Origin of the sequence: Exiguobacterium sp. s189, assembly GCF_018617615.1 — a bacterium.
Classification (GTDB): domain Bacteria; phylum Bacillota; class Bacilli; order Exiguobacteriales; family Exiguobacteriaceae; genus Exiguobacterium; species Exiguobacterium aestuarii_A.
Genome location: NZ_JACSKM010000010.1, coordinates 56,649 through 109,799 on the forward strand (window position 1 = coordinate 56,649; position 53,151 = coordinate 109,799).

At 47.7% G+C, this 53,151-nt stretch carries 56 protein-coding genes (1 of these 56 cut by a window edge); 24 read left to right on the plus strand and 32 right to left on the minus strand.

Features of this window, described 5'->3' with window-relative positions:
* Positions 1-288: the 5' end (the start) of a M48 family metallopeptidase gene (locus KNO99_RS12295; RefSeq protein ID WP_214749038.1), read on the minus strand. Its footprint begins 366 nt before the window's first position; the window shows 288 of its 654 coding nt (coding positions 1-288); it begins with the start codon at positions 286-288; its stop codon lies beyond the left edge, outside the window.
* 115 nt (positions 289-403) lie between these two features.
* On the opposite strand from KNO99_RS12295, the gene KNO99_RS12300 reads away from it, so the two are divergent.
* Genes KNO99_RS12300 through KNO99_RS12310 form a run of 3 tightly spaced genes read left to right on the plus strand, consistent with a single transcriptional unit; the run spans position 404 to position 3,979 of the window.
* Positions 404-1,576: a MalY/PatB family protein gene (locus tag KNO99_RS12300; protein ID WP_214749040.1), complete on the plus strand. Its 1,173-nt coding sequence runs from the start codon at positions 404-406 to the stop codon at positions 1,574-1,576.
* A gap of 55 nt (positions 1,577-1,631) precedes the next feature.
* Entirely contained in the window at positions 1,632-2,843 is a 1,212-nt protein-coding gene (locus KNO99_RS12305; RefSeq protein ID WP_214749043.1) for a hypothetical protein, read from the plus strand.
* Positions 2,840-3,979 (plus strand): hypothetical protein, encoded by a 1,140-nt coding sequence (locus KNO99_RS12310; protein WP_214749046.1) that lies wholly within the window; start codon positions 2,840-2,842, stop codon positions 3,977-3,979. Before KNO99_RS12305 ends, KNO99_RS12310 begins: the two co-directional genes overlap by 4 nt.
* Positions 3,980-4,041: 62 nt before the next feature.
* Here KNO99_RS12310 and KNO99_RS12315 read toward each other — a convergent pair whose 3' ends face one another.
* Positions 4,042-5,055 carry a tyrosine-type recombinase/integrase gene (locus KNO99_RS12315; RefSeq protein WP_214749049.1) on the minus strand — a complete coding sequence of 338 codons (1,014 nt, stop codon included), beginning with the start codon at positions 5,053-5,055 and terminating at the stop codon, positions 4,042-4,044.
* Positions 5,052-6,113: a GGDEF domain-containing protein gene (locus KNO99_RS12320; protein ID WP_214749052.1), complete on the minus strand. Its 1,062-nt coding sequence runs from the start codon at positions 6,111-6,113 to the stop codon at positions 5,052-5,054. The genes KNO99_RS12315 and KNO99_RS12320 overlap by 4 nt, the downstream gene beginning before the upstream one ends.
* 341 nt (positions 6,114-6,454) lie before the next feature.
* Here KNO99_RS12320 and KNO99_RS12325 point away from each other — a divergent pair, with 341 nt between their 5' ends.
* From KNO99_RS12325 to parC, 3 genes are all read left to right on the plus strand, one after another.
* The gene (locus KNO99_RS12325) at positions 6,455-6,859 is read left to right on the plus strand and encodes a CoA-binding protein (RefSeq protein WP_074034448.1); all 405 of its coding nucleotides are present in this window, start codon (positions 6,455-6,457) and stop codon (positions 6,857-6,859) included.
* A 126-nt stretch (positions 6,860-6,985) separates the two neighbouring features.
* Entirely contained in the window at positions 6,986-8,953 is a 1,968-nt protein-coding gene (gene parE, locus KNO99_RS12330; protein WP_214749189.1) for a DNA topoisomerase IV subunit B, read from the plus strand.
* A 2-nt stretch (positions 8,954-8,955) separates the two neighbouring features.
* Positions 8,956-11,361 carry a DNA topoisomerase IV subunit A gene (parC, locus tag KNO99_RS12335; protein WP_214749055.1) on the plus strand — a complete coding sequence of 802 codons (2,406 nt, stop codon included), beginning with the start codon at positions 8,956-8,958 and terminating at the stop codon, positions 11,359-11,361.
* Positions 11,362-11,393: 32 nt separating this feature from the next.
* Here parC and KNO99_RS12340 read toward each other — a convergent pair whose 3' ends face one another.
* Positions 11,394-11,900 (minus strand): DinB family protein, encoded by a 507-nt coding sequence (locus KNO99_RS12340; RefSeq protein ID WP_214749058.1) that lies wholly within the window; start codon positions 11,898-11,900, stop codon positions 11,394-11,396.
* A gap of 129 nt (positions 11,901-12,029) precedes the next feature.
* Here KNO99_RS12340 and KNO99_RS12345 point away from each other — a divergent pair, with 129 nt between their 5' ends.
* Genes KNO99_RS12345 through KNO99_RS12355 form a run of 3 tightly spaced genes read left to right on the plus strand, consistent with a single transcriptional unit; the run spans position 12,030 to position 13,842 of the window.
* Positions 12,030-12,647, plus strand: a complete 618-nt coding sequence (locus KNO99_RS12345; protein WP_214749061.1) for an NUDIX hydrolase — start codon at positions 12,030-12,032, stop codon at positions 12,645-12,647.
* 12 nt (positions 12,648-12,659) lie between these two features.
* Positions 12,660-13,373: an MBL fold metallo-hydrolase gene (locus tag KNO99_RS12350; protein ID WP_214749064.1), complete on the plus strand. Its 714-nt coding sequence runs from the start codon at positions 12,660-12,662 to the stop codon at positions 13,371-13,373.
* A 16-nt stretch (positions 13,374-13,389) separates the two neighbouring features.
* Positions 13,390-13,842 carry a GNAT family N-acetyltransferase gene (locus KNO99_RS12355; protein ID WP_214692424.1) on the plus strand — a complete coding sequence of 151 codons (453 nt, stop codon included), beginning with the start codon at positions 13,390-13,392 and terminating at the stop codon, positions 13,840-13,842.
* Positions 13,843-13,952: 110 nt separating this feature from the next.
* Here the strand turns inward: KNO99_RS12355 and KNO99_RS12360 are convergent, their stop codons facing one another.
* A complete protein-coding gene (locus KNO99_RS12360; RefSeq protein WP_214749067.1) occupies positions 13,953-14,507 on the minus strand; it encodes a GNAT family N-acetyltransferase in 555 nt (184 codons plus the stop codon).
* 260 nt (positions 14,508-14,767) lie between these two features.
* Between KNO99_RS12360 and KNO99_RS12365 the strand changes: the two genes are divergently transcribed.
* The 5 genes from KNO99_RS12365 to KNO99_RS12385 all read left to right on the plus strand — a co-directional run bounded on the left by KNO99_RS12365 (position 14,768) and on the right by KNO99_RS12385 (position 19,367).
* Positions 14,768-15,616: a transporter substrate-binding domain-containing protein gene (locus tag KNO99_RS12365; RefSeq protein WP_214749070.1), complete on the plus strand. Its 849-nt coding sequence runs from the start codon at positions 14,768-14,770 to the stop codon at positions 15,614-15,616.
* Positions 15,617-15,625: 9 nt separating this feature from the next.
* Entirely contained in the window at positions 15,626-16,324 is a 699-nt protein-coding gene (locus tag KNO99_RS12370; protein ID WP_214749073.1) for an amino acid ABC transporter permease, read from the plus strand.
* A gap of 130 nt (positions 16,325-16,454) precedes the next feature.
* Complete coding sequence (locus KNO99_RS12375) at positions 16,455-17,363, plus strand: AAA family ATPase (RefSeq protein ID WP_214749076.1); 909 nt, start codon at positions 16,455-16,457, stop codon at positions 17,361-17,363.
* A gap of 1 nt (position 17,364) precedes the next feature.
* Positions 17,365-18,393 (plus strand): DUF58 domain-containing protein, encoded by a 1,029-nt coding sequence (locus KNO99_RS12380; RefSeq protein WP_074034458.1) that lies wholly within the window; start codon positions 17,365-17,367, stop codon positions 18,391-18,393.
* Positions 18,390-19,367 carry a hypothetical protein gene (locus tag KNO99_RS12385; RefSeq protein WP_214749079.1) on the plus strand — a complete coding sequence of 326 codons (978 nt, stop codon included), beginning with the start codon at positions 18,390-18,392 and terminating at the stop codon, positions 19,365-19,367. The genes KNO99_RS12380 and KNO99_RS12385 overlap by 4 nt, the downstream gene beginning before the upstream one ends.
* 41 nt (positions 19,368-19,408) lie before the next feature.
* On the opposite strand, the gene cls is transcribed toward KNO99_RS12385, so the two are convergent.
* Positions 19,409-20,875, minus strand: coding sequence for a cardiolipin synthase (cls, locus tag KNO99_RS12390; RefSeq protein WP_214749081.1), 1,467 nt, complete (start codon positions 20,873-20,875; stop codon positions 19,409-19,411).
* Between the two features lie 109 nt (positions 20,876-20,984).
* Here cls and KNO99_RS12395 point away from each other — a divergent pair, with 109 nt between their 5' ends.
* Entirely contained in the window at positions 20,985-22,205 is a 1,221-nt protein-coding gene (locus tag KNO99_RS12395) for a cation:proton antiporter (RefSeq protein WP_214749083.1), read from the plus strand.
* A gap of 47 nt (positions 22,206-22,252) precedes the next feature.
* Here the strand turns inward: KNO99_RS12395 and KNO99_RS12400 are convergent, their stop codons facing one another.
* Entirely contained in the window at positions 22,253-23,035 is a 783-nt protein-coding gene (locus KNO99_RS12400; RefSeq protein WP_214749086.1) for a LysM peptidoglycan-binding and 3D domain-containing protein, read from the minus strand.
* Between the two features lie 208 nt (positions 23,036-23,243).
* Here KNO99_RS12400 and KNO99_RS12405 point away from each other — a divergent pair, with 208 nt between their 5' ends.
* Both KNO99_RS12405 and KNO99_RS12410 read left to right on the plus strand, forming a co-directional pair.
* The gene (locus KNO99_RS12405) at positions 23,244-23,504 is read left to right on the plus strand and encodes a DUF1294 domain-containing protein (RefSeq protein WP_214749089.1); all 261 of its coding nucleotides are present in this window, start codon (positions 23,244-23,246) and stop codon (positions 23,502-23,504) included.
* A gap of 150 nt (positions 23,505-23,654) precedes the next feature.
* Positions 23,655-24,449: an AraC family transcriptional regulator gene (locus tag KNO99_RS12410; protein WP_214749092.1), complete on the plus strand. Its 795-nt coding sequence runs from the start codon at positions 23,655-23,657 to the stop codon at positions 24,447-24,449.
* A 16-nt stretch (positions 24,450-24,465) separates the two neighbouring features.
* On the opposite strand, the gene KNO99_RS12415 is transcribed toward KNO99_RS12410, so the two are convergent.
* Positions 24,466-25,224, minus strand: coding sequence for a glucose 1-dehydrogenase (locus KNO99_RS12415; protein ID WP_214749095.1), 759 nt, complete (start codon positions 25,222-25,224; stop codon positions 24,466-24,468).
* Between the two features lie 180 nt (positions 25,225-25,404).
* Between KNO99_RS12415 and KNO99_RS12420 the strand changes: the two genes are divergently transcribed.
* Positions 25,405-26,256, plus strand: a complete 852-nt coding sequence (locus tag KNO99_RS12420; RefSeq protein WP_214749098.1) for an alpha/beta fold hydrolase — start codon at positions 25,405-25,407, stop codon at positions 26,254-26,256.
* A 22-nt stretch (positions 26,257-26,278) separates the two neighbouring features.
* Here KNO99_RS12420 and KNO99_RS12425 read toward each other — a convergent pair whose 3' ends face one another.
* The 10 genes from KNO99_RS12425 to bglA form a co-directional block, all read right to left on the minus strand.
* Complete coding sequence (locus tag KNO99_RS12425) at positions 26,279-27,235, minus strand: alpha/beta hydrolase (protein ID WP_214749101.1); 957 nt, start codon at positions 27,233-27,235, stop codon at positions 26,279-26,281.
* A complete protein-coding gene (locus tag KNO99_RS12430) occupies positions 27,225-27,779 on the minus strand; it encodes a helix-turn-helix domain-containing protein (protein ID WP_214749104.1) in 555 nt (184 codons plus the stop codon). The genes KNO99_RS12425 and KNO99_RS12430 overlap by 11 nt, the downstream gene beginning before the upstream one ends.
* Before the next feature lie 130 nt (positions 27,780-27,909).
* Complete coding sequence (locus KNO99_RS12435) at positions 27,910-28,173, minus strand: excalibur calcium-binding domain-containing protein (protein ID WP_214749108.1); 264 nt, start codon at positions 28,171-28,173, stop codon at positions 27,910-27,912.
* Positions 28,174-28,287: 114 nt separating this feature from the next.
* Positions 28,288-29,106 carry an SDR family oxidoreductase gene (locus KNO99_RS12440; protein WP_251131056.1) on the minus strand — a complete coding sequence of 273 codons (819 nt, stop codon included), beginning with the start codon at positions 29,104-29,106 and terminating at the stop codon, positions 28,288-28,290.
* An 88-nt stretch (positions 29,107-29,194) separates the two neighbouring features.
* A complete protein-coding gene (locus KNO99_RS12445; RefSeq protein ID WP_214692369.1) occupies positions 29,195-29,518 on the minus strand; it encodes an ArsR/SmtB family transcription factor in 324 nt (107 codons plus the stop codon).
* Between the two features lie 69 nt (positions 29,519-29,587).
* Positions 29,588-30,397 (minus strand): MBL fold metallo-hydrolase, encoded by an 810-nt coding sequence (locus KNO99_RS12450; RefSeq protein ID WP_251131057.1) that lies wholly within the window; start codon positions 30,395-30,397, stop codon positions 29,588-29,590.
* Positions 30,398-30,486: 89 nt separating this feature from the next.
* Positions 30,487-31,122: a peroxiredoxin-like family protein gene (locus KNO99_RS12455; RefSeq protein ID WP_214749116.1), complete on the minus strand. Its 636-nt coding sequence runs from the start codon at positions 31,120-31,122 to the stop codon at positions 30,487-30,489.
* Between the two features lie 15 nt (positions 31,123-31,137).
* Positions 31,138-31,707, minus strand: coding sequence for an NAD(P)H-dependent oxidoreductase (locus KNO99_RS12460; protein ID WP_214749119.1), 570 nt, complete (start codon positions 31,705-31,707; stop codon positions 31,138-31,140).
* A gap of 126 nt (positions 31,708-31,833) precedes the next feature.
* Positions 31,834-32,151 carry an ArsR/SmtB family transcription factor gene (locus tag KNO99_RS12465; RefSeq protein ID WP_214749121.1) on the minus strand — a complete coding sequence of 106 codons (318 nt, stop codon included), beginning with the start codon at positions 32,149-32,151 and terminating at the stop codon, positions 31,834-31,836.
* A gap of 31 nt (positions 32,152-32,182) precedes the next feature.
* Positions 32,183-33,631, minus strand: coding sequence for a 6-phospho-beta-glucosidase BglA (gene bglA / locus KNO99_RS12470; RefSeq protein ID WP_214749124.1), 1,449 nt, complete (start codon positions 33,629-33,631; stop codon positions 32,183-32,185).
* A 136-nt stretch (positions 33,632-33,767) separates the two neighbouring features.
* On the opposite strand from bglA, the gene KNO99_RS12475 reads away from it, so the two are divergent.
* Positions 33,768-34,478 carry a GntR family transcriptional regulator gene (locus KNO99_RS12475; RefSeq protein ID WP_214749126.1) on the plus strand — a complete coding sequence of 237 codons (711 nt, stop codon included), beginning with the start codon at positions 33,768-33,770 and terminating at the stop codon, positions 34,476-34,478.
* Positions 34,479-34,512: 34 nt separating this feature from the next.
* Here KNO99_RS12475 and KNO99_RS12480 read toward each other — a convergent pair whose 3' ends face one another.
* The 9 genes from KNO99_RS12480 to KNO99_RS12520 form a co-directional block, all read right to left on the minus strand.
* Positions 34,513-35,064 (minus strand): suppressor of fused domain protein, encoded by a 552-nt coding sequence (locus KNO99_RS12480; protein ID WP_214749129.1) that lies wholly within the window; start codon positions 35,062-35,064, stop codon positions 34,513-34,515.
* A 105-nt stretch (positions 35,065-35,169) separates the two neighbouring features.
* Positions 35,170-35,883 (minus strand): hypothetical protein, encoded by a 714-nt coding sequence (locus KNO99_RS12485; protein ID WP_214749131.1) that lies wholly within the window; start codon positions 35,881-35,883, stop codon positions 35,170-35,172.
* Positions 35,880-36,602 (minus strand): hypothetical protein, encoded by a 723-nt coding sequence (locus KNO99_RS12490; RefSeq protein ID WP_214749134.1) that lies wholly within the window; start codon positions 36,600-36,602, stop codon positions 35,880-35,882. Before KNO99_RS12490 ends, KNO99_RS12485 begins: the two co-directional genes overlap by 4 nt.
* Before the next feature lie 15 nt (positions 36,603-36,617).
* Positions 36,618-37,679, minus strand: a complete 1,062-nt coding sequence (locus tag KNO99_RS12495; protein ID WP_214749137.1) for a DUF58 domain-containing protein — start codon at positions 37,677-37,679, stop codon at positions 36,618-36,620.
* 2 nt (positions 37,680-37,681) lie between these two features.
* Positions 37,682-38,605 (minus strand): AAA family ATPase, encoded by a 924-nt coding sequence (locus KNO99_RS12500; RefSeq protein ID WP_214749140.1) that lies wholly within the window; start codon positions 38,603-38,605, stop codon positions 37,682-37,684.
* Complete coding sequence (locus KNO99_RS12505) at positions 38,602-39,372, minus strand: hypothetical protein (RefSeq protein WP_214749143.1); 771 nt, start codon at positions 39,370-39,372, stop codon at positions 38,602-38,604. The genes KNO99_RS12500 and KNO99_RS12505 overlap by 4 nt, the downstream gene beginning before the upstream one ends.
* Positions 39,373-39,530: 158 nt before the next feature.
* Positions 39,531-39,965: a DUF3916 domain-containing protein gene (locus KNO99_RS12510; RefSeq protein WP_251131061.1), complete on the minus strand. Its 435-nt coding sequence runs from the start codon at positions 39,963-39,965 to the stop codon at positions 39,531-39,533.
* A gap of 53 nt (positions 39,966-40,018) precedes the next feature.
* Positions 40,019-40,486, minus strand: coding sequence for a DinB family protein (locus KNO99_RS12515; RefSeq protein WP_214749149.1), 468 nt, complete (start codon positions 40,484-40,486; stop codon positions 40,019-40,021).
* Positions 40,487-40,595: 109 nt separating this feature from the next.
* On the minus strand, positions 40,596-41,858 hold the full coding sequence (locus tag KNO99_RS12520) for an NCS2 family permease (protein ID WP_214749152.1): 1,263 nt from the start codon (positions 41,856-41,858) through the stop codon (positions 40,596-40,598).
* 282 nt (positions 41,859-42,140) lie between these two features.
* Between KNO99_RS12520 and KNO99_RS15430 the strand changes: the two genes are divergently transcribed.
* Positions 42,141-42,263, plus strand: coding sequence for a hypothetical protein (locus tag KNO99_RS15430; protein WP_255349577.1), 123 nt, complete (start codon positions 42,141-42,143; stop codon positions 42,261-42,263).
* Between the two features lie 212 nt (positions 42,264-42,475).
* On the opposite strand, the gene KNO99_RS12525 is transcribed toward KNO99_RS15430, so the two are convergent.
* The 4 genes from KNO99_RS12525 to KNO99_RS12540 form a co-directional block, all read right to left on the minus strand.
* Positions 42,476-43,975 (minus strand): PH domain-containing protein, encoded by a 1,500-nt coding sequence (locus KNO99_RS12525; protein WP_214749155.1) that lies wholly within the window; start codon positions 43,973-43,975, stop codon positions 42,476-42,478.
* On the minus strand, positions 43,972-44,499 hold the full coding sequence (locus KNO99_RS12530) for a PH domain-containing protein (protein ID WP_214749158.1): 528 nt from the start codon (positions 44,497-44,499) through the stop codon (positions 43,972-43,974). Before KNO99_RS12530 ends, KNO99_RS12525 begins: the two co-directional genes overlap by 4 nt.
* Positions 44,500-44,564: 65 nt before the next feature.
* A complete protein-coding gene (locus tag KNO99_RS12535) occupies positions 44,565-45,236 on the minus strand; it encodes a WGR domain-containing protein (RefSeq protein WP_214749160.1) in 672 nt (223 codons plus the stop codon).
* A 68-nt stretch (positions 45,237-45,304) separates the two neighbouring features.
* Positions 45,305-46,396, minus strand: a complete 1,092-nt coding sequence (locus KNO99_RS12540) for an FUSC family protein (protein ID WP_214749163.1) — start codon at positions 46,394-46,396, stop codon at positions 45,305-45,307.
* Between the two features lie 175 nt (positions 46,397-46,571).
* Between KNO99_RS12540 and KNO99_RS12545 the strand changes: the two genes are divergently transcribed.
* Positions 46,572-47,192, plus strand: a complete 621-nt coding sequence (locus KNO99_RS12545) for an NAD(P)-dependent oxidoreductase (protein WP_214749166.1) — start codon at positions 46,572-46,574, stop codon at positions 47,190-47,192.
* Positions 47,193-47,208: 16 nt separating this feature from the next.
* Positions 47,209-50,595 (plus strand): dynamin family protein, encoded by a 3,387-nt coding sequence (locus KNO99_RS12550; RefSeq protein WP_214749169.1) that lies wholly within the window; start codon positions 47,209-47,211, stop codon positions 50,593-50,595.
* A 137-nt stretch (positions 50,596-50,732) separates the two neighbouring features.
* Here KNO99_RS12550 and KNO99_RS12555 read toward each other — a convergent pair whose 3' ends face one another.
* Positions 50,733-51,515 carry a 3-hydroxybutyrate dehydrogenase gene (locus KNO99_RS12555; protein ID WP_214749172.1) on the minus strand — a complete coding sequence of 261 codons (783 nt, stop codon included), beginning with the start codon at positions 51,513-51,515 and terminating at the stop codon, positions 50,733-50,735.
* 126 nt (positions 51,516-51,641) lie between these two features.
* Here KNO99_RS12555 and KNO99_RS12560 point away from each other — a divergent pair, with 126 nt between their 5' ends.
* Positions 51,642-52,526 (plus strand): LysR family transcriptional regulator, encoded by an 885-nt coding sequence (locus tag KNO99_RS12560; RefSeq protein WP_214749175.1) that lies wholly within the window; start codon positions 51,642-51,644, stop codon positions 52,524-52,526.
* 82 nt (positions 52,527-52,608) lie between these two features.
* Positions 52,609-53,010, plus strand: a complete 402-nt coding sequence (locus tag KNO99_RS12565; RefSeq protein ID WP_214749178.1) for a carboxymuconolactone decarboxylase family protein — start codon at positions 52,609-52,611, stop codon at positions 53,008-53,010.
* Positions 53,011-53,151: the final 141 nt, after the last annotated feature.

A 53,151-nucleotide genomic window follows, 5' to 3' on the forward strand; every position in this document is an offset into this window, starting at 1 on the left:
GTCCCATGTCCTCGGGACGAAAAATGAGTAACCGTCATGTCTGAGTGTCGTGCCATCATCTCTTTTGGTCGGATAGCTTTTTCCATGAAAGACGAGCCCCTCATCAAGAACAGACGTCTGTCTCGGAAGGTTGTGCCATGTATGACGAATCCATGAGTCGTGCTCTTCTAAAATGCGATCGACGACTCGTTTTGACAAACGTGCTGGGATACGTAGCTCGATTCCATTTGGTGTGACATAAAATGCGGCTTTTTTTCTTCGTTTATGTCTGACGATGTTGACGTTCATACATTACCTCCTCTCTATATCTCGATTGAGTATAACGAAGTCGGCAAGAAACTGCCATGCTTTTTTGGCACGCAGTCGAATCAACTTTGATACAGTAAGAGGAGGAGGGATGAACATGAAATCAATTTTACAACAACAACTTGAACGTACAGGTACGAATTCAGTGAAGTGGGATGGGTTGGAGCGTTGGTTCCATCTGTCAGAAGAGGTGTTGCCACTCTGGGTGGCCGACATCGATATCCGTACGGCACCGTCTATTTCGGAGGCACTCGCCAACAAAGCCGCTCAAGGAGAATTCGGCTATACATTGTTCGCGCCTGAAGCGCAGGAAGCGGTTCGGTCTTGGTACGGGCGACGTCACGATATGGAGATTGATCCGAAGCATGTCTTATTCTCAAGTGGGGTCGTCCCCGCATTGACACATATCGTCGAGGCATTGACGGAAGTCGGGGATGGTGTTGTGATTCAGTCACCCGTCTACCCACCGTTCCATGAACTCGTCGTCGGTTCGAAACGACAGGTGTTCGATGCGCCGTTGAAAGAGAACGATGGACGCTACGAGATGGACTTCGTCGCCTTAGAGGAAGCGATGAAACAAGCGAAGCTCTTCTTGCTCTGTTCTCCGCACAATCCGGTCGGACGTGTCTGGACGAGAGCAGAACTCGAAAAGGTCGTCGAGCTTGCAAATCAATATGATGTCATCGTCGTCGCAGATGAGATTCATGCGGATTTGACGTTCCCTTCTCATGAACATACCGCAATCGGCTCACTCGATCCCCGCGTCATCACGGTAAGTGCGCCCTCAAAAGCGTTTAACATCGCGGGATTATTTGCGTCCTACATCATCTGTCCGGTTGATGAGTGGCGGAAGCAGATCACGAAAGTACAGAACAAACATCACGTCCTCCCGACACCGTTTGCGAATACAGCTATCATCGCGGCCTATACAGAAAAACGTGCGGAGCAATGGCTCGATCAGTTACGTGAAGAACTCGAGCAACAAATGAGCGAGGTCATCGACTCGATTGAAACCCATTTACCGATGCTCCGTACGGCGCGTCCTGAGGCGAGCTATTTATTGTGGATCGACTTTTCGGAGCTCCCGATGTCTGCAGAGGAGAGAAAGTCTTGGCTACATCAAGACGTTCGAATCTTCTTGTCACCGGGTAGTCCGTTCGGTCCTCAAGGTGAAGCGTTTGAACGGATGAATATCGGGACGCGTCGCGAATTGCTAGACGAGGCAATCCATCGTCTCAGCACGCAAATGAAGCGAAAAGCGTTTGTGTAAAACGAGAATCGGGAAAAATTCACAATGAGATGATGAGAGAAAGTGAGTGGATGGGATGGAGACGATCAATTGGAAGAAAAAAATGGAGGAACAGCTAAGGCGCAGTGGATTCACCTTGCAAGTCGAAAACATGTCCAATATTCGCTTGACTGAGATTCATGCGAGCTCTTCTCCGTTGATCTCTTATCCGCTCCGTGTCCGATTGTATGAGCGGATGGGTTGGCTCATGTGTACGGTCGATTCGCCGACTCTTGACCGAAACGAGGACCATCCCTTATTCGAGCGGATGGTGACAGCCGTATTCGAACGAATCGTACGTCATTTATACAACGGATATGGATTCCATGTGCTGACGTTCATCGGTGATACCGGAAACTATATCGCGCCTAAAGATTCTGAGACAGGCGAGGTCGTCCGTCTCGTCGCTCACCTATGGAATGACCGCTCCTATATCCATCTCGACACATTCGAGGAATATCCGGCCTTATATGTGACCCCACCGTGGGCCCACCAGGCGTATGCTATCGAGAGTAGGGATGAGGAATGGGTCATTTACGCAGGTAGGGGCGGTAGACCATCGACCGATTATCGGGCGGATGGGGTCGAGTTAAAGCCTCATCGTCTGGCAGACGGCGAACTCTTCTTCCCGGTCGACCGTATCTCAAAACACAAAGGCACACTCGCTCTTGCCGAATGGCTCCGGCTTGAGCGGAGAGAAGTCGAGGACTTTATGATGTCATTCATGCAGACGATCCGAAAGTTCGACCCTTCCTTCGGATTCGCATGGGGTGGTACAGAGACGTTCTTTCACGGCGTGCCGGTCGAGCCATATGCGCAAGTACTCAGACTCGAGAGCGGGAAGCGTCGCTATCGCGTTATGAACAATACGGCAAAGCGATTGTTTGCGGTATCGGATGATCCTAACGAATGTCTGAAGGAAGTGAGTCAGACGTTAGGGACGATCACGTTACCGGAACGACGGGTCTCAGCACTCGGTCAACTGGTTATGGGGATTTGGCAACAGTTTGAGACCGATGAAGAGACGTATATCCAAGAAGTCGCATATCGGGATATCTCGAAATTCCAGATGGAAGAGAAAATTGGTCATGCTTTGGCGAATCAGCAACGTATTCGCTGGATTGACAAAAATCACCCGCACCAGAATGTGATTGAGTATGCCCATCTCCGTATCACGTTCCCGAAACGACCACCGGGCCTTGTCACTGTCGAACCTGCTGAATCTGGACATGAAAGAGGTGCTTTATGAGAATTGTGGATGCACGTGCCATGCCGATCGACCATGAGGATTTGATTGCTGTCACATCATCCTCGGTTTACTATCGGGAAAAGAAAGACGAGACGACTTTCTCCCTCTATCGTTTTGATGAAGAGGACGGGATGATTACCCAGTTGAACCGTCGTCCCTATGAAGACTACGGGTATTCGAAACTCTTCGTGGATGGGGACGTCGTGTACTTCTTAAACGAGATCCCAGACGGCGAGGGAATTATCAAGACAGAGTTGATCGCGTTCTCTTATAAAGCAGGGAAAGAAGAAATTGTAACGACATTTGAGAAGAGAGGGAATAGCACGCTATTCTGGGTACTCGATCATCGTTACTTCCTCTTTTTGACGGCGTTTGAATCGTCTGATGAGGCATGGTTGTATGATCGGGTGACCAGTCAGCGTGAGCGTATTCGGGACGAGCGTCTGGTCGGGAAGACAGAACGATTCCGTGAACTGTATTTGTTCACGACGACATTCGCGGGTATCGCGTATATCGTCTGTAACGCCAGACTCGATGAATTTGACTACTATGATGCACTCGATAATGGACGAGTCTCTCCGGACGACCCGATTGACCATTCTGAAGCGCTACTCATCTGTCCGCTCGAGGAAGCGATTGAGGCGATCTGGGATCAGCGGGATGAATTGCCATTCGATGATGTTCTCCGATTGCAAGGGGAAGGTGACACGGTACAATACCTTGGTGAAAACGAGGGTATCCTTCGATTTTCAGCGTTCGTCGACTCTTTGAACGAAGAAGTCATCTATGATTTGACGGCACCTGATGTGTTACATGAAGTATCGGTTGTCGACTGGGGTGCCTATGAACCGCTCGACTTCACATATGACGATGTCAGTTCGACAATCTTTATCAAGGTAGATGAGAGTGACATGCATACGGAAGTCATTGATGTTGCGACTGGGGCACGTTATATCGATGTGGAACCGTTCGAGCGCGTGATTGGTCGTCGTTATCTCGTTCATGAGTATACAGAAGGTCTTACGAGCGGCGTCGTCATTTTCGATTTAGAGACAGAGGAACGCTTTGCCTATGAAAATGCCTATTATATGGTCATCGATGATGCCGTATTAATCCTATCCATGTCGAGCACATAAATATAAACACCACCCATTTATTAGGTGGTGTTTATATTTGGATATATAGTTTACATAACATATTATTGTAAGCCTGATATCGCGTGTTTTTTTCGCTCGTCACCGATATGGGCATACACTTGTGTCGTGGCCACCGATTCATGACCAAGCAGCTGTTGAATCGTCAATACATCGATTCCGCTCATCGCCAGTCGTGTAGCAAACGTGTGGCGGAGTTTATGGGGTGTCACTTGTTTATATGACAAGAAAGGGAGATATGGTTTCAATCGATCGATATGACCTTTTAACACGTGTTGAACCGTACGAACGGCAATTCGTTTCCCTTTTTCATTCTGAAATAACGCACCTTCACGCGACAATTGACGGTATTCGGTGAGCAGGGGCTGAAGAGGACCCGCTATCGGAATGAGGCGCTCCTTGTTCCCTTTACCGATGACGCGGATGGTTTCGGTTTCGAAGTTGATATCGGTCCAATTGAGCCCGACGAGTTCCGACACGCGCATACCCGTCAGTCCGAGAAGTTGGATGATCAAAAAGTCACGTTCGCGATTTGCCTCATACCAGCTCGCCTCACGGTTCGTCATCCCGACATTGCTTCGGACGAGCGTTGAGAAGTCGAGCCACTCCGACTCTGTCAAATAGATTGGGTTCCGTTTGCCTCGTTTCGGTCGCTCCACGGCCTGAAATGGATTGGTTGTGGCCTGGTTCGTCTCAATTAAATAATTGAAGAGTGATTGTAATGTAGACAGTTTTCGATTGATGACACTCGGGGCGTTCTCGAGCTCGAGGGCGAGGTAAGTCGCATATGCTTCCGCTCCTGCATGATCGATTTCCGTAAATGCCGCCAAATCAATTGTCTCAGGTTCTAATTCAGTCCCGCTCACGTGTTCAACCCAACGGAAGAAGTCCAATACATCATAGACATATCGTTGAGCGGTCTGTTTGGAGTAGTGTTTGGCCGCTAAGTGATGGAAGAACTGTTGGATGAACACAGGTAATCGGTGCAATCCGTTCAGCTCAAACCGTTTCAAGTTCGTTGTTGTCGGCCGTTGTCCGAGTTGACGGAAGATACTCATTGAACCCCTCCTATTCTTACGAATCTAACTTGATTCTTTCCATTTTGTTTTCCTTCACGCAAATAATCATCTGCCTCTTTCACGATCCCCTCTAACGTATCGAACTGTGTACGCACGGCAAGTCCGAACGTCATCGTGATATGGAGTTGTTCACCTTCGTATTCCAAACGTGTGGATTCGATTTGATGTCGCAACTGTTCCGTTATGGCGTAAACGTCTCCAGACGAGTTCGTATAGAAGAGCAAAAACTCTTCACCACCCCAGCGTACGGCAATCCCGTCAACCGAGGACAAGATGGATGCGACTTGTTGGATGACACGGTCTCCACAATCGTGGCCATATGTCTCGTTGAACGACTTGAATCCGTCGATGTCACATAGCGCAATGGCGTAAGAGATGCCGTCGAGACTTGCCTGCTCGATGGATTCCGAGACGCGTTCATGCCCGTTTTTCCGATTCAGCAGCCCGGTCAATCCGTCTGTCGAAGCGAGAACCTGCAATTGCTCATTCGATTGTTCGAGTTCATCCGTCACCTCGACGACGGCCGATTCAAAGATGAATGATAGACCGGCAATCATCATGACCGTCGAAAGGATGCAAAAGAGCCCAAGCGCCTGTTCGATAGGTTGTGGCAAGGTCACCATTCCGTCTGACACATTGACGAAGAGGATGCTATAGATCATCATTGCGAGGGCGGTCGTCAAGATTCGTTGTCCTTTTGTCACGCTCGGCATGAAAAAGACGCCATAGGCCATCATGAGTATGAAATAATGCATGTTGACATCCCAACCGAGAATGAAAGTCGAGATGATTGCGTTATACACGACTTCGATGAAGAGTCCGGTGAAGAAAATGCCGTACCATCGCTTATGTACAAAATAAAATGAAATCGTGTAATATAGGACGCTCACTCCGTTAGAGATGAACAAAGAGGTCACATCCAATCGCCAGAATAACAGACAGAACAAGACATGAACGAACCAGGCGATGACGTTGCCATAAAACATGATGCGTTCATTATACAGCGTTCCGCGACGGGCATCATAAATTGTTCCCATCTCACACCTCCTCTCATTCAGTATAGCGAAAGAACGCTTGTATTTATATAAAAGTCATTAAAATTATCCATGAAAAGACCTTATAACACGTCCTTATCGTTGCGTGAAATAGATATTTCACGCAACGTTTGTGAGTTACGTGATCGATTCTGAATCGAGTGATTAATCGACCAATAAGTTTTATTGCAAAATAAATGGTAGACAATAATTTGTTATGTAAACCATATTGATTTGTCTTGAAATTGTAATGTTGAACCATTATACCTTATGATGAAAATAGGACTTGAAACGGCAAGTCAGGTAACGTTACACTGTAAACGTAAACCAAAGGGGGATTTTGGATGGATGATCAGCGTTTGAAGCAACTTTTGTCTGAAGCGAAGACCATCGCGGTCGTCGGCGTGTCCGACAACCCGAACAAGACGGCCAACCAGATTGCGGAGTATTTACTACGTGTCGGGTATACCGTCATCCCTGTCAACCCGATGCTCGAGGAGTGGAACGGCCGTAAGGCATATCCGTCCGTCGAGAGCATCCCGGGTAGAATCGATATCGTCGACGTGTTCCGTCGCAGCGAGTTTTTAGCAGGTGTCGCGGAAGATGCGGTACGACATGGGGATGTCGGGCTCGTCTTCAACCAGCTCGGTCTCTCAAGTCCAGAGGCGGAGCAAATCGCACGCGATGCCGGGCTCGATTACATCGAGAACCGCTGCCTGTACGTGGAGCATGCTCGTCTACTCGGATAAGACCTACCTCCTTGGTAGGTCTCCTTTTTTTCAGCAACGGCTGACAAGGGAGGCTTGCCAGAATCGATGAACAGCTATACAATAGGAAAGAAAAACGAACGTGTGTTCGAAATTGAGGTGACTGCTATGTCAACAGATCTATTTAATTACAATGAAGACGCCATCCAGGTGCTCGAAGGACTCACGGCCGTACGAAAACGACCGGGGATGTACATCGGGTCAACCGACCATCGCGGGCTTCACCATCTCGTGTATGAGATCGTCGACAATGCGATCGATGAGGCGCTCGCCGGGTTCGGTGGTCAAATCGATGTGACGATTCATAAGGACGATGCGATCACGGTTCGTGACCACGGACGTGGGATGCCGACAGGGATGCACGCCTCTGGAAAACCGACACCTGAAGTCATTTTTACCGTTCTCCATGCTGGCGGGAAGTTCGGGCAAGGCGGTTATAAGACGTCGGGCGGTCTCCATGGTGTTGGTGCCTCGGTCGTCAACGCACTCTCGAACAAGGTCGTCGTGACAATTTATCGCGACGGGAAAGTGTTCGAGCAGACATTTGCGGACGGCGGCGTGCCGCAGACGACGCTCCTAGAGACGGGCAAGACGCGCCAGACCGGGACGAGCGTCTATTTTAAACCGGATGCAACCATCTTCTCGACGACAACGTATAACTATGACACGCTCGCCGAACGCCTTCGTGAATCGGCTTTCCTATTAAAAGGATTGACGATTACGCTGACGGACGAGCGTACCGATAAACAAGAGACGTTCCATTACGAGGATGGGATCGCTGAATTCGTTCAATATTTAAATGACGATAAGGCGACGCTTCACCCGATCGTCTACTTCGAAGGGACAGAGAACGAGATTGAGATCGAGCTCGCATTCCAGTTCACAGACGCCTATTCTGAGAACGTCCTTTCTTTCGTCAACAACGTCCGTACGCGTGACGGTGGGACGCATGAGGTCGGCGCCAAGACGGCGATGACCCGGATCATGAATGAATATGCACGGAAGAACGGATTGCTCAAAGAGAAGGACAAAAATCTAGACGGTGGCGACGTCCGTGAGGGACTCACGCTCATCGTCTCGGTCCGAATCCCTGAAGAATTCCTCCAGTTCGAGGGCCAAACGAAGTCGAAACTCGGCTCTCCAGAGGCGCGCGCGAGTGCGGATAGCGTCATGGCGAAGCAACTGACGATCTTCCTAGAAGAGAACCCACAGATGGCCACGATGCTCATCAAAAAGGCGATTCGCGCGGCTCAGGCGCGTGAGGCGGCACGAAAAGCACGTGAAGAGGCACGGAACGGTAAGAAGAAGAAACGTTCGAGTATCTTGAACGGGAAATTGACGCCGGCGACATCGAAGAATGCCGCGAAGAACGAACTATTCCTCGTCGAGGGTGACTCGGCCGGCGGTTCCGCCAAACAAGGGCGTGACCGGACGTTCCAAGCCATCCTTCCGTTACGCGGGAAAGTCATCAACTCCGAGAAGTCAAAACTCCAGGACATCATGAAGAATGAAGAAATCAATACGATCATTCATGCAATCGGTGCCGGAATCGGTCATGATTTCGATTTGGATGACTGTAACTTCGACAAGATCATCATCATGACGGATGCCGATACAGATGGTGCGCATATCCAAGTGCTCCTTCTCACGTTCTTCTTCCGTTATATGCGACCGCTCGTTGAGGCGGGCCGTGTGTTCGTCGCCTTGCCACCGCTCTATCGCATCTCAAAAGGGAAAGGCAAGTCCGAGCAGTTCGACTACGCATGGGACGAAGAGGCGCTCGAGAAGTTGGTCAAAGTGTATAAGAAAGGCTATATCCTCCAGCGCTATAAAGGTCTTGGTGAGATGAACGCGGACCAGTTATGGGAGACGACGATGAATCCGGATACCCGTACGCTCATCCGTGTCACGGTGGACGACGCGGCTGTCGCGGACAAGCGTGTCTCGGTCTTGATGGGCGATAACGTCACGCATCGCCGTGAGTGGATCGAGGAGAACGTTGCCTTCGGACTTCAGGAAGATGATTCGATCATCGCCAATGAACATGTGACTAAAGCGATTGAGGAAGTGATGTAACGATGTCGACGATTCAACACATTTTAAACTTATCTCTCGAACAGGTCGTCGGTGACCGGTTCGGGCGTTATTCAAAATATATCATTCAAGACCGTGCCTTGCCGGACGCACGTGACGGGCTCAAGCCCGTACAACGTCGTATCCTTTATGCGATGCACCATGAGGGGAATACGAACGACAAGCCTTACCGAAAGTCTGCAAAGACGGTCGGGAACGTCATCGGGAACTATCACCCGCACGGTGACTCGTCCGTCTATGAGGCGATGGTACGTCTCTCTCAGGACTGGAAACTACGCTATCCGCTCATCGACATGCATGGGAACAACGGGTCGATGGACGGTGACCCGGCAGCGGCCATGCGTTATACAGAAGCCCGTCTCTCGAAGATTGCTGGGGTCATGCTGACGTCGATTGCGAAGAATACGGTCGACTATACGCCAAACTTTGATGATTCGACGGAAGAGCCGCTCGTCTTGCCGTCACTCCTCCCGAACTTGCTCATGAACGGGACGACAGGGATCTCAGCGGGTTATGCGACAGAAATCCCGCCGCATAACTTGACGGAAGTGCTCAACCTCGCCATCGCACGCCTGAAAGGTCAGGTCGATACGGCGAAAGACGCCATCGAGTATGTCACAGGACCTGACTTTCCTACCGGAGGGACGGTCATGGGGAAAGAAGGCATCCTAAAGGCGTTTGAAACCGGCAAGGGTAAGGTCATCATCCGCGCGAAATCAGAGATTGAGCAGCTAAAAGGTGGCCGTGAACAGATCACGATCACCGAAATCCCTTATGAAGTGAACAAGGCGAACCTCGTCAAAAAAATGGAAGAGCTCCGTCTCGACAAAAAAGTCGAAGGTGTCGCGGAAGTCCGTGATGAGACGGACCGGACCGGCCTTCGTGTCGTCATCGAATTGAAGAAAGAGGCAGACGCGGAAGGTGTCCTTCACTTCTTCTTGAAGCATACGGACCTGCAGCTCGCCTATAACTATAATATGGTCTCTATCGTGAACCGGACACCGAAACAGATGGGCATCATCCCGATCATTGACGCCTATTTGAAGCACGTCGAAGAAGTGGTGACACGTCGCACGACGTTTGAACTCGAACAGGCGAAAAAACGCGCTGAAATCGTCGATGCCTTAGAACAAGCCATCTCGGTCCTCGATGAGACGCTCGAATTGATCCGTTCCGCGAAAGATAAAGCGGACGCGAAGAAGAAACTGATGGAGCGGTTCTCGTTCACAGAACGCCAGGCCGAAGCGGTCGTCATGCTCCAATTGTATCGACTCACGAACACGGACATCGTCGAATTGCAAAAAGAAGCGAAGGCGCTCCAAAAAGAGATTGCCCGCCTCTCGAACATCCTTGACGTGGATGCGACGAAACGGAAGTTGATCGTGAAAGAACTCACGGCGCTACGTGATGAGTTCGGGGATGACCGTCGTTCGGTCATCGAGTCGGAAGTCGAAGAATTGAAGCTGAAGACGGAAGTCATGATTGCCGTCGAAGAGACGATGGTCTTCGTCAGTCGTGATGGATACGTCAAACGGGCCTCGATGCGCTCATACGGCGCCTCAAGTGACGTCTTACCGGAGATGAAGGATAAAGACCGTCCTCTCCTTACGACACAAGCGATGACGACAGACCACTTGCTCGTCTGGACGAACAAAGGGAGCTACCTCCTCATCCCAATCCATCAGATCCCTGAATCGAAGTGGAAGGATGCCGGTCAGCACGTCGCCAACCTCGTCCCGATTGAAGGGGAACAGGTCATCTCGGCAGACGTCGTCTCGACGTTCGAGACAGATGCCCATTGCCTCTTCGTGACAAAAGACGGAATGGTCAAACGAACGCCGTTACGAGACTATGACGCGCAGCGGAAGTCGAAACCGCTCATGGCCTTGAAGCTAAAAGGTGACGATGAGGTCGTCTTCGCAGGGATCAGTGACGGTCCTGGACAGTTGTTCCTCGTCTCCGAGCGTGGATACGGGCTCTGGTTCAAAGAAGATGACGTCCCGGTCGTCGGACAGCGGGCAGCCGGTGTGAAAGCGATGAACTTGAAAGACGGTGACGTCGTCGCCGATGCCTTCTCGTTCTTTACGCCACCGTTATTCGTCCTCGTGACGCAGCGAGGAGCGGTCAAGAAGATGAAACTTGAAGACCAGTTCGATTGCACGAACCGCAACCTTCGCGGAACGATGCTCATTCGTGAGGTCAAATCAAAACCGCACCAAATCCGTCGTGTGCTCCCCGTACATGGGGATGAGACATTGCATATCGTCGGAAAAGAGAAAGCAAAACAAGTGAAGACAAAAACTCTCACGCTACTTGATCGCTATGCCAACGGATCGTTCGTCTTCGACGAAGATTCATTCGGTGAGATCGAGGACGTATATCTCGATTAAAGAAAAGACCTGTCGATCGGCATAATCGCCGCTCACAGGTCTTTTTGTGTTAGCCATCCTTCTAGTTCTTGTTGCTGTCGACGGTGATGCCGTGTATGCATCTCGACAAGCTCGAACCACTCTCTCGCATTTAACCAGCCGAACCCACCGTGAAAGGTCTTCCGATCGTCTGTGGCGTCCCCTAGACGGGCTTCTAAAGCATCCATCCTTGAAATCAAGGCGGTCATCCGCCCGAGTAACTGCTCATTCGTATCGGTGTTGTTCGGAGGTTGGTTCATCTCGGGAGGGAGCTCGATTTTGATTGGAGGAAATCCACCTTCTCGGAACAACTTCTCCCCAAATGGTGTCTTCTCTCCACCGAGTTGACCGTCTTCTTGAAGACAATGGTCGACTTCATCTAAATACTCATTCGCGACCAACATGATATGATCGTACATCTGACCAATTGACCAAATCGTAGGGGAGCATTTATACCGTAAGTCAGGTTCTGAATAATGTAACAAAGTTTTTTTGAAATGAGTCAATTCATAAGGATTCATGCTGCACCTCTCCTCTGTTTACTTTTAGTATACGTGACTTGTCCGAGTCTTCGGGGAATATAAATCTAAAAAGGAGAACGCGACGATTTGCCGAAAGAAACATGTAGGACAAATGATAGGGGGATCTATATGTCTCAATGGCTGACGTGGGCGAAACGGATTCAGGCGCTGTCTCAGGCCGGTCTGACGTTCACACGTGATCAATATGACCGAGAACGATATGAAGAGCTCCAAGAAATCGCAAAAGAGATGTATGAACGACATTCAGACTTATCGAACGAGGCCATCTCACAATTGGCCCATGTGCAAGGGTATCCCACACCGAAGCTCGATGTACGAGGCGTTGTCTTCAAGGGGGACCGATTGTTACTCGTCAAGGAGCGGTCGGACGGGTTATGGACACTACCAGGCGGTTTTTGTGAGGTGAACCGTTCTCCTGCTGCGAATATCATCAAAGAAGTCGAAGAAGAGGCCGGCTTGGATGTCATTCCGGTGCGGTTACTCGCCTTATTTGACATGCACGAACATCCACACCCGCCACTTTCTGAGCACTATTACAAACTCTTCATCGAGTGTGCATTGATTGGTGACGGGGAAGGTGCTGCCGGCGTAGAGACGACGGATGTCGGATTTTTTGAACGCGACCATTTACCAGAGCTCTCCCTTGCCCGAAACACGCTCGAACAGATTCATATGTGCTTCGACGCGCACTGGCAAGAAGATGACTGGACCACCTTATTCGATTAGGAGGATTTTTTGATGAAAGTGAGACGATACGGACATATCCACCAACTAACCTTTTACGCTCCCGTTCTTCCGATCAACGTCCAGCTGATCGAACATGAACTCGGGCTCGTCTTGATCGACACGGCGCTAAAACGGAATGCGTCAGACATCCTGGCGTATATTGAAGAACTGGATAAACCGCTTCTTGCCATTTTATTGACGCATGCCCACGGAGACCATGTCGGTGGGGTAGACGCAATCAAAGCTGCACATCCACTCGCAGAACTGTTCATTTCCCGGCGTGATGCCCGCTTACTATCTGGAGACCGTTCATTAGATGAGGAAGAAGAGCACAAGATACGGGGTTCCTTGCCGACAATCCGTTCTACACCAGATACGTTGTTAGATCCCGGGGAGCGGCTATTCGGTCTACGTGTTCTTGCAGCAAGCGGTCATACACCAGGATCAATTGCATTTTACGATGAAACGAATCGGGTGTTATTCGCCGGAGACGCTTTTCAGTCGCAAGGAGGGGCCGCAGTGGCGGGGGACGTCCGTCCGTTGTTCCCGCTGCCTGGTCTTGCGACATGGAACCGATTCGTTGCTGTAGGGAGTGCGGAGCGGCTGGTCGATTTGTCACCACTCCTGACGTTTGTCGGGCATGGTCCGCCACTCAAAGGGACACACCGTCTCTATTTGGCATTGAAGCGGGCGAAACGTAAACAGGCAAGAAAGTTTACTCGATAAATGGAGGGATGAGACGATGCAACTTAAAGAAATCCCGATCCATCAATTCGAACAGGCACAGCAGATGCTTGAGATTCAGCGGAATGCATATGCTGTTGAAGCGGAATTACTCGGATTTGACGAGATTCCGGCACGATATGAGACGATTGACGTCATTCAAAACTTGCCAGGTACGAGCTATGGATTGTATGTCGAGGAGCGGTTGATTGGATTTGTTACCATTGAAGCATCTGAAAACACAGTGGAGATCACAAAGCTTTGTATTGATCCGACGTATTTCCGGGCGAGACTGGCGACGACGCTACTTGAGCACGTCTTGAGTATTCATAAAGGACAGCTCGTATACGTGCATACGGGCAAACATAACGGGCCCGCCAAGCGTCTATATACGAAACTTGGGTTTGTGCGAAGTGCTGAATTTGAACCAGAACCAGGTGTCACTTTAATTCGATATACACACTCTTCTTAAATTTCTATCTCATCTCACTATCATAAGTATACTAAGATAATGAGATGAGACTTTATTTTTACTGATAATATATGTTATGTAAACTAATAAAAAAAGAGAATGAAAATACTCTATTTATAATGGCCCCCTTCTTCGAAAATCTTGTACCAATACAATGTCAAATCAATCTGTGGATTCGCGTGTTGTTTCATTGTATCGACTCCTCCGAGCTGAAATCCCTCTTTTCTATAAAAGCGACATGCAATCAAGTTATCGTTCTGTGCCTCAAGAGATAATCCGATCAGTTCTTTCTCTTTGGCCCAACGTTCGGCTTTTTCAAGCAACATTCTTCCGATTCCTTGCTTACGGTACGTCATTTTGACCGCAATGTTTTCGATATATGCAAACTGATTCCAATCCTTCACGAGCCGAATTTGCCCGACACATTGATCATTGTCCATCGCTAAATATACGACGCAATTGTCTCGTTCCATGTAATGTAGCCAATCAATCTGATCATCTGGGAATGATGTTTCCTTTCTGTTATCATAAAGTTCTTCTACATATGTCCATTCTCCGTTCATATAACTTGGGATGATTCGACCGATGATTGGAAATGGGTCATTTGTATCATTCATTAGATTGATGAGCGACGCTTCTAGTTCTTTTAGTTGAATACGACTCATCCGCTCCACCTCTTTTCACTTTAGAGTAATCTCTATTTATTCATTTCAACCATTACTTTTTTTATGCAAAATAAGAATCTGTTTCATTGATTATAGTTGTCTGTATTAATGGAATGAATTTTGCTTTCAAAGGAATGTTAGCGCTTTATGAATAAACGTTTCAAATGTAATTCGAGTCTGTTTAATACGTGCTTCACAGTTGCTAGACCGGTGAACTCATGCTATTTTTAGACAGATGAAGCATCTAAGGAGGAATTCTTGTGAAACGAACAACAAAAGGTTTGGCAGCAACATTGTTTTTAGCAATCCCACTTGCCGCTTGTGGTGATGATAGCACGAATCAAGCAGATACGACACGTTGGGAAGAAATTCAAGAAGAAGGAACGTTGACAGTCGGAACGGCTGGTACGCTCTACCCCGCTTCTTTCCGTGAAGAAGAGAGTGATACGTTGACAGGTTTTGACGTGGAGCTCATGAAAGAGATCGCGAAGCGCCTCGAACTTGAAGTCGAGTTCAAAGAAATGGCGTTTGACAACATGTTGACTAGTGTTCAAAACGGACAGATTGACGTTGCAGCAAACGATATCTCGGTGACAGAAGACCGTAAAGAGAAATTTGCTTTCTCAAAACCGTATAAGTACACATATGGAACTGCCATCGTTCGCAAGAGCGACCTTTCAGGCATTGAATCGCTTGAAGACTTGAAAGGCAAAAAAGCCGCTGGTGAAGCGACGACCGTCTTCATGGATGTGGCACGTCAATACGGAGCTGAAGAAGTCATCTATGACAACGCGACGAACGACCAGTACTTGCGTGACGTCTCGACAGGACGTACCGATGTCATCTTGAACGATTACTATCTTCAAACGCTTGCGCTCGCCTTCTTCCCAGAGTTTGATATCACGATTCACCCTGATATCGCTTATAACCCGCAAGAAGTCGCATTCTTGATGGATAACGAAAACGACGAGCTTCAAGAAAATATCGACCGTGTATTAGAAGAGATGCTCGAGGACGGTACAGCCAAAGAGTTGTCAGAGCAATTTTACAACGGGGCGGACGTCTCGGTTGAACCTGATGTGGACGCGACAATCGTCGAGACGAAGTAAGGACATGATATGACGTTCTCAGACATCAAATGGGACGCCATCTTTGACGTAGACCTAGCCATCGAGTCGTTCCCTTATCTGTTAGGTGGATTACCGAACACGCTTTGGATTTCCTTTACGAGCATGTTTTTTGGTCTTGTGCTTGGTCTGATATTGGCGCTTGGGAAGTTGTCTCCGACGCGACTCCTCCGCTATCCATCGACATTTTATATCTCATTCATGCGTGGTGTGCCCATTCTGATCATCTTGTTCATCCTCTATTCGGGATTCCCGTTCATCGGTATCGAGTTTGCCGCATTGACGGCAGCCATTCTCGGGTTTAGTTTGAACTCTGCCGCCTATATCGCCGAGATTATCCGCTCGTCGATTCGTTCGGTTGATGACGGACAGGTGGAAGCGGCCCGTTCGCTCGGGATGGGGAAATGGTTGACGCTCAAAGGTGTCGTCCTGCCGCAGGCGACACGGATCGCCCTCCCCCCGCTCTCGAACGTCTTTCTCGATTTGATTAAAGCGAGTTCTCTTGCTGCGATGATCACTGTCCCAGAGATTTTCAATAAGGCGAAAATCGTCGGAGGTCGTGAGTTTGATTATATGACGGTCTATATCGTCGTGGCTTTGATTTACTGGGCGATCTGTACGTTCATGTCGTTCTTCCAAGAATGGCTCGAACGTCATTTCGAACGATATTTAGATTCTCCAAAACGATGACTGACTGGCGCATGCCAGTTGGTCTTTTTTATCTTCGTCAGAATGTAAGCAATCATGATTTTCCGCACATCTCAATCGCTGATTATGCTATGATTTTCTTAATTATCAGAAAAATATAGGGGGATTTTGAATGGTGCATCCATGGATTTCACACTTAAATGATCAAGTCATCGGGCAATCAAAAGCAATCAAGCTTGCCTCGATCGCATTATTATCAGGAGGACACGTGTTACTGGAAGACCGTCCAGGAACAGGGAAAACGACTCTCGCCCGAAGTCTCGCGAGTTCTGTATCGGCAACGTTTCAGCGTGTCCAATGTACGCCGGATACATTACCAAGTGACATTTTAGGAATGGAATTGTTCAATCCGACGACGGGAACGTTTGAACGTCGGACGGGACCTATTTTTACGTCAATCTTACTCGTCGATGAAATCAACCGGACGACACCGCGTACGCAATCGGCCTTACTTGAGGCGATGCAAGAACGTCAAGTGACGCTCGGGGAAGTGTCACTTCAGTTACCGGAACCGTTCTTTATGATTGCTACACAAAACCCGTTCGACGGGCAAGGGACATTTCCGCTTCCGCAAGCACAATTGGATCGATTCCTGTTCAAATTGACACTTGCTCCCCTGTCACGAGATTCAGAGCGTCGTTTGATTCGAAATGAGCATCTGTCGACAGAGCCATTCTCGCTTCAACGTGACGAGCTGTTGAAGATGCAACAAGAAGTACGCGACGTGAAGTTCCATGAGGCGATGGAGGACTATCTCCTCGATTTGATGGAGTCACTCCGTCACCACCGGGATATCGAGGTGGGTCCGAGTCCGCGAGCGACCCTTGCCTATACGATGGCGGCTCGGGCACATGCCTATATGGAAGGACGAGACTTCGTTTCGCCAGAAGACATCCGAGCGCTCGCTCTCCCAATCCTAGGACACCGAATCGTCTTGACGGTCGAAGCTTCATTGAAAACGAAACCGACGAAGCTCATCAAATCAGTACTCGAGACCATCCCGGTTCCATCAGAGGTGTAAGATGCAGTTAGTCAGCCCACGCTATCTCGAGTCCGGATACATGTGGCTCTTGTTTGTCGTCGGGGTCTTCACAGCGCTATACGGGAATGTCTTGATTGCGAGCCTATTGATCGGCTTCAGTCTCTATGCCTTGGTCATGCCAGCTTTCATGTTTCGGTTAGCGGAGCATGTACATGTCGACCTCACTGAGGAGTTAAAACTGTTCCCGAACGACGACGCCGTCTACGTGTTAAAACTCATATCCACTGCAAAAGTACCACTCGGAGTCGTACGTCTATCCGGGTATTTACATCCGACCGTCGAGTCGGAAGGTCACGCGTTTTGGCGCCAAGAGAACTTTGTCGAGACGAATGCAACCGTCGACTTTACCATCCCGCTCCATGCCAAGAAGCGCGGCCCCATCCGTCTTGAGGCAATCGGGATGGAAATTCGTGACCCGCTTCGTATGTTCTCTCTATACAAGGAAGACACCCTTCCCCGAATCGGTTATGTGTTCCCAGAGTTTTCGCCGTACCCGATCCCGAAACGGCCACCTACCCTCCCTGGAGAAGAGATGGTCCGACATAGCGCCTATCGTGACCCGGAGACGTTCCAGTCGGTCACGCCTTATCACGGGCAACCGATGCGACAGTTGTATTGGTCCGCCTATGCGAAGACAGGGGAACTGCTTGCCCGTACAGAGCAACCGGTCCAAGCGAATGAGTATGTGATCGTCCTCGATTTGTTGACGAAAGACGGACGAGCCCTCACCTATCAGATGGAGCGACTCATCTCACAAGCGGCAGCCCTATGTCGCGATTTTGAGAAAGAGAACGCGAGTTACGGTCTCATCGTCCCGACGCTTACGAAAGATGGGATCACATACGACCTACCGCCTGGAAGCGGCGAGGTGCATTTCCGTAAGATCATGACGACATTCGCCTGTCTGTCGGAGAGCGATTTTCCATTGGCACGCTCCTTGTTCGAACGAAAAGTCGCCAAGTATAGCGGGAACCAATCGATTTTACGGTTAGGGGGTGACGGTCAATGAGATGGTTATGGTGGGTCTTCGCGGCATTTTATATCGGTCACGTGTTTCCGCTCCTCTTTTTATTGACGCTACGCCTCCCTCGGAACACACAGCTCATCGTGCAGACGGTCCTTTCGATCGGTGCCCTGTACTTCTCTTATGAGATGAGCATCTTGCTTTTGGTCTTCACGTACGTGCATGCATTTATCCGAACGTTGGATTGGACGGACCGTTACGCGATGGCGAGTGTCCTGTTCTTAGTGGCCGACTGGTTATTCCCACCGGCGACCCAGCCGCTCGCGATGGTGCTCTTTCCGTTCATCTTTTTGATTTGGCAGCGGAACCTTTACTATCGTCGTGACTATAAGCGCATGGTGACGATGCTTGCTCTCGGGCTAGGAATCGGGTTAGCCGTCTCCCTCATCATCCGTACGATCAAAGAGCTGTTGTTTGGGAATGTCATCGCCTGGATCAGTCCTTTCTTCTTATGGATTGGCAGCTGGTTCGACGGCATCACACTCGATCCGAATGACCGTGTGAACCGCTTCCTCGTGCCAGATAACCCAAACATCGATGCGGAGACAGTGTCACAGGAGACATTACTCCAGTCCGCTTCGAACGAGTCGCTCTTTTTCATCGGTATCTTTGTTCTCACGCTATTGATTGGTGTCGGTTTGTTCTTCTATTTACAGAAGCGAAAAGACATCCAGGAAGACGGGATGATTCCAAAGAGTATTCATCACCCGACGCTCTCAGATAAACGAATCGTTCGTTCCCCAAGACAGATTCAGCTTCTCGAAACGGGACGGAAACTCGAACAAGTGCAACCACGTCTGCGCGAAGAGACGGTATCTGACTGGCTACAACGAATTGAGTTCACGAACCACACCTTATATGCTGAATGGTTAGAGGCAGCGGAATATGGAGACAAGGAAGCCCCGAAAGACGTCAATGAGTCATTCGAGCGTCTTGTAGCACAATTGAAGAAACGTTAAAAAACATCCGGTGAGGAATTTCCTCTACCGGATGTTTCGCGTTATAGGATCGGGCTGAGCAGGCGTGACACGCTCTCTTTAAATCGAATCCAACGGGTCCTCGACTCGTATCGCTCAATCGTCAACCGTTCGGCACGGGATTCGTCCCGTTCGAATGCATCGATGACCGATTGTGCGACATCTCGGTCGAAGACGAGTGCTGAGATTTCAAAGTTGAGACGGAAGCTTCGCGCATCGATATTCGTGGTCCCGATGGAAGCGACCTCTCCGTCAATTACGAGCGTCTTCGCATGGAGGAACCCTTCCTCGTATGTGAAGACCTCGGCCCCGTAGCGTACGAGTTCCGCCGCATTCGCATAAGTCGCCCAGTAGACAAACATATGGTCCGGCTTATTTGGAATCATCAGCTTGATTTTCGTACCTGCCATGAGAGCAATCCGACAGGCATCAAGAAAGCTCGCATCCGGAATGAAGTATGGTGTCTGAATATAGATACAATCTTTTGACTGTGTGATCATTTTGACGAGCATGTTCTTCAGGTGCTCCGTCGAGGAATTCGGTCCTGAGGTCACGATTTGAACCGGTGAAGCATGATGTGAGATTCCCTCGGTCGGCCAGACAAATTCGTCTTTCCGTGCTTTCGTTTTCGTCGGGACCGAGCGATTCCAGTCTAAGATGAACCGTTCTAATAATTCTTTCACGGCGTCGCCGGAGATTCGTAAGTGAACGTCACGCCAATAGCCGAAGTGCTCATCTTTTCCAAGGTATTCATCCCCGACGTTAAAACCGCCGATATAACCGAGTTCACCGTCGATGATACAGAGTTTTCGGTGATTTCGATTGTTGACTCGGAAATTGATGCCGAGTTTGGACGGGAAGAACGATTTGACTTCTCCTCCGTGAGCGAGTAAATCCTTAAAGTGTTTATGTCTTAATCCTCTCGATCCGACAGCATCATAAAGGAGACGGATGCGTACCCCTTGTTTCGCCTTCTCCGTTAACAGACGAATGAGAGACTGACCGAGCGGGTCGTTTTGGATGATGTAATATTGAATGTTCACTTCTTTCGTCGCGCGCTCGATGTCTTGAAACATCTGGTCGAACTTTTCCGTTCCGTCGTGCAGGACGGTGATATCGTTGTGGAATGACATCAGCGCATTCGTCGACACGAGATTCAGACGTGCCAGCCGACGATATTTTAAAAGAAGCGGATGATTGAACGGGGCGAGCGAACGGTCGAGTTGATCGAGTTGTTCTTCGACATGGTGGTGATACGCTTCGCGTTTCTCTTCTTCCACCTCATAAAAGTTTTGAGACTTGATCAGTCGGCCGAAGAAGATGTACACGAAAAAGCCAATGAGTGGTAAGAAGAAGAGAACGAGCAGCCATGCCCACGTCGTACCGATGTCCCGCCTCTCAAAAAAAATGATGGTGACGGCGAACGTGAGGTTAAGCAATAAGATGAGCCATGTCAGTATGACGATGATGAGTCCGATTGTTACTTCCATCGTATCCCTCCCTTTCCTTCAATTCTTACCCGAAATCGGGCATTCTTAGCAGATGTTTTTCATGATATGGGTATACATATATGAGGAAGCGATGAAATGGAGGGTGTTTATGGAAGACATGATGATCGGATTCAGCTTACTTGTCCTCATCGGCGCACTTTCGCAGTTGATTGCATGGCGTTTTGACTTCCCAGCCATCTTGATCATGACGGTTGCAGGTATCCTGGTCGGTCCGATTTTCGGATGGTTAGAGCCAGACTTGATATTGGGTAATTTATATAGCCCGCTCATCTCGATCGCCGTGGCGCTCATCTTATTTGAAGGCAGTCTCAGTCTCGAGTTTAAAGAGATTGATGATTTAAGAAAGCCAATTTTTCGTCTCGTTACCGTCGGTGTCTTCATTTCGTTTATCCTGACCTCTAGCTTATTGATTTGGATTGGAGATTTTCATTGGTTGCCGGCTTTCACACTGGGGGCCATCTTCGTGGTGACAGGACCAACTGTCATCATTCCGTTATTACGTCAAGCAAACTTATCCGTTCGACCTTCGAAAGTGTTGAAGTGGGAAGGGATTATCGTCGATCCACTCGGTGCATTGATGGGTCTCTTCGTCGTACGGATCGGCTTTATTTTGTATCAAAATGACGGACTTGCGAGCCATCTACCTTTCTTTTGGTCCTGTATCGTCGCCGTCGCTTTTGGGATTGCCGTCGGACATTTACTCATCCGCTTGTTCGGAAATGAGAAAGTCCCAGAATATTTACGGACGACGCTGACGTTCTCCGGAGTCCTTCTCGTCTACTCCATCAGTGAATGGGTCATGCATGAAGTCGGACTGTTGGCCGTGACGGCGATGGGGTTGACGATGGCGAACTCAAAACATGGGCATCTCCACATTTTGAAACAGCTCCGCGAATTCAAAGAGAACATCTCCATCTTGCTCGTTTCCACTGTGTTTATCATTCTGACCGCCAGTTTGACCCGCGACAGTTTACTTGCCATCTTCGACTGGCCGCTCCTCTTGTCGATACTAGGAATTTTATTCATTGTCCGCCCCGTCTCGGTGCAAACCTCCTTACTCGGCTCCCTTTTGACGACGAAGGAGCGGGCGCTCATCAGTTGGATTGCCCCACGTGGGATCGTCGCCATGACGGTGACAGCATTTTTTGCACAAGAGATTGCGGAACTGGGGATTGAAGACGCAGAACGGATGCTACCGACCACGCTCGGTCTCGTCGTCATCTCGGTCGCCCTGCATGGATTGACGATTAAGCCGCTCGCTAAACGATTAGGTTTGACGAAAGTGAAGAATCCTTGGGAGAAAGGATAAACACAAAAAAGACACCGCCCGATGGCAGTGTCTTTGATGAGCTTGAATTAGTTCAAGACTTTGATTGTGATTGACTTGCGACCGAAGTTGAGCGCTTGCTCTTGTGTCGGCATCAAGATATCAATTTTGTTACCTTTGATGGCACCACCAGTGTCTCCTGCGATTGCTTCTCCGTATCCTTCAACCCATACTTTAGAGCCGAGCGGAATGACAGAAGGGTCGACCGCGATGACTTTTTGGTTAGGGTTCGAACGAACGTCGATACCTGTCGCTGTGATACCAGAACATCCAGCACAATATGGTGTATAAGCTGTTGCTTCAACAGTCATTGTCTTACCTGAAGCCGGAGCTTGGGTTTGCGTTGTAGACGATGCTGTTTTTGTAACAGGTGTTGATGTTGAAGTCTTCGGTGCTGATGTTTTCGCATCATTCGCTACCGATGCAGCTGCTGCACCTTTCACGGCGAACTCTTGTCCTGGGAAAATAAGATCTGAATCAAGACCGTTCCAAGTCATCAATTGGTTAACAGAGATCCCGTGGTTCAATGCGATACGATAAAGTGTATCACCTGATTTAACTGTATACGTTTTAGATGCAGTAGAAGCTTTCGCTTCTGCCTTTCCAAGTTTCAAGACTTGGTTCGGGTAAATCATATTTGAGTTTAAGCCATTCGCTTGTTTAATGTCGTTTACAGAGACGTTGTTGTTCACGGCGATACGATAGAGTGTATCTCCAGACTGAACTGTGTGTGTTGATGCTGCCGAAGCTGGAGCAGCGACTCCTAAACTAAGGCCAGCGAGTGCCGTTAGTGTCAATAGTGGTTTTTTCATAAGAATATTCCTCCCTTTTCTAACGCCCCCTTACTGTAACACCTCTATATTTCATAGCGATTACAGGACGATATGAGAGTCATATCAGTTCATTTACAGAACAATTCACGGGGATGAGAGGATTCAGAAAATTGTTTTAATCTATAAAAACGGCTTTGTAGAGCCATTTTAGGATATAATCAAGAGAGAAATAAGGAGGTTTTGGTCTTTGGAACTATTACTGCTATATTACATTGTGACTAATTTACTAGCGTTTGTGTCATTTTTTGTCGATAAACGACGGTCTCGCGTCGGGGCTTGGCGCATTTCGGAGCGCACGTTATTGACGATGGCATGGATTGGTGGGGCATTCGGTGCTTATTTGGCAATGCGCATCTTCCGACATAAGACATTGAAGCCTAAATTCCGGATTGGGGTACCTGTTGCGATTCTCGTCCATGCGGCTTTTACAGGGTGGCTCATCTTTTAAGCATTATATAGAAGAAACACAATCATGATTAAGATTACGGGGATGAGAAAAATGTTGAAATCGTCCCTGTTTTTGGAGAAATCAAAGTATTTGACCCGTTAAAAAAGAAACGAAATATCGGAAAATTACCGAATCGAGGAGATTGTCACTTTGGAAAGCACGCTACTGACGAATCAAGGGGCTTCCACATTTACCATCACGAATCAGTTCACGGTATTATTGATCGAATCAGGGATTGTGGATATTCGGGTGAACGGAGAGGATATAAAACTTGTTTCAAAAGAAAGCGTCCTGTTGGCGTCTGGACAAAGTTATGTCGTACAACGAACGGAAGAGACTTCGCAGATCGTCAAACTTGAATTTGATCCATATGAGTTGTTCCACCCTATATTGTCCGAAGAATATGTAACGCCATATCTTGCGGGCGATAAAGCCATACATATCTTAAAGCGAGAACGAACACACCGCTCCATCGTTCAAACGATTATACAAGTCGTTAACCATTTGCATGTAGATGGACCGCTTAAACGAATGGATGCGACACTGCAATGTGCGGTGATCTGGCGTTATTGGATTCAGCAAGATAACCAAGGAATGAATAACGAGAAAAAACTGGAGAGTCTTCGAAACATGCTGGCATATATTCAGTTGCAGCTTGAAGATAAACTATCGTTAGCTCAAATCGCGACGGCGGGTGATGTAAGTCGCAGTGAATGTTGTCGGCTGTTTACAACGTTCGGGAACACCTCCCCGCTTGCGTATGTCCAAGTTAAACGAATGGACCGGGCCGCAATCCTATTAAAGGATTCGACTGAATCGGTTGCTGATATCGCCAATCGCCTGAGTTACTCCAGTGTCAGTCACTTCGTCCAGACATTTAAAGCACATCATTCGATCACCCCGCTCGCCTATCGAAAAAAATACCAAACGAAAAGAGCCGAATGATTTCGGCTCTTTTCGTTTATCTTGCCGTCCAACCACCATCCGCTTTCAGTACATCGCCATTTACAAAACTTGAATCGTCCGATGCTAAAAAGAGCGCGACATTCGCGATTTGTTCGGGCTCACCCATCGGTGCTTCCCCTGCACCTTGGATGGCACGCATCCCGAGTTCGCTCGGAGCGGTGATCGTCGAACCGATATTCGTGTTGACACCACCCGGCGCGATGGCATTAGCGCGAATCTTACCGAGTGTCCCATGGGTCGCTGCGATATTTTTCGTCAACCCGATCAAGGCATGTTTCGATGCCACATATGCTGCGCCTCCGCGAGTGCCGAACAATCCTCCAACAGATGCGTTGTTGATGATGACCCCCCCACTATCTTGTTTCTCCATCACTTGAATGGCGGCACGGGCTAATTTCATCGGTCCGGTCAAATTGACAGCAAGGACTCGGTCCCATAGTTCATCCGTCACTTCCCCGACCGTCATAAAGTTGTCCATGATGCCCGCATTATTGACGAGAATGTCGACCGACCCAAACGTTTCTTTTGCCGTATCGACGAGACGGTCGATATCTGACTGATTCGTGACGTTACCAGCAATACCGACGACATCCCCGCCTCCCGTCTTCATCTCTTCGACCACTGCCTGCACAGAATCTTCATTCATGTCGAATGCGACGACCCGCGCGCCTTCCTTTGCGAAGAGTTTAGCGATGGACCGCCCCATACCAGAGCCGGCCCCGGTGACGATTGCTGTTTTCCCCGAAAGTTTCATCCATCATTCCTCCTTAAACTTAAGAGCGTATATGATGCGTAATGATAGAAAGCTACCTATCACTAAGTTATACCCTCATTTGTTCACGAACACCGTGAGAAAGATGGCGAAATTTCTTCAATTGATTTCCAATCATCTTTATACTTGAATGGAATCCATTCTATATAGAGGAGAGATGACGTGAGACAATTTAAGGCAACCATCCACGGTCAAGGTGACCCTATCCTATTCCTTCCTGGTGGCGGATTCACCGGGTCTCAAGGACAACAGTTTGTCGAAACCTTACATAAACAATTTGAAATCCATCTGTTAGACTTACCTGGTTTTGGCGAGAGTGAAGGACTACATACATATGCGACCTCCAAAGTGCTCGCGGATTGGGTCGAGTCGTATCGAACATCACGACACCTGGAGTCCATTCGGTTGATCGGACATTCGATGGGGGGTGCTATCGCGCTTGCTTACGCGGTTCATTACCCAGACCAGGTCAGACGGTTGATTCTCCTCGATCAAGGTCATAAACCGAATGCCATGATTCCTTTTCGTGAATATGGCATATTCGGATTCGCTTTCCCCTTGTTGCGACTGCTCTATCACAGTTCCCCGAAGCGCCTCTTGAACTCGATTGAAGCTCGCATGAATAAAAGTGATTCCGTATTTTCTGAGGAACGGTTCCAATTGTTCTGTCGACGGATCGGGGTAGAATCAACATCGATGATTCGAACGGCTTTCGAACAGCCCGCTCGTCTGTCGACCGGTGGCCTACATTTATTGTTCGGATACGACGGACTGAACTTTAAGAAGTTGTTACGACGAATCAGAGTGCCGACGCAACTCTATTATGCGGACTTCACAGGTATTGATTTGAAGGAGGCGAAACGGACGCTCCGGCATATCAAACGAGCGGAACGGGAGCTTCATCCCTCTGTGCAATTGATTGCCGTCCCAGGTGGGCACTTCGTCCATTGGAGTCGTCATTTCTCGATGGAACACGTTGAACGGTTCTTACGTATAGAAGAAGGCAACGGATAATTCTCCGCTGCCTTCTTTTTCATCATGATATCCAGTTGTGACGTATGAGCCATTCGTGGAGCTGGTGTTGTAGCTCGGGATGAAGCGGCTCCTTAAGTTGTGCGCGATATTGTTTTTTCACGTCCAGAATGCTCATTTCCCCGTCGAAATGTTTCAACATATGGTCCATGTTTTTAATCTTTTGTACCTCGATATGTTCCGCGTGAAGAGCATCGAGCTCGTCAAGATGATGGACGTCCGTTTGAACATCTCGATCCCCTGTCAGTGCAAGTGTCGGTACATTCAACTGAACCAAGCGATCCCGAAGCAACTCATCCGTATACGCAAGGTGTTCCCGTAGCCATTTGGCAGGGAATTTCATTAGTTGAATCCGCATCGTATCCTGGTCCGTCGCTGTGACACGTTCGAACAGTTTTTGTTGTTTCCCGATGACCGACTTCTCGTTCAAACTGAGTCGGAGTAGCTTTCCTTTGATTCCTTTCGTACGTTTCACTTCATCAAGTAGGAAGTGCGCCTGCTCCTGCATGCTCGTCTTCAAAGCAACACCGGCACCAGACAACAGGATGAGACCAGAAACGGATTCACGTTCGGCTGCGAGTGTCGCGACGATACATCCTTCACTATGGCCGAGCAATAAAATGTCTTGTGAGACGTGATCATGAGATTTGAGATAACGAACGACCGCCGTCACGTCATCAACGAGCCCTGTCAAACCGACACTATTTCGATTGCCGCCACTCTTGCCAATCCCTCGTTTGTCATATCGTAATGTGACGAAACCTTGAGTCGTCAGCCATTCTGCCAGGTCTTTATAAAGGTTCATTTTAAATCCAAGTCCGTTCCCATCCCGGTTCAATCCTCCTGTACCGCCGATGAGAACAATCGCTGGATACGATTCTCGCTCTTGCTCGGGGATTGTGACCGTTGCGCTAATCACTTCTTCTCCTTGAATGAATACCTCTTCTTGTTTAAACATCATCCATCTCCTCCTTTTCTTCGACCGGCATGACGGCATAGGAGAACTTTCGCAATATCCGCTCTTCGGACGGTTCATGCCCGAGCACTCCCTCTAAGAGATCATAGAGACCTTTTAGGAATCGATCACTCTCGGCATCAGACAAATAAAGCGGGATGCTTCGGAACCCAACTTTGTCTTTCTGGAGGTCAATCGAGTCTCGCTTCAGATAGTTCCCAAAATCCATGAGCAGTGACATCGCAAACGTGTAACAGACCATGTATAGTTGTTCTCGGTCTTCCTCCTCGACAATCTTGTTGATACTGGTCAACGGATTGTTTTGAATCGCATACACTTTTTCATACACCCCGCGAACTTTATTTTCGCTCATGACAGATAAAATCTCGTCTTGTACCATTTTGTTGATATGGCGATAGAGGCTCGCTTGAGGAACATCGGGAAGTGCTTCTGCTAAGTCTCCGGTCGTGACTCCTTCATTAATCAGAACGTGTTGAAAGATTTTCATGCGAATCGGGTTCAATAAACTTTTTAAAACGTCTTGATTCATTGATTCCACCTCAATGTTATCATATTTGATAATGTTATTATTTATGATAATATCATGTGGTCGAATCGTTGTCTATGTCCATACAAAAAGCCGCCCTCGTATGGCGGCTGATTCGATGTATGATTTGTAATCACCGTTCACAGGCGATTCCGTCTTTGTCGCGGTCTTTTGATTGATTCGTGTCATATAAGGCTTTATTGACATAAGGTTTATAACGCGTCTTTCCACCTTTGTTTTTGGTCGTCTTCGATTTGGCCACACCCCCTTTATACACTTTGTTCATCTCCGTGCAGTTTTTGAAGCGTTTCGCCGCAGCATCGACCGAGTCTGTCGGTGTTGCCGTCAATCCAATTATAAGAATGAACGTCGATAATGCCAGTGAGACTTTTTTCATCAAACCCCTCCTCTTACAAGTTATATCGGGTGATTTTGTGTGATATTTATCATTGAATGAGTGGATGAAAAAATTCTTTCCGACACTGATGAAGTTCAAAAGAGATACTTGATGTTAATTTTTCTCTACGACACGTCGCACGATAGAGAAGAACACTTGGTTCGGCAGATAACGCTTCAGCGCGATCAAAAGGCCTGCTTGTTTACCTGATGGATACCGGAGACGTTTCTTCCGTTCGGTCGCGGCACGCCAAATCGTTTCGGCGACGACCTCCGGGCCTTCAGCGTTCGCACCAGCGGCATTCGTGTTATGGAGCGCGACTTCCGCATAATTATCATATACGTCAAGCGGTTGGTCACGGACGAGTTCTTGGGAACGACCATAAAAGTCTGTCTTGATTGGTCCTGGTTCAATCAATTTCATGTCGATATTAAACGGAGCCAGTTCAAACTGAAGCGATTCGATGAACCCTTCGATCGCCCATTTTGAACTATGATACAGACTATAGATTGGGAATGTGATTTGACCACCGACCGAAGACACGGTCACAATACGTCCACTCCGCTGTTTGCGGAAATACGGGAGAGCTGCTCGGATCACGTTCATGACCCCGAAGACGTTCGTATCAAACTGACGCTGAATCTGTTCAGAAGAGGCTTCTTCAAAAATCCCGACCGCTCCGTACCCGGCATTGTTCAATAACACATCGATTGTGCCGTGATCTGAGACGATTTGCTCGAAGGCGTCAAGAATGCTCGATTCGTTCGTCACATCTAGCTGATAGAGCGAGACCCCTTTTAGGTTAGACAGTTCTTGATGGTCTTCAGGACTTCGCATCGTCGCGGCGACATTCCAGCCTCGTTTGCTGAACAGTTCAACGGTCGCTCGACCAATCCCACTTGATGCTCCTGTGATAACAATGGTTTTATTCATTTTCATTCTCCTCTTAATGTTTATATGTTTAAACTTTTAAACGTATTAGTGGAAAAGAAGCCTTTCTCTTTGTTTCCAAAAAGAAAGGTCATAAGATACATTCATCTTCGATCGCACGTGTCAGTGCTTTGAGCAGTCCGACCGCATCCTCGAGGGTCAAGAAGTAAAAGTTCTCTGTCCCGATTTTCTCAGATGAGACGATCCCTGCTTGTCGCAACAGTTTGAGGTGATGCGAGATGGCCGGTCGAGACAACTCGATCTTTTCATCAATCTGATTGACGTTCAACCGCTCATGTCTGGCGATCTCGACGATGATGCGTTGACGATTGACGTCGGCTAATACTTGAAACAATGGGATTGCATCTTCAAATAAAGATAGTGACGCCTCGGGTGTTGTATCTGGTTGTTTCATATTCATCACTCCGTTTAAAAGTTTAAACGTTTAATCATGTATTCAGAATACTAGGTGATTCGCCTTCTGTCAACGAAGTTGTTCGTAGACTTCTCGAAGAATACTTGAAATCATATGTCTGGAGTCATAATCCCGCTTGGAGATTTGGACGAGCGGCGACGGGTCAGGGAAAAGGTGAGCGTTGATATCGTCAATCGTATAGCCCGCAGCGGTTTTGGTCAACACGTCGTCGGTCAAACGTTCTAGATAATCGAGCTTTTTGGTTAATTGCTCCCTTCCCTGTTCGAGACGCCCGGCATGCTGGCAGTACACTTCCTCAAAATCGAGGGATAGGACATGCTTGAGCGAACGGATCTGTTCAGGGACCGACTCCTCTGGAATCATGACTTTTGGATACGGATGAACGAACAAATCACCTGAAAACAGTCGACCGTTCTCCTCGTCATATAAGACGACGTGATTCGGTTCATGACCGGGTGTATGAATCACCTGATAGGTATGATGTTCTGATGTGATCTGATTGTCGTGATAGGCGATCGGCCGGAACGGTTCCGGGTCACCGGAGAAGCGTGCCCGATAAGCGGGAATATCTAGCCCCCTTATGCACATGTCTCTGGCAGATTCATGTATGTAGATTGGCACGCGATACGTTTGTTCGAGCCATGCGGCCGTCCCAATGTGGTCTTCATGTGGGTGTGTGATGCTAACGAGGTCGATCGGAACCGACTCATAAAAGGATTGGAGAGCGGGGAGCATCGTACGCGTCCCGGTATCGATGATCATCCCATCAAGATAATACACATACATTGACATCTCGAATGGACCATTCTTTACTTTGGCGCAAACTGCGGTCACTGGTCCATGTTGCTTCACTTGCATCATTTTCCCCTCCAATATTGTATTTTTCTTCATTATATCGAAAAAAGCCAAGCAATCCCTTATTTCTGAGAATTCCTTGGCTTTTCTTCTTATAAAGAGGCGAGCACGCGCTCCGGATCCGGTCGAACCATATAGTCAGGGTCCGCCTCGGCAAATTGAATTACACCATCCTGGTCGATGACATAAGTCGCAGGTACAGGAAGGCGCCACGGATTCGAATCTCCATTATAATTCGCGAGTTGAAGTCCAAAGTCCGTTTCATATGTTTGAATCAAGTGAGCCGGAAACTCGAAGAGTAGGCGATAAGATTCCGCTACATGTTGATCGGGGTCACTGAGCACTTCAAATGTCAGATTGTTCTTTTCGGACGTCGATAAAGACTCATCTGGCATTTGAGGGCTGATGGCAACGAGTTGTGCCCCTTTCTGTTTGATTTTCGGTAGGATGCGTTCATACGCCTTCAATTCGAGATTACAGTAGGGGCACCATCCCCCTCGATAAAAGTTCAAGATCACTTTTCCATCTTGTAATAATTCGGACAAGGTGACTTTTTCACCCGTAGCGTTGACGAGCGTAAAGTCAGGGGCTTTTTCTCCTACTTGTAACCCTTGACCAATTCCTGATTCAATCAATGATGCTGTCGCTTCCGCAACACTTTGTTTGACGTGGGTGGGCGCACGATCTAAGAATCGGTCCCGTACCGCTGCTAATTCTTCCCGAAGCATGTGACCTCTCTCCTTTTACGACTGATTTACTGTGATTTCGAACACGTCTTCCAAATGAGCTTGGAGTTCACGCTTATAAAGGTTGATGTCCGGGTTCGCGATCACGTCATGCGCCCCAAAACTCTTCAATGGTTCCATTCCAATGAACTGCTGTGCATAGTGTAGGTGGGCGATTGAATCTTCAAAGTCTTTACCAGCGAAGAATCCTTCAGCATTGTTATATTCTGTGACAGGGGCATTCCACGTTGTCGAGAACATGTATTTCTTCCCTTTCATCAATCCACCTTTTCCATACCCTTCAGCAGATCCTGCGAAGAAGACTCCGTATTCGTACACTTCATCCATGTATTTTTTGAACTTCGCTGGGAGTGAGAACCAGTAGATTGGTGTTTGATAGATGACGATGTCCGCCCATTTATATTTTTCTTGCTCTTCTTTGATATCATAGCCTGCATCGATGACCGTCGTTTTCACTTCATAGGCTCCGTCGAGTGTTTGAACGATCTCGTCGAACATCGTTTTGTTCAATTCACCCTTTGCAAAGTCGTAATACTCGTGACCGTTGATTACTAATACGTTTTTCATCTTTCAAAACTCCTTTGGAAATTGTTTTATAGTTCGATAACCATCAAACTAAAAGTATCGTATCACCGTGAGTTATACTTCGCAAGCATTTTGATCATCAAAAAAGCATGCGCCTCGAGCGCATGCTTATAAGTCTTCATCTTTCACGGCGAACACGGAACTCAATAATCCAGGAAACTTCTGTTCAATCTCATCTTTTCGGAGCGAGTAGTAATGCTCTTTTCCTTCGATGCGTCCTTTGATCAGTCCGGCTTCCCTTAAGATTTTGATATGATGGGACACCGTTGATTTATTTAGCATCAATTCAAGTGAATAAGTAGAACAATTATTTTCACCGGATTCTCTGAGGCATCGGATGATGCGCAATCGGTTCGGTTCACTGAGTGCGTGAAGGACTTTCGTATACGGTATGGTGTCGATAGACGGATGGTGTAATGGTTTCATAACGCCATTATACAAATGTATGCTGGAATTCTCAAATTTCGCTGTTCAATTTTTCCCCATTCGTCGCGATGACCCGCTTATACCAGTCGAACGAGTCTTTCTTCATCCGCTCCATCGAGCCGTTCCCTTCATTGTCGCGGTCGACGTAAATCATCCCGTACCGTTTCTTCATCTCTCCCGTCGTGAACGAGACGATGTCGATGATGCCCCAAGGCGTGTACCCGATCAAGTCGACCCCGTCATAGAGGACGGCGTGCTTCAATTGTTCGATATGTGCCTTCAAATAATCGATTCGGGCCGCGTCATGAATCTTCCCGTCGACAATCTCATCGACGGCACCGAATCCGTTTTCCACGATGAAGAGTGGAATTTGATAGCGGTCATACAGACGATTGAGCACATAACGGAGACCGACCGGATCGATGGCCCAGCCCCAGTCACTCGACTGGATGTACGGGTTCTCGACGCCGTTCGGCAGACCACCGTTGACGATATCACCGCTGTTGTCCGCAACGACATCACTTTTCACGGTCGTCGACATATAGTAGCTGAAGCCGAGATAATCGACCTTTCCGTTCTGTAAAATCTCTTCGTCCCCTTCAAGGATCGGGATGTTGTACCCTTCACGTTCGAACTCGTTCAACGCGTAACTTGGATAAAACCCACGTACTTGCACGTCCGGGAAGAAATAACGTTGACGCATCATCTCTTCGGCCAACATGACGTCGTCCGGGTTCGATGAATACGGATAGATCGGAACGTGAGAGACCATGGCCCCAATTTCAAAATCCGGATTGATTTCTTTCCCTTTGGCGACGGCGAGGGCACTCGCAATCAGTTCATGGTGTCCCGTCTGATACATGACTTCACGCGCGTTCTCCCCTTCTTCTAGAAGGACACCTGAATTCGTCCATAAGAAGAGCGGGTTGTTGACGTCCATCTTGTTGTTGATTTCGTTGAAGGTCATCCAATACTTGACCTTGTCTTTGTAGCGGTTGAAGCAGACCTCTGCAAAACGTACGAAATGGTCGACGACGGCACGGTTGCGGAATCCGCCGTACTCACGTGCGAGGTGGAGCGGCATCTCGAAATGCGAGAGTGTGATGATCGGTTCGATGTCATGTTTGAGTAACTCATCGAACAAATCATCATAAAATTGGAGACCCGCCTCGTTCGGTTCTGCATCATCACCGTTCGGGAAGATGCGACTCCATCCGATCGAGGTACGCAAGCATTTCAATCCCATTTCGGCAAAAAGCGCTACGTCTTCTTTATAACGATGATAGAAATCAATTGCCTCATGGTTTGGGTAGAACTCGTTCGGCTCAACCTTGTCCGTGATCCGACGCGCGACACCGTGTGCGCCTGCTGTCAAGACGTCGACGACGCTCGGTCCTTTTCCGTCAGCGTCCCAACCACCCTCGAATTGATGGGCGGCGAGTGCGCCTCCCCATAGAAAATCTTTCGGTAACGTCTTCATCCTCTATTCCTCCTTCTGATGAATCATACACGTCAAGTATAATTGTACCGGTACAATTTAACAAGGTTGATACAATGAAACAATCTTGTTTTTTCATGATATAATACAAGAAGTGACGAAAAAGTGAGGAATGCCCATGTTAAAATACCAACAAATCGCGAATGAAATAGAACAATACATTCATGAACAGAATTTAAAACAAGGTGATAAGTTACCTGTCCTTGAGCAGATGATGAGTCAATATGCCGTCAGCAAGAGTACGATCACGAAAGCGCTCGAGTTGCTCGAACGAAAAGGCATCATCTTTCAACTCCGTGGTAGCGGCATTTTCGTCAGACGCCATAATCGTCCCGGTTATATGAGTCTCTTTTCCACCCAAGGATTCAAGAGTAACCTTGGAGATCGAATCTTGACCTCTGATGTACTCGATGTGTCCGTCATGAAACCAGATGCGTTGGTGTCCGAAAATCTCGGGATTGACGTAACTGACGATGTGTATCGTGTCGAACGGGTAAGATATGTGGACGGGGAAGTGCTTTGCCATGAAGAATCGTATTACGTAAAAGCCATCGTCCCTTATTTGAATCGAGAAATCGTGGCGGACTCGATTTTCGATTACGTGCAATCGGCGCTCGGTGTCACAATTGGTTTTTCTGACATGTATCTACAGGTAGGTCGATTGACGGAAAGTGAAGCGGTACATCTCGGTTTGCAAGAGAATGACCCGACGCTCCGCATTGAGACGATCTTCCATCTTTCGAATGGAAAACCGTTCGACTACTCACGCATCACGTATCATTACGAGCACTCGCAGTTCGTCGTCCAAGCGAACGGCCCCTATATGTAAAGAATCCCCTCATGCGCGCATGAGGGGATGTTCGTTAGACAAGTTCTTTTCGGTTCAAGTCGAATAACTCGCGATCAGTCTCATATAGGAGTTCGTCAAACCGTTCGGTTCCGTGTTCTTCGATGAACAGCTCTTCTGAAGGGTAAATCGGTACAAACCAGACGACTAGGACGCTCTGCTCCCCGTTCTCATATTTGATGAACGACTCATCTGAGTAAAAAGGAGCGGTCACATAGACCGAAGAAAATGAATACTGTTCAAGCACTTCCTCTGGCAGTTCGTAGAGTTCGCCCAACTCGAACGCCTGGTGCGTTCCCAACGCATAATCGGTCAGCTGCCACATCAATTCAACAAACTCCTCTTTGGCATGCTGTTGATTGAAGCGGAACAGCAACTCCTGGTGAGCGGTCGAACCATTTTCGAATTGAAGTGCATGCCAATGCAGTCCTAATGTCGAAATACTCGTGATTTTAGAGGACTCTTCTTCAAGTTCGATGATTTGGACATCATCTTCTAGCAAGTAAGGGATATCAAACCCGCTGACGAACGTGCCACAATGTTTTTCTAGATGTTCTAAATAGTTCATGTTCCATTCCTACTTTCTCATAACTGGCGTACTTTTTGCTTCGGGTTTTGAGTTTGATGGACTCAATCGATTGACGCAAACTCACTTCTTCTTTAGTTGGGTCATTCAAAACACTTTGATGTCTCCATTCACGTGATCCAAGAAATAATACGTGTCATGGGCATCGTGGGCGAAAACGAAGTTTCCCAAGATGTTTGGATGAAATTCACCAGTGAACCATTCGATTGTCTGATTGTTTGTCGGAAAGAAAAGGGACTGCCATACATTCTTCGCTTTCGGAATTTGAAGCTGAGGCAAAAGTTCGTCTTCAATCAATGTCTTCCAATCTGCGTCATGCAACATGAAACGATTTACGTTTTCACGAGGACCGAACGTTCCATCTAAACAAAATGATACCTCGATTGGAAACGCACCTGTCGTCACATATTCAAAAAATACCTCGAAATTGGCTATTCCCTTTGTTCCGACACGACTCACTTGCTTTCCTTGAAGCGTCAAACCGTCCTCATAATAACTCAGAATCCAATCTGTCTCTCCTTGTAGGACGATGATTTCATTCGAAGAGAGTGTCAATTCCGATTCTAATGACTCACGATTCTTGATGGTTTTGGTCGTCACATGTTCTTCTTGACGTTCAAAAGAGAAGCGATGTTTTTTCGTACCCTTCACAGTTCGTTTACGTACAAGGCGCAATGGAAAGTCCTCATCTTTCAGATGTCGAAAAATCAATCGCTTTGCTTCTCCTTCTCTCAGTGCATGACTCGGAATGATCACTAATTCTAGTGGTTCATGTTGATTGTATAAGTCTTTTGACATCATGCTGTTTTTCGTCTTTTAAGGAACCAATATCCGAATGGCAACATCGCTAACACTGCAAAACCAATCAATCGGTTGGTATTCGATGTTGGATTGTTTGATTTTGCTTCATCCGAATAGCCACCCGCTCCATCCATCATCCCTTCTTCAGCAGATCCTTCAATGCTTGTATGCTCTTCAATCAATAAGGCTTGGAAGTCCTTCGTCGAAATTGCATCCCCACTGATCATTTGTCTTGAATTGGGTGTAAGCGCCTTTAACATATCCCCATCATGATCAAACCATGCCGACCTTTCTGTGTATTTCACGAGATGTCCTTGTACGTCCGTCAACGCTTTCGGAGTTTCTTTGTCTGAACCGAACGTTGAAAACGCATATGTACCCGCTGATTGTTCATACGTTCCGATCACGTTGACCGGTTCATCATCTTGAAAGACGGTCGCCACAAATTCTTTTGTCGGGACGAACGAACATGTCTCATCATTCTTGTAACAAGATGATGACGGGATATACGTCTCCAACAACGGACCGAACGTGACGTTCTCACTGTCCGTCATATGATAATTAGCCGGGTCATCTCCCTGAATATGGTCCATCACAATGTCATAAAAATATGCATCTGCAAAACGTTCCGGTGAGGATTCAGTCATCTCGGCTGATACGGTCGTTGTGCTTGCAAGGAGTCCGACACAACCTATGAGTAAGCTCGTCATTCGTTGCATGTGTTTCTCCTTTCATTACCCTGAAGATTTCAGCAGCATCGCATGACTGATGTGAATCAATTCGGCGTGCGGCTGTTTGTGACGACTGACATATGAAGTGAAACGTGATGACGCAACAAATGCGTTCGATTCATGAATCATCGCCAGTCGAACGAGAATGAGCCGTAATTGTTTTCTTCCTTCTCCCAGTGTAACACGGTCGACTTGATTGTTTTTGTCGAGTCGGTTGATTAACAGCTCCACTTTACAGTCTTCTTTGATCAAGTAAGAGACCCAATACGCCGTCTGTTGAATCAAGTCTTCATATTGCGCATGGAGCCCGTTCCCGAGCGGACCGCTCAAATCAAGGGAAATCGTGAACGTGTCGAGATTTTGTCGTTCGAACACTTTTGCCTGTACATGACCGACCTTTGAAGTGGCGACCCAGTCAATCTGTTTAGCCGGTTCCTTCTCATATCGTTTCGCACTTTGAATCATCAACGGATCGTTCAACGGGGAGTGTTTGACGATGCGGTCACCCATCCGAATCATGCGAGATTCGGTGATTGGTGACTTCGTGATGGTAGGTAAGACAATCCATGAGGGCATATCCATCTCCTCATCCATGAAAAAAAGAGTACCTAAATAAAACGGTAACGTGACACGCATCACACACGTATGAATCGAAGCAGGTCCACGTTTCACAGCCGAGACGCTCACATGATGTATGTCCTGTTCGATCCTTGTGTCGTATGCCTGTGATCCGTCCTCGAATACCATTCGTTCATTACCCTCTAGTCGAATCAATAGCGGAACACCAAGGGCAATGATTCGCTCATACCCATCGATACGGACGATACATGATGTCTCATCGTCGATGAACAAGAGATCTTCTTTCTGCCGGATGGAAAATGAGACTTCGTTTAAAAGTGTTCGAATGATTCGTTTTCGGATGAACATGACGATTAATAATGCTCCGCATACATAAGCGATAGGCCATACATAAGGCATCCACATAGTGAGGAGACCGAGACTGACATAAGCCGGCCAGAGTTGGTCCTGAAGGATGGACGGTGTACTGATTTCGACCTGTCGCATCGTTACACCTTTTCGACGGGGACAGTTACAGACTCGAGTACGTCCGCTAGCACTTGGCGCTTCGTCGATTTGATGTCCCCTTCAAGGGTGAGGGTCAATCGATGCGAGAGAACGTGTGGCGCAACGGCTTGGATGTCTTCAGGCGTGACGAATTGACGGTCGTTCAAGTACGCATAAGCTTGTGAGGCTTTGACGAGCGCAAGCGTCGCCCGTGGACTCGCCCCGACTTCGACTAACGGATGTTGCCTCGTCTCTTGGATGAGTGCGAGCAAATAAGTGACGACATCTTCATGGATTCGCACGCTCTCGACATTTTCTTGTGCTTCTAAGAAAGCGTCATTCGTCATCAAGGCGTGTACCACATGTCTCGTCTTTGAAATCGTCTGCAGAATCAAGTTCCGCTCTTCATCCGCCCCTGGATATCCGACTTGAAGGGACATGAGGAAGCGGTCGAGTTGGGCGTCTGGTAGGGCGAACGTTCCCGCCGACTCGATCGGGTTTTGTGTTGCGATGACGAAAAACGGTTTCCGTAGTTGATACGTGACGCCACCGATGGAAACTTGGCGTTCTTCCATCGCTTCAAGCAAGGCGGATTGCGTTCTCGGAACGGCGCGGTTCACTTCATCGATGAGTAAAATATTCGTGAAAATCGGTCCGGTCCGGTTCTCGAACGTCTGGGTCTGCATATTGAAGAAGTCTGAACCGATGATGTCAGAAGGCAGCAGGTCGGCTGTGAATTGAATTCGGGCGAAGTCTGCCTCAAAGCTTTTGGCGATGCTTTTCGCAAGTAACGTCTTCCCCGTCCCAGGCACATCCTCTAGCAAGATATGGCCATTCGCCAATAGGGCTGTGCAACATAATTTTGTGATTTCTGGTTTACCGAGGTAAATGCGGTCTAATTGGTTCAATACGTGTCGGATGGTCATGAGTTCGACTCCTTTTGTGTGCGTAATAGGTATTCATCAAGTTGTTGGGTGAACGCTCGCTCACGCTGTGGTGAGATGTCCCCTTCGTCATAGCGCGTCTCTAAATAGGTGAGTAGGGATGCATCGAGCTCGATTCGTTTCGCCCAGGTCGACAACGTCTCATACGGACGGCGACGTTTATGTGGAGGTAACGCTGCCTCGAATTGAATCAACTGTTGTCGAATAGCCGAGGCTGGTAATGGATGAAGCGTTCGGTTTATCTGCTCAGATAAGTTGTCAGAGATCACTAGCGAGTGATCCTCGATTTCTAACTCTTCCTCTTCGATTTGTTTCTTCGATGGGCGTCGTCTTTTCCAAAGCCACCACCCGAGCAAGATGATTAGTGCGGTAATCATGTATGGGAGGTAGGAGACTTTGTTCGACTCTTCTGATGAGGGATTGCCGTAAGAAGGCGATTGATCTTTTATCCGCTCTTTCGGTGTACCTCCTGATTCTTCTTCTGAGTCAATCATCGCTCCGTCTGGACCATTTCCTTCTGGTTCTTCGTATGGAGCATCGCCACACCAAAAATCAACATCCGTCACTTCGAAAATCCCTAAAAACTTTCGTTTGTCATGACAGTCCGTGACCCAACTCGTAATCTCGCTCCCTGAGATATCTAATGATTGGTAGTAACGGTATCCCAGTTGACCGGAATAGGAGATGAGGGCGACCAGTAGTAAGGAGAATAGAATCCCTGACACAAAAATCGTTTTGGCTTGTTTCATTGGCGTTTCCGCTTATGTATATTCAGTTTGATCGTTTTCATCTGATGTGACGGCTCCTCTCATAGTCTAAATCCTTTTTTTGGAAATAGGATTAAATGGATTATAACATGAACTTTTACGGAATATTCAGTTTTTTTAGACAAAAGAAAAATGCCCGTTCATTGAACGAGCATCCACAATTCTCTACCTTCATCTTCTTCGTCGAACAACAATTCTTCAAATCCATACACGCGAATCTCCTGATCACTACGAATGTTCCATTGGTTGATAAACGTTTTTACATGTGGAATCGAGATCCATTTTTGATGGGATGAATCACGCCGCATAAATGTTTTTAACCCCTCTTCATCTTCAAACACGAGAAGCTCAGAGTTCCAGAGTGTAGGAAAATCTAGCAGCACGACAACTCGCATTCGCTCATCCACACGCCGCTTTGCTAGTCGTTTCGCTTCATCGAGCAGAATATGGATGATTGCCTGTTTGATTTGGGCATTATGTTGAATAGCCAATAAAAAGGTTTGTCCGACCGGAATCTTGGTATTCCAATAACCATTATGAAACTCAGTTGGAAAATCGCAATGATTTTCTTGCATATTACGCTGAAGACGAGTTAACTTTCGTTTCAGACCACGCACTTTCCGATGTCTCAATTCAGGATCGACTCGACTTGCTTCATATGATGTCGGTCATGCTCGATGAATTCTCCGATGATCACATATAGTGAATATGGGACACCTTGATGCGGATCATGGGTGACTCCGTTCGCTGACGTCTTAAAAGTCAACGTCTCTTCACTTAAGGACTCGAGCATCGTGACGAGCGTTCGCCGACTGTTAAGGGATTCTTTCAGTACGGTCTCACCTGTCAACTTCTCCGCTCTTTTCGTCGCCCGCGCGTTAAACGAGTCAAAGTCAGGGAAAATCATTCCTTCGCCGTTCTTCACCGATGGGATGATGACATTCAATAGATGATTGTCCCAATGGGCGATATGTAAGACGATTTGCTTTATGGACCACTTCTCCGAGTCGATTTGTTTATTCCAATCAGATTCACTCAGCTTTTCTAACGACTTGAGCCATTCTGTGTACGATGTGAATTCTTGAAGGACTTGCATCAAATCCCCTCCCCGTTTTCTTCAAATTACTGCGATTATAGCATGAACCATCCCTTAGGAATCATTAAAAGAACGGCATCGTTCGTCATGAACGATGCCGTGCGTATCTCTATAACCAGACTGGTAATGAGAAGAAAACTAAGAACAATACGGTCAAGACACCGACGACCGGACTGAGTGACCGGTAGCCCTTTTTGAACAAGACAATCATCGTGTACGCGATGAACCCGAGTCCGATCCCATCGACGATGGAATACGTGAACGGGATCATGATGATGACGAGAATCGCCGGGAAGGCATGCTCCCAGTTATCGAGCGGCAAATGCTTCACGTTCTGGAACATCATCATGCCGATGATAATCAACACCGGTGCAATCGCCGTCACAGGGATGATTGCAAAGATCGGTAGCAATAAGAGCGACACCACATACAATCCAGATGTGACGAATGAAGCAATCCCGCCTCGTGCACCGACCGATATCCCGGCAGCCACTTCGACCGTCGAGACGGTCGGGCTTGACCCGAACATGGCCCCGGCCATCGTCGAGAGGCCTTGTGCAACGAGACCTTTCGGCGCATCCTTTTCTTTGTCGATTGCACGTGTCTGATTCTGGATCAAGCTGATATTTTCAATCAACAAGACGAGCGTCAGTACACCTACCGCGACTAAGAAGAGCGGAGAAGCAGATTCTGTGAACGAGATGTTCCCAAATACCGTGCCGAACGACTCGAAGAACGGTGACAATGAGAAGCTTCCCGTCCACTCCAGCGTTCCCATCAAGGCGCTGAGACCGACACCGAAACCGATCGTCCAAAGGAAGCTGCTCGGTCCCATCTTCAAGAACAACAAGATGGCGACGAAGAGTGATAAAAAGGCCACCTGGACGTTACGCTCTCCGAGGTCACCGATGTGGAGCAATGCCCCACCCCCACCTGAGACAATTCCTGCCGCCTCAAGACCGATCAAAATGAGGAAGAGGCCAAGACCGACCGTCAATCCGTCATGAATGATTGGTGGAAAGGCATTCGCCAATTTCCTTGCCACTTTGGTAACCGTCAATAGTACGACGAGTACACCTGAGACGAAGGAGACGGCGAGCGCGCTTTGCCAGCTCAATCCCATCTGTAAGACGAGCGTGTACGTGAAGAGCGCGTTAATCCCCATTCCCGGTAACAAGAGCAGCGGTAGATTGAAGAATCCCGCAATCAACGTCCCGATGATGCTTGTCAAAATCGCTCCGACGAGCGCCCCCTCGAACGGGAGTCCGGCTTGTGTCAAGATTGCCGCATGCACGGCCGGGATGTATGCTGTCGCCAGGAAGTTCAGCACGCCCCCGTATGTTTCTGTTTTCCATTCTGTTTGTTTTGCCATAGGAATCAATCCTTTATTGGCACCCTCACCCACCCGTGTATACACACGAGATTGATTATATCCTGTCAGACATCTAACAAGCAAGAGCGATTCGACTCAATTCCTTCTTTGGACCCATTCATGAGACCGATTCCATCAAAAGATTCATTTTATGAAACGAGAACGTTTGTTCTTATTTTTAACGCCATTTTACGAACAAATCTGTTATAATGAAGGGGCAGGTTAACGCAGCAATAGTGGGGTCAGCCGCCAAGTCCACAATGGAGGAAGGCGGTGGTGCGGATGGAACAACTTTGGACCTGGGTTGGAGATTATGTCATGATCCCAATCCTCGCTCCGATCATCGTTCACTTGGTTATTCACCGAACATCCGATCGTGCAACGTCTGAACGCACAAAAAAATGACCCCCTCGGCGCAATGAGATGGGTCACTTTCTGATTCACTAACCATTGTGGCGGCTGGGACCACTCTTAAAGTGGGAGCCTGTAAGCCAGAGGTCGGTGTGTCCAGCACCGGTCTCTTTCTACTTGCATCATACCATACTTTATCCGCGTTTTCAGTAAGAGAAACATCATTTGATACGAAAATCACAAATAATTCAAACGCTCAGGAAACTTTATCCTGAGCGTTCTTCATTCATTTCGTTATAACGAGAGAACCAGACGAGCATCGCGTCCGCTTCTTCTTTCGGAATGTCGTCAATTGTCTCGACGGACAAGAATCCTCCTCGAGTCGAGAACTGAACCGTACAAAGTCCGAATCGACGTTGCAAGAGCGATTGCTTCACTTGAATCTGTTCAATCCGTGGTTTGTCCGTCAAGAACGATCGGACGTTGAAAGCTCCCGTACGCAATTGAATGAATTGGTTGTTGCGGGCATATTTTGTCGTGACGTAACTGAGCACACGTCCCCCGATGATAATAGCCCATAAAAGAAGGAGCCACCATGCGTACTCTCGCAAAAAGTAGATGACGAGACCTGAAACGATAATCCCGAACCAGCTGATTCGCAGGAGTTTGATTCCTAACGCCTTTTTTGGAAGTCGATGTAATTCATCCGACCATGTGAAGTGCGTGAAGTGCTCACGGAGTACTTGCATTGCACGGTCACGTCGAACGAACGGGAGAATCGTTGACGATTCGTCTTTTAATTCATCCATCGTCCCTGCTGCGACGAGTTCGACTCCGACGATGTGGAACCAGCGACGGATGAACGTCTCTTTGATTCGAATCGCTTGAATCTTCTCATACGGGATTTCTTTCGCACTCCGGTTCAATAATCCTTTTTCGACGCGAATGCGCTCCCCTCTTCGTTCGAGTCGGAAGTTCCCATATTTCAAGAAGTTAATGACCATGCCGATCACGACCGAAAGCAGTAACACCCCGATGACGAGAAGACCGATGACGATGATGGACGCATGGACCACATAATCTTCGACCTGGTTGAATGCCCCATCCAAATTGATGAAGTCATCAATCGAGGAGATGATCGTTGAAGCGACCGGGAAGATGGCGAACACAGAGAGCGACGTGATAGAGGCCAACACGATTTCGCGCGTGGACAAGGCATATAAAAGGCGACTTGATAACGGTTGTGCTTGTTCTGTTGTCGCATCTGTCGTTTCTGAATTGTCTTCGGTTTGTGCATTCTGTTTCCGATGTCGAACTTGCTCGAGAATCTCTTCAAGTCGTTTGGCTTCGGTCGGAAAGACACCAGCCAGTTTGAATGATGCATCGTCACTGTTGGCATTCGTATCGAACGTCAATTCGACGACACCAAGCAATCGATAGAGGAATGGACTGTTCGAATGAACGCTTTGAATCTTATAGAGTGGAAGCGATTTTTCTTTTTTCAACCAGTTCCCTTCGATCACATAGACAGTCTTTTCATCCAGTGCATATCGGAAGTTTAACCACCCAAAGAACTTCTGGACAATGTCGAGTAATAGAAAGAGTAGGATGCCGACTCGGATGATGATGCCGATTGTCGATTCCCAGTCGTTGTTAAGCACAAAGAGTAGGACGATTGGAATGGCGAACGACTTGATGACTTCGAGAATACGCAGCACCAAAACGCGACTCGGGAGTCGATGCCATGTTAACGCGGTCTCGGTCATACGACCTCCTCCTCTTCAATACGTGCATAGATGGCAATCTGCTCACGGAGTGTTTTCGCGAATGATTTTTCGATCGCATAGATTTCGTGTGAACCGGCCGCTGTTCCGATGGTGATGGTCTGTAACCCGTATTTACGGAGAATCGGTCCTTGTTCCGCATGAACATATTGGACCTTCGTCATCGGGATGAGTACGTCATGAGTCGTGATGATCCCATGATGAATCCGGATCTCAAGCGGCTGGACATCATACGTGAATCGTTCCTGTTTCCACTTTTGGAACCAGATGATATCAATCAAGCTATAGACGACATCGATGACAAGCAACACGATAAAGCCAATCTGTAGCCAAGTCGGCCAGTCGAACCAGTATGATGCGACTACGAGAGCTCCAGTGATGAGGAGACCGATGATATAAAAAATCGCGCTCGATAATCGAAAGACCGCCCGTGCCTCGATCGGAAGCGTTCCGCTGATTCGTTGTGGTGTGACACCTTTTTCTGGTGTCGGTGTTGTTTCTGACATGGTAAATCCCCCTATCGTTCATATGTATCTGTCTCTATTGTATACGTGTTTCTTCTCGAAAAGTTTCAGGATTCGGTCGGGAATGTACTCAAGCGTTCATATAACTTATCAAACATAGACTGATCCTCTATTTCGAAAGCTTGTTTTAATCGATGGATGGCCGCTATTCCTGTTATTTTCAAATTACCTGTCAGCTTTCCCGTCATCTTTATGGAAGCAAACGCACCAGCGACGAGGACTTGATCACATGTATAGGCATATTCATAGGTTGACCAATCTTCTGGACCGGAAACATCTCGATCAATCCAACTTTCAATTAAGGCGTAAGCGTATGAAAGATAACAAAGGTCTCTATCCTTTCGAATCACTTCTTCGTACATAACCAATGCATCGGCGCCAGCATCATTCCCGAACGGAGCATATTCTTCCGTACAATCCACAAAGAGTTCATCGTTGAAATATTCCTGATACTCCGGATGAGAGGTCAGAAAACTCGGTCCCACTTCCGGGTCATCCACATACATATGGTTGTCCCAATCAAAAGGGCATTCAACATATCCTTTTCTCAACTTTTGACGAATAAGCTTTTCTGCTTCTTTCATACATTCCGAATCGGATTCAAAAGATTTTACTTGTACCTTTCCGATTGTCCCGATTTTTCCGTAGTTTACAGCAAATTCATCACCTATAACAATGATGTTCCAATACTTTGTGATGTGTTGAAAAGACTTCTTCATCCTCAATGCCCTCTCTTCTATACGAAAAATAACTCTCTTAAAAAACGAGCCGAATATCGGCCCGTTTATCAGTCTTCAAAAAACCATTTCTTACGTGGTTCCACTTTTAAGTTATCTCCATGCTTCTTCATTTCCGTCACAAGGTAGCGTTCGAGTTCATTCATTGCCTTGACCCAGTCGGTCATCGTCGCTACGAGCGGCACGACAATGAGGATGAGTTCTTCCTCTTCTTCTCGCATCCTCTCGATCATTAACTTCGCAAAGTCAAAGTTCTCATGAATGAGATCCTCATCCCGGTCGATGAGGTGCTCGTTCTCAAGCTCATAAGCTGAGAACAGACGCTCATGTCGACGCAACAAATGCCGAATGTGGCGATACAACTCATCGCTCAATTGTGGAGGAAGTTGTTCAATCGTATGGAAATCATGATCGAGTTTCTCGATGACATGGAGCGCGGCCCGGTTCGTCTCAATCATCTTGGACTTCAGGACGGCACGACGGAAGATCGGCGTCTTCTTCTCGAGCCAACGATTCGCTTTGATTTCTTCTTCAAAATAGGCATATGTTTGCTTTGAATCACTATGCAACTTCTTCGTCTCAGGCAAGGATTCGAAGGATGAGCGACCGCCTTCCGTTTCTGCAAACAATCGTGCGATCCGGACGACCATTTGAAATACCTCAGTCACCTGCTCTTCTAGTTTCCGTTCATATCGAGGTGGGAACAAAAGTGCGTTTACGATTAAGGCAACGGTAATCCCCATCATGATGAGTAAGTAACGTTCACCCGCAAACACCCAAACCGGCATGTTCGACTGACTTGCCCCTTCCATGATGAGAATCGTCGTCAAGATGACGGTCCGTGTCGTCGATTCTAAATTTAAAAACAAAAGGATGGAGATGGCGATGATGATGACGAATCCGATAGCGATTGGTGTCGGATTCGGAGTGAGCAACAAGGAACCGACGGAGAGCAATGCCCCAATCAAGTTCCCTTTCATCTCTTCGATTAAGCGAAGTCCGGTCTGATAAACAGACGGGAGAAGCGCGAGTGACGCAGCGAGTGCCGGGACGACGATCTGTTGGAACTGAAACGCCTCGGCAATCAGTAAAACGATTGCGACCGATAATCCGGTCTTAATAGTTCGAGCCCCAAATTTCATGTGATGGTGCCTTCCTCTCTTACGCTTGTCATATGTATTTTTTGCCTTCTTCCTCAATTCTAAAACGTACCACATTCTTTTCAAGCAGAATCGAACCATTTCAGGCAGTTTTGTGAACGCTTCCGTGTTATGATGGCGTTGGATATTTCTTTCATATTGATGGGGAGGGGTTTACTTGTCAACAATTGCTTTATTCGGCGGAAGTGGCCGTACAGGGGAACGGATACTTGAGCGTTTATTGAATCAAAAACATGACGTCAAACTTTTAACAAGACATTCGATGGATTCCAAGGAGGGTGTCAACGAAATCATCGGAGACGCAACGGACCAAGAAGCTGTCCTAGAAACCGTACAATCTGCAGACGTCGTCATCTCGGCGTTAGGGACGGACAAACAAAACGTATTGTCTACATTCACACCACTCGTGATTGACGCGATGAAACAATTTGATGTAACACGCATCATCACAGTCGGGACCGCAGGCATCTTGCAGGCGCATGATAGCGACAACTATCGCTTTGAAACGAAAGAATCGAAGCGTACGATGACAACCGCAGCAGAAGATCATGCACGGGCCTATGAATTATTACGAGACTCCGGATTGGCGTTCACAGTCATCTGTCCGACTCAACTGATCAATGAACCATCGAGTGGAGACATCATCGTCTCAAAAGAAGTGTTAGGCACGAAACAATCAGGTCCAATCTCGAGAGACGATGTCGCCGTGTTGGTGCTGGATTGTTTAACGAATGATGAATATGTCGGACATCGTGTCGGCATCACGACGGAATCATAATTAGGGGATGGGAAACATGCACGAACAACGAGAACAATTAGCTCGGCTTGCATTAACGTTTGAACAAGAGGAGATGACGGACGCAGCACGACTCGCCCGCACCGCCTTACAAAAAGTAATGAATGAAGAAGTTTGGATTGCCGTCTGTGGTCACTTCTCAGCCGGGAAATCGACATTGCTCAATGACTGGCTAGAAGATGGATTCCTTCCGACAAGTCCGATTCCGACAAGTGCCAATATCGTCACGTTGCGGGGTGGAGAATCAGCGGCAGCCGTCGCGATCAATGATACGGATTGGATTTCATTAGACGCTTCTTCCCTATCAAACATCAGTGACTATTGCAAAGTGGAGGAAATCAAGGAAGTCGAATATACAATCGACCGATTCCCATTTGATGAACATGTCGTGTTGATGGATACTCCTGGGATTGATTCAACGGATGAACGACATCGTCAAGCAACGGAACGATCGCTCTTCTTGGCCGATCATTTGTTCTTTATGATGGATTACAACCATGTCCAATCGGAACAAAACATCGGGCTGATGAAACAATTTAGCCGGGAAGGTCGTCCCTACTCCATCATCATCAACCAAATCGATAAACATGATGAGAACGAACTCTCCTTTGTGGACTTCAAGGCGTCATTGACGAAAGCGTTCCGACATCATGACATCGTCCCGAACGACACGTTCTATATTTCACTTCGGGAATTACAACATCCTCATAACGAAGTCGAGCGTTTGCGCTCGTATGTGCGGCATGTCATCAAAGAATCAAGACAGCAGCAAGTCGAGCATGCGGATGCATTGATCAATACGTTGGTCCGACGCAACGAAACTTCGATTCAATCGATGTTGGATCAATTACCGACCTATGAGAAGAGTCCGAAGGAAATGCAATCTCGCCTGCACCGCCTTGAGAAGAAACGGGCATGGTGGACATCGTTCCGTCGTGAATTCTTCAAACATCAAGCGCCAATCGTCGAGAGTGCACCTATCATGACCTATGAATTCCGTGAATTGCTACGTTCCTATCTCGAGAGTTGTGCCCCTTCCTTCAAGGTCGGTCTTTTGTTCTCGAAAGAGAAAACAAAACAAGAACGCACTCGTCGTGAAGACGTTGCCGTAAAAGAGTTCAACCGTTTAATTGATATGAATTTACGTCCGCACCTCGTGAAATATGCAGAAGACATCATTCGGGATTTGAAACTTCCAGAGACCTTGCTACCAAAAGGTGATGTCCTCCCGATTGCACCGAACTCACTTATCACTGAACAGGTGAAGTCCGGCGCATCACTCAGTGGTGACACGGTGTTACAGTTCAGTCGTGACATCGAGACGGCCCTTGCGTCATGGGTGACGAAAGTCTCGGAACCTTGGGTCCATTCGACGGATACTTATATGAAAGCTGAAGTCGACATGCGCTTGGAACAATTTTCGGCTGAAGAAGACGAGTTGTATGAAGCCCTCGACAATGAAGCATTACGCTTACGACTTTTGAACCGTCTGGATGCTATCGGTCAATATGAAGCGTTGCAACTTGATTCAGATCAGTTAGATCAATTGGCCGTTCGAAACTATGTCGACGCGACGTACCTCCCGGAAAAACATTCGAATGTTGTTGAATCAGAGGTTGCATCGACGTCGATTTTGGAAGATGATTATGATTTATTTGATTTTAATTTTTCTTATGAAAATACGGTATGTGAAATATTAGAGAGTCATCCTTTATTCCGCTCTCGTGTGACGACTCTTCGTAAAAAAATCGAGCGTGCGAAGCATGAACAATATACGTTTGCCATCTTCGGTGCGTTTTCAGCCGGAAAATCTTCGACCCTCAATGCCCTTCTCGGGGAGACGGTGTTACCGACCTCACCGAACCCGCTCACGGCGTCAATCACGAAGATTGTTCCGCCGAACGGCCGGACGAATCGTACAGCGACAATCACCTTCAAGTCACGAGATGAACTTGAGGATGAGTTACAAGGTTATGGGACTTCCCTCGCCTCACTCGATGTCGACCACCCGTTCGTCAATGCTGTTAAATCGGCACCGCTCGATTATCTCGGGCAAATGGAGACCGTCGACTATGACACGTTCTGCGCGTTCGTCGCACAAGAAGAGAAAAGCTGTATCGTGAAAGAGATTGAACTGTACCTCGACTCACCGTGGGCGCGACGCGGCATCGTCTTCGTCGACACACCAGGTGCCGATTCGCAGTTCAACCGACACAGCGAGGTGCAATTCGGTTACATGCGTGACGCGGATGCTGTCTTGTTCGTCACGTATTATAATCATGCGTTCACGGAAGCGGACCGAGAGCTCGTCATCCAGCTCGGTCGTGTCCAAGGGACCGGAGACCACGAGATGTTCTTCCTCGTGAACGCCTCCGATCTTGCGACAGATGACGAAGAACGGGATGCGGTCACAAGCTATGTCTCGCAACAGTTGACCGCGCTCGGTGTTCGACGACCGACCGTTCTCCCCATCTCAAGCCGAAACGCCATGCAAGGGGATGACGCGGGATTCGATCGGTTCGTCTCGACGCTTGAACGCTATGTCGACAAAGACCTTCGTCTCGCGAACGCGATGCGTATACAAGAAGAGACGACAGCATTGCTCGTCGCCTTCAATCGCGTCTTACACGAAGCGGAAGAAGACGAGTCGTTGAAAGAACAACGTCGTAAGCAATTGCTTGCTGTACTCGAGAACCCGCCGGCACTCGATGTGTCAGCACTCATCGACCTATTTGACCGGGAAGCGAAAGAACTCCTCGCCCACCTCGAGACCCGTTCGCTTCTCCGCCTCTCGGACTTCGTCAAAGAGACGTTCCACCCGGTCGAGGTCGACGGGTCGAGGAAGAGCTTGGAGCGTGCCCTCGGACGTACACTCGATAAATACGCCTATGACATCCAACAAGAGCTCCAAGTGTTTCAATATCGGTTAGAGCGATACGTTAAACGCGAATTCGTAGCCTTGGTCGAACGGTTGACCGAACGTCAAGCGTCTATCCTACCGACGCTTGAATTCGACCGTGAACTCGACGTGGCATGGCTTCGAGAGGCTGTCGAACCGATTCATCTCGAGACACCACCTTATCAGTCGGTGTTGAAGCGCTATAAGAACGCGAGTCAATTTTTCGAAGGGGATGGTCGGACGCAACTGAAGGATGAATTGACGGCACTCCTCCGTGACATGATTCGCACTCGTCTCGAGAGCATTCATAAGAAACAGGTCGAGCGGGCAAACGAGGAGATCAGGAATTCTGAAATCGAGATTGAACGAGAGTGGTCGACTCAAGTGAAAGAACTTGCCGCTGCAGAGCTCAGCATGTTGACGGACAGCCATTCTTTTGATGAGATGCGTGAACGTCTCGAAGCAATCAGGAAGGAAACGGTATGAATACATTACTGCTCATCGGTCTCATCCCCGCCGTCGTCATGACGATTGTATTGGGGTTGTTTCTGAGATATCTTTATTTGAACAGAGAGTAAAAATGAAACTCCTCCAACATACAATGGAGGAGTTTCATTTTATTGTTATTGAGCAACGTATCCGCCATCGATGACAGCGGCTTGTCCCGTGATTCCTTTTGCCTGATCACTTGCGAGGAAGATTGCATAGTCTGCAATTTCTTTGACTTGTAACAGACGATGTTGCGGCACGAGCGGGTAGATGACTTCCTCAAGTACTCGCTCTTTTGCAACGTTACGAGTTCTTGCCAAATCATCAAGTTGTTGCTGCACAAGCGGTGTGTCCACATAGCCAGGACAAATCGCATTAACCGTTATCCCTGAAGTCGCCCCCTCGAGCGCAGCGACTTTTGTAAGTCCAATCACGCCATGCTTCGCACTGTTATAAGCTGCTTTACCAGCAAAGCCAATCAAGCCGTTGATGGACGCCATATTGATAATTCGTCCGAATCGTTGTTCTTTCATAATCGGAAAAACATGTTTTGTGTATAAGAACGGTGCACGAAGCATGATACTTTGAAGTAAATCAAACTTCTCTGTCGGAAATTCTTCAAGTGGAGAAACATGCTGCATGCCTGCATTGTTGATCACAATGTCGATACGCCCATATGCCTCCATCGTCTGATCGATACTACGTTTGATTGCTGCTTCTTTCGTCACATCCGCCTCAATCGCAATCGCATCGTATCCCTTTTCCTTTAGCTGACTCGCAGCAATATGAGCTTTTTCAAGCTGAATGTCGACAATGGCAATTTTTGCTCCTACCGCTGCAAACTCTTCAGCAATTTCTAAACCAATCCCGCTAGCGGCCCCTGTCACTAACGCAACTTTGTCTTGTAGCTGTTTCATGTCATCTTCCTCCTACTCTTGATCCATTCATTGACCTTTACAGACTTCATTGTATACTTAGTTAAATGATAATAAAAATGAATATTTATTATAGAAACCATTCCACTAAAGAATAGGATGAGCGATATGGAATTCCGAGAGATGCAATATTTCACTGCTGTCGCAAAAGAGAAAAGTTTCACCCGAGCAGCAGAGAGACTTCATGTCACACAACCGACTTTGAGTAAAACAATCCGACACTTAGAAGAAGAGCTAGGAGTCGAGCTATTCGACCGACAGAAACGACAAATTGAATTGACGGACGTCGGTGAGGCCTTACTTTTTGAGAGTGAATTGCTGTTGCGTCAACTCGAAGATTTACCGAATCACGTATTTGATATCACACATTCGAAACGAGGTCAGATTCGATTAGATCTTCCTCCTTTGATTGGATCTTTATTTTTTACAAAGTTTTTGAACACGTTCCATTCATTCTATCCGGATATCCAAGTCATCATCACAGAGGCAGGTGGCCATACGCTCGGAGATGCACTCGACAATGGTGAGCTCGATGTCATTGCAACGGTTCTACCAGCTGGTTCAGCCTTCACAGAAATCCCGTTCATCACTGAAGAATTGTATGCTTATCTGCCTGTTACACATCCTCTTGCTGTACGAAAGCAAATACGTTTGGAAGAACTGGCGAAGGATGCATTTGTTCTTTTCACAGAAGAGTTCTCCCTTCATCACGTCGTTCGAGAAGCATGCGAACAAGCAGGCTTCCACCCACAAATCATTGAGGAAAGCGGACAATGGGATTTTTTATGTCTCTCTGTCGCTCAAGGAAATGCTGTAACCATCTTACCTCGTACAATTATGCAAAAGATGAATGTTCATGGAATAAGAGCGATTCCACTTAAGCGGAGAATTCCGTGGCAACTCGGAATTGCTACAGCAAAAGGACGCTATATGTCATTTGCGTCGAGAGAATTTATTCGCTTCTTGACCGAAGAGTATTCATTTGATGCATAACTTATATAAAAAAGATGAATTGGAAGCATGACTACAGGATTGTTACGATAAATGCAGTATAAACAGAAAGGATGGATGGAAAATGAAAGCACGACATGAACGAGGCGTCAATAAGTTGAAAGAGTTTACGAGTCCAGATGCAGGATCGACTCATGATGGAATTGCGAACGCATTGGAACAACTCGCTCCAGCCATCGGAGAATGGATCACAGACTTTGCATACGGCGATGTCTATAGCCGTGAGGGGCTTCCAAATCGTGACCGGGCACTTGTGACAATCTCAACGCTCGTCACACAAGGCACAGAACCACAACTAGCACTCCATATCAACACTGGACTGACAGCCGGGTTAAGCGGTGAGGAGATTGTAGAGGCGATTATGCATCTTGTCCCATACACAGGATTCCCAAGAGTGCTCAACGCTCTTGCCGTAGCGAAAACAGTGTTTGAAGAACGAGGATTGACTGTCACAACTACTGTATAATCTTTATTCACAATTGCTTCAACATGATAAAAGCCCATCCGAGCGGATGGGCTCAGCTTGTTGACAAATAAGATGTTCGAACTCGTCCCTCCGGCGCCCACGCTTTCCGCAGGCAATCCCGGAGCCGCATCGCGACTCAGG

Excerpts from the sequence above, each read along its gene's own strand:
- KNO99_RS12300 (WP_214749040.1), top strand. The coding sequence starts at position 404 with ATGAAATCAATTTTACAACAACAACTTGAACGTACAGGTACGAATTCA.
- KNO99_RS12305 (WP_214749043.1), top strand. The coding sequence starts at position 1,632 with ATGGAGACGATCAATTGGAAGAAAAAAATGGAGGAACAGCTAAGGCGC.
- KNO99_RS12310 (WP_214749046.1), top strand. The coding sequence starts at position 2,840 with ATGAGAATTGTGGATGCACGTGCCATGCCGATCGACCATGAGGATTTG.
- KNO99_RS12315 (WP_214749049.1), bottom strand. The coding sequence starts at position 5,055 with ATGAGTATCTTCCGTCAACTCGGACAACGGCCGACAACAACGAACTTG.
- KNO99_RS12320 (WP_214749052.1), bottom strand. The coding sequence starts at position 6,113 with ATGGGAACAATTTATGATGCCCGTCGCGGAACGCTGTATAATGAACGC.
- KNO99_RS12325 (WP_074034448.1), top strand. The coding sequence starts at position 6,455 with ATGGATGATCAGCGTTTGAAGCAACTTTTGTCTGAAGCGAAGACCATC.
- parE (WP_214749189.1), top strand. The coding sequence starts at position 6,986 with ATGTCAACAGATCTATTTAATTACAATGAAGACGCCATCCAGGTGCTC.
- parC (WP_214749055.1), top strand. The coding sequence starts at position 8,956 with ATGTCGACGATTCAACACATTTTAAACTTATCTCTCGAACAGGTCGTC.
- KNO99_RS12340 (WP_214749058.1), bottom strand. The coding sequence starts at position 11,900 with ATGAATCCTTATGAATTGACTCATTTCAAAAAAACTTTGTTACATTAT.
- KNO99_RS12345 (WP_214749061.1), top strand. The coding sequence starts at position 12,030 with ATGTCTCAATGGCTGACGTGGGCGAAACGGATTCAGGCGCTGTCTCAG.
- KNO99_RS12350 (WP_214749064.1), top strand. The coding sequence starts at position 12,660 with ATGAAAGTGAGACGATACGGACATATCCACCAACTAACCTTTTACGCT.
- KNO99_RS12355 (WP_214692424.1), top strand. The coding sequence starts at position 13,390 with ATGCAACTTAAAGAAATCCCGATCCATCAATTCGAACAGGCACAGCAG.
- KNO99_RS12360 (WP_214749067.1), bottom strand. The coding sequence starts at position 14,507 with ATGAGTCGTATTCAACTAAAAGAACTAGAAGCGTCGCTCATCAATCTA.
- KNO99_RS12370 (WP_214749073.1), top strand. The coding sequence starts at position 15,626 with ATGACGTTCTCAGACATCAAATGGGACGCCATCTTTGACGTAGACCTA.
- KNO99_RS12375 (WP_214749076.1), top strand. The coding sequence starts at position 16,455 with ATGGTGCATCCATGGATTTCACACTTAAATGATCAAGTCATCGGGCAA.
- KNO99_RS12380 (WP_074034458.1), top strand. The coding sequence starts at position 17,365 with ATGCAGTTAGTCAGCCCACGCTATCTCGAGTCCGGATACATGTGGCTC.
- KNO99_RS12385 (WP_214749079.1), top strand. The coding sequence starts at position 18,390 with ATGAGATGGTTATGGTGGGTCTTCGCGGCATTTTATATCGGTCACGTG.
- cls (WP_214749081.1), bottom strand. The coding sequence starts at position 20,875 with ATGGAAGTAACAATCGGACTCATCATCGTCATACTGACATGGCTCATC.
- KNO99_RS12395 (WP_214749083.1), top strand. The coding sequence starts at position 20,985 with ATGGAAGACATGATGATCGGATTCAGCTTACTTGTCCTCATCGGCGCA.
- KNO99_RS12400 (WP_214749086.1), bottom strand. The coding sequence starts at position 23,035 with ATGAAAAAACCACTATTGACACTAACGGCACTCGCTGGCCTTAGTTTA.
- KNO99_RS12415 (WP_214749095.1), bottom strand. The coding sequence starts at position 25,224 with ATGAAACTTTCGGGGAAAACAGCAATCGTCACCGGGGCCGGCTCTGGT.
- KNO99_RS12425 (WP_214749101.1), bottom strand. The coding sequence starts at position 27,235 with ATGATGTTTAAACAAGAAGAGGTATTCATTCAAGGAGAAGAAGTGATT.
- KNO99_RS12430 (WP_214749104.1), bottom strand. The coding sequence starts at position 27,779 with ATGAATCAAGACGTTTTAAAAAGTTTATTGAACCCGATTCGCATGAAA.
- KNO99_RS12435 (WP_214749108.1), bottom strand. The coding sequence starts at position 28,173 with ATGAAAAAAGTCTCACTGGCATTATCGACGTTCATTCTTATAATTGGA.
- KNO99_RS12440 (WP_251131056.1), bottom strand. The coding sequence starts at position 29,106 with ATGAATAAAACCATTGTTATCACAGGAGCATCAAGTGGGATTGGTCGA.
- KNO99_RS12445 (WP_214692369.1), bottom strand. The coding sequence starts at position 29,518 with ATGAAACAACCAGATACAACACCCGAGGCGTCACTATCTTTATTTGAA.
- KNO99_RS12450 (WP_251131057.1), bottom strand. The coding sequence starts at position 30,397 with ATGCAAGTGAAGCAACATGGACCAGTGACCGCAGTTTGCGCCAAAGTA.
- KNO99_RS12455 (WP_214749116.1), bottom strand. The coding sequence starts at position 31,122 with ATGCTTCGGGAAGAATTAGCAGCGGTACGGGACCGATTCTTAGATCGT.
- KNO99_RS12460 (WP_214749119.1), bottom strand. The coding sequence starts at position 31,707 with ATGAAAAACGTATTAGTAATCAACGGTCACGAGTATTACGACTTTGCA.
- KNO99_RS12465 (WP_214749121.1), bottom strand. The coding sequence starts at position 32,151 with ATGAAACCATTACACCATCCGTCTATCGACACCATACCGTATACGAAA.
- bglA (WP_214749124.1), bottom strand. The coding sequence starts at position 33,631 with ATGAAGACGTTACCGAAAGATTTTCTATGGGGAGGCGCACTCGCCGCC.
- KNO99_RS12475 (WP_214749126.1), top strand. The coding sequence starts at position 33,768 with ATGTTAAAATACCAACAAATCGCGAATGAAATAGAACAATACATTCAT.
- KNO99_RS12480 (WP_214749129.1), bottom strand. The coding sequence starts at position 35,064 with ATGAACTATTTAGAACATCTAGAAAAACATTGTGGCACGTTCGTCAGC.
- KNO99_RS12485 (WP_214749131.1), bottom strand. The coding sequence starts at position 35,883 with ATGATGTCAAAAGACTTATACAATCAACATGAACCACTAGAATTAGTG.
- KNO99_RS12490 (WP_214749134.1), bottom strand. The coding sequence starts at position 36,602 with ATGCAACGAATGACGAGCTTACTCATAGGTTGTGTCGGACTCCTTGCA.
- KNO99_RS12495 (WP_214749137.1), bottom strand. The coding sequence starts at position 37,679 with ATGCGACAGGTCGAAATCAGTACACCGTCCATCCTTCAGGACCAACTC.
- KNO99_RS12500 (WP_214749140.1), bottom strand. The coding sequence starts at position 38,605 with ATGACCATCCGACACGTATTGAACCAATTAGACCGCATTTACCTCGGT.
- KNO99_RS12505 (WP_214749143.1), bottom strand. The coding sequence starts at position 39,372 with ATGAAACAAGCCAAAACGATTTTTGTGTCAGGGATTCTATTCTCCTTA.
- KNO99_RS12510 (WP_251131061.1), bottom strand. The coding sequence starts at position 39,965 with ATGCAAGAAAATCATTGCGATTTTCCAACTGAGTTTCATAATGGTTAT.
- KNO99_RS12515 (WP_214749149.1), bottom strand. The coding sequence starts at position 40,486 with ATGCAAGTCCTTCAAGAATTCACATCGTACACAGAATGGCTCAAGTCG.
- KNO99_RS12520 (WP_214749152.1), bottom strand. The coding sequence starts at position 41,858 with ATGGCAAAACAAACAGAATGGAAAACAGAAACATACGGGGGCGTGCTG.
- KNO99_RS15430 (WP_255349577.1), top strand. The coding sequence starts at position 42,141 with ATGGAACAACTTTGGACCTGGGTTGGAGATTATGTCATGATCCCAATC.
- KNO99_RS12525 (WP_214749155.1), bottom strand. The coding sequence starts at position 43,975 with ATGACCGAGACCGCGTTAACATGGCATCGACTCCCGAGTCGCGTTTTG.
- KNO99_RS12530 (WP_214749158.1), bottom strand. The coding sequence starts at position 44,499 with ATGTCAGAAACAACACCGACACCAGAAAAAGGTGTCACACCACAACGA.
- KNO99_RS12535 (WP_214749160.1), bottom strand. The coding sequence starts at position 45,236 with ATGAAGAAGTCTTTTCAACACATCACAAAGTATTGGAACATCATTGTT.
- KNO99_RS12540 (WP_214749163.1), bottom strand. The coding sequence starts at position 46,396 with ATGAAATTTGGGGCTCGAACTATTAAGACCGGATTATCGGTCGCAATC.
- KNO99_RS12550 (WP_214749169.1), top strand. The coding sequence starts at position 47,209 with ATGCACGAACAACGAGAACAATTAGCTCGGCTTGCATTAACGTTTGAA.
- KNO99_RS12555 (WP_214749172.1), bottom strand. The coding sequence starts at position 51,515 with ATGAAACAGCTACAAGACAAAGTTGCGTTAGTGACAGGGGCCGCTAGC.
- KNO99_RS12560 (WP_214749175.1), top strand. The coding sequence starts at position 51,642 with ATGGAATTCCGAGAGATGCAATATTTCACTGCTGTCGCAAAAGAGAAA.
- KNO99_RS12565 (WP_214749178.1), top strand. The coding sequence starts at position 52,609 with ATGAAAGCACGACATGAACGAGGCGTCAATAAGTTGAAAGAGTTTACG.